The sequence below is a fragment of the Streptomyces hokutonensis genome, assembly GCF_000376565.1.
Taxonomy (GTDB): domain Bacteria; phylum Actinomycetota; class Actinomycetes; order Streptomycetales; family Streptomycetaceae; genus Streptomyces; species Streptomyces hokutonensis.
Map to the genome: position 1 here is coordinate 1 of NZ_BARG01000034.1, position 56,176 is coordinate 56,176.

The 56,176-nt window shown below is 70.9% G+C and carries 54 protein-coding genes and 1 pseudogene (1 of these 55 cut by a window edge); 21 read left to right on the forward strand and 34 right to left on the reverse strand.

The window, feature by feature from the left end; translation table 11 throughout:
• Positions 1–784: 784 nt before the first annotated feature.
• The 3 genes from SSP08S_RS20965 (at position 785) to SSP08S_RS20975 (ending at position 1,866) form a co-directional block, all read left to right on the forward strand.
• Complete coding sequence (locus SSP08S_RS20965; protein ID WP_051105950.1) at positions 785–1,189, forward strand: hypothetical protein; 405 nt, start codon at positions 785–787, stop codon at positions 1,187–1,189.
• Positions 1,190–1,270: 81 nt separating this feature from the next.
• On the forward strand, positions 1,271–1,657 hold the full coding sequence (locus tag SSP08S_RS20970) for a hypothetical protein (protein WP_019069590.1): 387 nt from the start codon (positions 1,271–1,273) through the stop codon (positions 1,655–1,657).
• A gap of 29 nt (positions 1,658–1,686) precedes the next feature.
• Positions 1,687–1,866 carry a hypothetical protein gene (locus tag SSP08S_RS20975; protein WP_019069591.1) on the forward strand — a complete coding sequence of 60 codons (180 nt, stop codon included), beginning with the start codon at positions 1,687–1,689 and terminating at the stop codon, positions 1,864–1,866.
• 15 nt (positions 1,867–1,881) lie between these two features.
• On the opposite strand, the gene SSP08S_RS20980 is transcribed toward SSP08S_RS20975, so the two are convergent.
• Positions 1,882–3,051 carry a hypothetical protein gene (locus tag SSP08S_RS20980; RefSeq protein WP_019069592.1) on the reverse strand — a complete coding sequence of 390 codons (1,170 nt, stop codon included), beginning with the start codon at positions 3,049–3,051 and terminating at the stop codon, positions 1,882–1,884.
• Positions 3,052–3,134: 83 nt separating this feature from the next.
• Positions 3,135–3,584, reverse strand: a complete 450-nt coding sequence (locus SSP08S_RS20985) for a hypothetical protein (protein WP_019069593.1) — start codon at positions 3,582–3,584, stop codon at positions 3,135–3,137.
• 247 nt (positions 3,585–3,831) lie between these two features.
• On the opposite strand from SSP08S_RS20985, the gene SSP08S_RS20990 reads away from it, so the two are divergent.
• The 3 genes from SSP08S_RS20990 (at position 3,832) to SSP08S_RS21000 (ending at position 7,310) form a co-directional block, all read left to right on the forward strand.
• Positions 3,832–4,317 carry a hypothetical protein gene (locus SSP08S_RS20990; RefSeq protein ID WP_158697186.1) on the forward strand — a complete coding sequence of 162 codons (486 nt, stop codon included), beginning with the start codon at positions 3,832–3,834 and terminating at the stop codon, positions 4,315–4,317.
• 609 nt (positions 4,318–4,926) lie between these two features.
• A complete protein-coding gene (locus SSP08S_RS20995; RefSeq protein ID WP_026178692.1) occupies positions 4,927–6,558 on the forward strand; it encodes a serine/threonine-protein kinase in 1,632 nt (543 codons plus the stop codon).
• Positions 6,555–7,310, forward strand: a complete 756-nt coding sequence (locus SSP08S_RS21000; protein ID WP_019069596.1) for a hypothetical protein — start codon at positions 6,555–6,557, stop codon at positions 7,308–7,310. Before SSP08S_RS20995 ends, SSP08S_RS21000 begins: the two co-directional genes overlap by 4 nt.
• A gap of 78 nt (positions 7,311–7,388) precedes the next feature.
• Here the strand turns inward: SSP08S_RS21000 and SSP08S_RS21005 are convergent, their stop codons facing one another.
• Entirely contained in the window at positions 7,389–8,186 is a 798-nt protein-coding gene (locus SSP08S_RS21005; RefSeq protein WP_019069597.1) for an alpha/beta fold hydrolase, read from the reverse strand.
• A gap of 45 nt (positions 8,187–8,231) precedes the next feature.
• Between SSP08S_RS21005 and SSP08S_RS21010 the strand changes: the two genes are divergently transcribed.
• The 5 genes from SSP08S_RS21010 to SSP08S_RS21030 all read left to right on the forward strand — a co-directional run bounded on the left by SSP08S_RS21010 (position 8,232) and on the right by SSP08S_RS21030 (position 12,166).
• On the forward strand, positions 8,232–8,867 hold the full coding sequence (locus SSP08S_RS21010) for a TetR/AcrR family transcriptional regulator (RefSeq protein WP_019069598.1): 636 nt from the start codon (positions 8,232–8,234) through the stop codon (positions 8,865–8,867).
• Between the two features lie 123 nt (positions 8,868–8,990).
• Complete coding sequence (locus tag SSP08S_RS21015; RefSeq protein WP_019069599.1) at positions 8,991–10,022, forward strand: cation diffusion facilitator family transporter; 1,032 nt, start codon at positions 8,991–8,993, stop codon at positions 10,020–10,022.
• Positions 10,023–10,087: 65 nt separating this feature from the next.
• Positions 10,088–10,423 (forward strand): ArsR/SmtB family transcription factor, encoded by a 336-nt coding sequence (locus tag SSP08S_RS21020; RefSeq protein ID WP_019069600.1) that lies wholly within the window; start codon positions 10,088–10,090, stop codon positions 10,421–10,423.
• Positions 10,423–11,145: a cation efflux transmembrane domain-containing protein gene (locus tag SSP08S_RS21025; RefSeq protein ID WP_019069601.1), complete on the forward strand. Its 723-nt coding sequence runs from the start codon at positions 10,423–10,425 to the stop codon at positions 11,143–11,145. The genes SSP08S_RS21020 and SSP08S_RS21025 overlap by 1 nt, the downstream gene beginning before the upstream one ends.
• A gap of 73 nt (positions 11,146–11,218) precedes the next feature.
• Positions 11,219–12,166, forward strand: a complete 948-nt coding sequence (locus tag SSP08S_RS21030) for an alpha/beta hydrolase (RefSeq protein WP_019069602.1) — start codon at positions 11,219–11,221, stop codon at positions 12,164–12,166.
• A 22-nt stretch (positions 12,167–12,188) separates the two neighbouring features.
• On the opposite strand, the gene SSP08S_RS21035 is transcribed toward SSP08S_RS21030, so the two are convergent.
• On the reverse strand, positions 12,189–12,944 hold the full coding sequence (locus SSP08S_RS21035) for a GbsR/MarR family transcriptional regulator (protein ID WP_019069603.1): 756 nt from the start codon (positions 12,942–12,944) through the stop codon (positions 12,189–12,191).
• Between the two features lie 240 nt (positions 12,945–13,184).
• Between SSP08S_RS21035 and SSP08S_RS21040 the strand changes: the two genes are divergently transcribed.
• Both SSP08S_RS21040 and SSP08S_RS21045 read left to right on the forward strand, forming a co-directional pair.
• The gene (locus SSP08S_RS21040) at positions 13,185–13,850 is read left to right on the forward strand and encodes a DUF4097 family beta strand repeat-containing protein (RefSeq protein ID WP_019069604.1); all 666 of its coding nucleotides are present in this window, start codon (positions 13,185–13,187) and stop codon (positions 13,848–13,850) included.
• 60 nt (positions 13,851–13,910) lie between these two features.
• Positions 13,911–14,729, forward strand: a complete 819-nt coding sequence (locus tag SSP08S_RS21045) for an alpha/beta fold hydrolase (protein WP_019069605.1) — start codon at positions 13,911–13,913, stop codon at positions 14,727–14,729.
• Positions 14,730–14,763: 34 nt separating this feature from the next.
• On the opposite strand, the gene SSP08S_RS21050 is transcribed toward SSP08S_RS21045, so the two are convergent.
• Positions 14,764–16,734 (reverse strand): potassium transporter Kup, encoded by a 1,971-nt coding sequence (locus SSP08S_RS21050; RefSeq protein ID WP_019069606.1) that lies wholly within the window; start codon positions 16,732–16,734, stop codon positions 14,764–14,766.
• A gap of 300 nt (positions 16,735–17,034) precedes the next feature.
• Here SSP08S_RS21050 and SSP08S_RS59440 point away from each other — a divergent pair, with 300 nt between their 5' ends.
• Both SSP08S_RS59440 and SSP08S_RS21060 read left to right on the forward strand, forming a co-directional pair.
• Positions 17,035–17,700: a hypothetical protein gene (locus SSP08S_RS59440; RefSeq protein WP_174479401.1), complete on the forward strand. Its 666-nt coding sequence runs from the start codon at positions 17,035–17,037 to the stop codon at positions 17,698–17,700.
• 323 nt (positions 17,701–18,023) lie between these two features.
• Complete coding sequence (locus SSP08S_RS21060) at positions 18,024–18,872, forward strand: hypothetical protein (protein WP_026178693.1); 849 nt, start codon at positions 18,024–18,026, stop codon at positions 18,870–18,872.
• A gap of 346 nt (positions 18,873–19,218) precedes the next feature.
• Here the strand turns inward: SSP08S_RS21060 and SSP08S_RS21070 are convergent, their stop codons facing one another.
• The 9 genes and pseudogenes from SSP08S_RS21070 to SSP08S_RS55620 all read right to left on the reverse strand — a co-directional run bounded on the left by SSP08S_RS21070 (position 19,219) and on the right by SSP08S_RS55620 (position 27,879).
• Entirely contained in the window at positions 19,219–20,376 is a 1,158-nt protein-coding gene (locus SSP08S_RS21070; protein ID WP_019069610.1) for an anhydro-N-acetylmuramic acid kinase, read from the reverse strand.
• Entirely contained in the window at positions 20,297–21,661 is a 1,365-nt protein-coding gene (locus SSP08S_RS21075) for an MFS transporter (protein WP_019069611.1), read from the reverse strand. Before SSP08S_RS21075 ends, SSP08S_RS21070 begins: the two co-directional genes overlap by 80 nt.
• Positions 21,662–21,905: 244 nt before the next feature.
• Positions 21,906–22,463 (reverse strand): molybdopterin-binding protein, encoded by a 558-nt coding sequence (locus SSP08S_RS59445; RefSeq protein ID WP_158697187.1) that lies wholly within the window; start codon positions 22,461–22,463, stop codon positions 21,906–21,908.
• Positions 22,439–22,537, reverse strand: a pseudogene (locus SSP08S_RS64530) (hypothetical protein); the annotation flags it as partial. The gene SSP08S_RS59445 and the pseudogene SSP08S_RS64530, both read right to left, overlap by 25 nt.
• Before the next feature lie 37 nt (positions 22,538–22,574).
• Positions 22,575–22,745, reverse strand: coding sequence for a hypothetical protein (locus SSP08S_RS61775; protein WP_158697188.1), 171 nt, complete (start codon positions 22,743–22,745; stop codon positions 22,575–22,577).
• 500 nt (positions 22,746–23,245) lie between these two features.
• On the reverse strand, positions 23,246–24,895 hold the full coding sequence (locus SSP08S_RS21085; protein ID WP_026178694.1) for an alkaline phosphatase family protein: 1,650 nt from the start codon (positions 24,893–24,895) through the stop codon (positions 23,246–23,248).
• Between the two features lie 228 nt (positions 24,896–25,123).
• A complete protein-coding gene (locus SSP08S_RS21090; RefSeq protein WP_019069614.1) occupies positions 25,124–26,008 on the reverse strand; it encodes a COG4705 family protein in 885 nt (294 codons plus the stop codon).
• A 161-nt stretch (positions 26,009–26,169) separates the two neighbouring features.
• Complete coding sequence (locus tag SSP08S_RS21095) at positions 26,170–27,009, reverse strand: COG4705 family protein (RefSeq protein WP_019069615.1); 840 nt, start codon at positions 27,007–27,009, stop codon at positions 26,170–26,172.
• A gap of 54 nt (positions 27,010–27,063) precedes the next feature.
• A complete protein-coding gene (locus SSP08S_RS55620) occupies positions 27,064–27,879 on the reverse strand; it encodes a COG4705 family protein (protein ID WP_078532479.1) in 816 nt (271 codons plus the stop codon).
• Positions 27,880–27,996: 117 nt separating this feature from the next.
• Between SSP08S_RS55620 and SSP08S_RS55625 the strand changes: the two genes are divergently transcribed.
• Complete coding sequence (locus SSP08S_RS55625) at positions 27,997–29,160, forward strand: sensor histidine kinase (protein WP_019069617.1); 1,164 nt, start codon at positions 27,997–27,999, stop codon at positions 29,158–29,160.
• A complete protein-coding gene (locus tag SSP08S_RS21110; RefSeq protein WP_019069618.1) occupies positions 29,157–29,819 on the forward strand; it encodes a response regulator in 663 nt (220 codons plus the stop codon). The genes SSP08S_RS55625 and SSP08S_RS21110 overlap by 4 nt, the downstream gene beginning before the upstream one ends.
• A 122-nt stretch (positions 29,820–29,941) precedes the next feature.
• Here the strand turns inward: SSP08S_RS21110 and SSP08S_RS21115 are convergent, their stop codons facing one another.
• A complete protein-coding gene (locus SSP08S_RS21115; RefSeq protein WP_019069619.1) occupies positions 29,942–30,979 on the reverse strand; it encodes an RNA polymerase subunit sigma-70 in 1,038 nt (345 codons plus the stop codon).
• A 185-nt stretch (positions 30,980–31,164) separates the two neighbouring features.
• Between SSP08S_RS21115 and SSP08S_RS21120 the strand changes: the two genes are divergently transcribed.
• The 3 genes from SSP08S_RS21120 (at position 31,165) to SSP08S_RS21130 (ending at position 33,916) form a co-directional block, all read left to right on the forward strand.
• On the forward strand, positions 31,165–31,464 hold the full coding sequence (locus tag SSP08S_RS21120) for a hypothetical protein (protein ID WP_019069620.1): 300 nt from the start codon (positions 31,165–31,167) through the stop codon (positions 31,462–31,464).
• Positions 31,461–32,954, forward strand: coding sequence for an MFS transporter (locus SSP08S_RS21125; protein ID WP_019069621.1), 1,494 nt, complete (start codon positions 31,461–31,463; stop codon positions 32,952–32,954). Before SSP08S_RS21120 ends, SSP08S_RS21125 begins: the two co-directional genes overlap by 4 nt.
• A gap of 215 nt (positions 32,955–33,169) precedes the next feature.
• Positions 33,170–33,916: an IclR family transcriptional regulator gene (locus SSP08S_RS21130; protein WP_019069622.1), complete on the forward strand. Its 747-nt coding sequence runs from the start codon at positions 33,170–33,172 to the stop codon at positions 33,914–33,916.
• A gap of 7 nt (positions 33,917–33,923) precedes the next feature.
• Here the strand turns inward: SSP08S_RS21130 and SSP08S_RS21135 are convergent, their stop codons facing one another.
• The 6 genes from SSP08S_RS21135 to SSP08S_RS21160 all read right to left on the reverse strand — a co-directional run bounded on the left by SSP08S_RS21135 (position 33,924) and on the right by SSP08S_RS21160 (position 41,104).
• Positions 33,924–35,054: an aromatic ring-hydroxylating oxygenase subunit alpha gene (locus SSP08S_RS21135; protein WP_019069623.1), complete on the reverse strand. Its 1,131-nt coding sequence runs from the start codon at positions 35,052–35,054 to the stop codon at positions 33,924–33,926.
• Between the two features lie 77 nt (positions 35,055–35,131).
• Positions 35,132–36,301, reverse strand: a complete 1,170-nt coding sequence (locus SSP08S_RS21140) for an NAD(P)/FAD-dependent oxidoreductase (protein ID WP_019069624.1) — start codon at positions 36,299–36,301, stop codon at positions 35,132–35,134.
• Positions 36,298–36,660, reverse strand: coding sequence for a bifunctional 3-phenylpropionate/cinnamic acid dioxygenase ferredoxin subunit (locus SSP08S_RS21145; RefSeq protein ID WP_019069625.1), 363 nt, complete (start codon positions 36,658–36,660; stop codon positions 36,298–36,300). Before SSP08S_RS21145 ends, SSP08S_RS21140 begins: the two co-directional genes overlap by 4 nt.
• Before the next feature lie 173 nt (positions 36,661–36,833).
• Positions 36,834–37,502 (reverse strand): hemerythrin domain-containing protein, encoded by a 669-nt coding sequence (locus SSP08S_RS21150; protein WP_019069626.1) that lies wholly within the window; start codon positions 37,500–37,502, stop codon positions 36,834–36,836.
• A gap of 8 nt (positions 37,503–37,510) precedes the next feature.
• Positions 37,511–38,437 (reverse strand): TIGR03619 family F420-dependent LLM class oxidoreductase, encoded by a 927-nt coding sequence (locus SSP08S_RS21155; RefSeq protein WP_026178696.1) that lies wholly within the window; start codon positions 38,435–38,437, stop codon positions 37,511–37,513.
• Positions 38,438–38,545: 108 nt separating this feature from the next.
• Entirely contained in the window at positions 38,546–41,104 is a 2,559-nt protein-coding gene (locus SSP08S_RS21160) for an AfsR/SARP family transcriptional regulator (protein WP_245607928.1), read from the reverse strand.
• A gap of 102 nt (positions 41,105–41,206) precedes the next feature.
• Between SSP08S_RS21160 and SSP08S_RS21165 the strand changes: the two genes are divergently transcribed.
• Complete coding sequence (locus SSP08S_RS21165) at positions 41,207–41,941, forward strand: phosphatase PAP2 family protein (protein ID WP_245607929.1); 735 nt, start codon at positions 41,207–41,209, stop codon at positions 41,939–41,941.
• Between the two features lie 12 nt (positions 41,942–41,953).
• Here SSP08S_RS21165 and SSP08S_RS21170 read toward each other — a convergent pair whose 3' ends face one another.
• The 13 genes in view from SSP08S_RS21170 to SSP08S_RS21230 are tightly spaced (at most 7 nt apart) and all read right to left on the reverse strand, a layout consistent with a single transcriptional unit that may run on beyond the window.
• On the reverse strand, positions 41,954–43,282 hold the full coding sequence (locus SSP08S_RS21170; protein ID WP_019069630.1) for a glutamate-1-semialdehyde 2,1-aminomutase: 1,329 nt from the start codon (positions 43,280–43,282) through the stop codon (positions 41,954–41,956).
• 7 nt (positions 43,283–43,289) lie between these two features.
• Positions 43,290–43,841, reverse strand: coding sequence for a dTDP-4-dehydrorhamnose 3,5-epimerase (rfbC, locus tag SSP08S_RS21175; protein ID WP_019069631.1), 552 nt, complete (start codon positions 43,839–43,841; stop codon positions 43,290–43,292).
• The gene (locus tag SSP08S_RS21180; protein ID WP_019069632.1) at positions 43,838–45,076 is read right to left on the reverse strand and encodes a polysaccharide pyruvyl transferase family protein; all 1,239 of its coding nucleotides are present in this window, start codon (positions 45,074–45,076) and stop codon (positions 43,838–43,840) included. Before SSP08S_RS21180 ends, rfbC begins: the two co-directional genes overlap by 4 nt.
• Positions 45,073–46,020, reverse strand: a complete 948-nt coding sequence (locus SSP08S_RS21185; RefSeq protein WP_019069633.1) for a glycosyltransferase family 2 protein — start codon at positions 46,018–46,020, stop codon at positions 45,073–45,075. The genes SSP08S_RS21180 and SSP08S_RS21185 overlap by 4 nt, the downstream gene beginning before the upstream one ends.
• Positions 46,017–47,312 (reverse strand): MATE family efflux transporter, encoded by a 1,296-nt coding sequence (locus SSP08S_RS21190; RefSeq protein ID WP_019069634.1) that lies wholly within the window; start codon positions 47,310–47,312, stop codon positions 46,017–46,019. Before SSP08S_RS21190 ends, SSP08S_RS21185 begins: the two co-directional genes overlap by 4 nt.
• The gene (locus SSP08S_RS21195) at positions 47,309–48,583 is read right to left on the reverse strand and encodes a DUF4910 domain-containing protein (protein WP_439654578.1); all 1,275 of its coding nucleotides are present in this window, start codon (positions 48,581–48,583) and stop codon (positions 47,309–47,311) included. Before SSP08S_RS21195 ends, SSP08S_RS21190 begins: the two co-directional genes overlap by 4 nt.
• Entirely contained in the window at positions 48,580–49,605 is a 1,026-nt protein-coding gene (locus SSP08S_RS21200) for an NAD-dependent epimerase/dehydratase family protein (protein WP_026178697.1), read from the reverse strand. The genes SSP08S_RS21195 and SSP08S_RS21200 overlap by 4 nt, the downstream gene beginning before the upstream one ends.
• 5 nt (positions 49,606–49,610) lie before the next feature.
• Positions 49,611–50,258 carry a PIG-L deacetylase family protein gene (locus tag SSP08S_RS21205; protein WP_019069637.1) on the reverse strand — a complete coding sequence of 216 codons (648 nt, stop codon included), beginning with the start codon at positions 50,256–50,258 and terminating at the stop codon, positions 49,611–49,613.
• Entirely contained in the window at positions 50,255–51,049 is a 795-nt protein-coding gene (locus tag SSP08S_RS21210) for a sugar phosphate nucleotidyltransferase (RefSeq protein WP_019069638.1), read from the reverse strand. The genes SSP08S_RS21205 and SSP08S_RS21210 overlap by 4 nt, the downstream gene beginning before the upstream one ends.
• Entirely contained in the window at positions 51,046–52,281 is a 1,236-nt protein-coding gene (locus SSP08S_RS21215; RefSeq protein WP_026178698.1) for a class I SAM-dependent methyltransferase, read from the reverse strand. Before SSP08S_RS21215 ends, SSP08S_RS21210 begins: the two co-directional genes overlap by 4 nt.
• Positions 52,278–53,519, reverse strand: coding sequence for a glycosyltransferase family 4 protein (locus SSP08S_RS21220; protein WP_026178699.1), 1,242 nt, complete (start codon positions 53,517–53,519; stop codon positions 52,278–52,280). The genes SSP08S_RS21215 and SSP08S_RS21220 overlap by 4 nt, the downstream gene beginning before the upstream one ends.
• 2 nt (positions 53,520–53,521) lie before the next feature.
• Entirely contained in the window at positions 53,522–54,811 is a 1,290-nt protein-coding gene (locus tag SSP08S_RS21225; RefSeq protein WP_043259592.1) for a membrane protein, read from the reverse strand.
• A 1-nt stretch (position 54,812) separates the two neighbouring features.
• Positions 54,813–56,176, reverse strand: the 3' portion of a protein-coding gene (locus tag SSP08S_RS21230) for a right-handed parallel beta-helix repeat-containing protein (RefSeq protein WP_019069642.1). 172 nt of this gene lie beyond the right edge of the window; 1,364 of the gene's 1,536 nt are visible here — the last part of the coding sequence; its start codon lies off the right edge, out of view — the gene reads right to left on this strand; the stop codon is at positions 54,813–54,815.

Genomic DNA, 56,176 nt, shown 5'->3' on the forward strand with positions numbered 1-56,176 from the left:
CGGAATCGGGGCACCGGCGAAGGCCGCACTCGCCGAGGACACGGGCGCCGTCCCGGTCCCTGGTGCCGCCCGGACCTCGGCGGGAAACGCCGCCTGACAGGCACGGGCGCGGCCTGGCCGGGGGCAGGCTTCCGACATGTTCAGCATCTCGGCGTGCTCCACGGCCCAGATCCGCTCGCGTCCCTGTGCCGTGCCGAGAACCTGCTCGTGCGCGTCCGGGCCATACCAGCCCACAGGCGAGGCGCAGAGGACACCGCGCTCGGCAAGGAATCGATGACCGCGTCAGGATCCGGCTGGTCGGGAGCGGCCGGATGTATCGGGGATGCCGGGCACTTCGGGCATGGCTCTCTCCTCGCGGGGGTCGGCTGGAGGCACAGGTGACTGGGGAGCACGGGGAGTTGTGCATCCCGCGCGAGCGGAGGTGTTCCGTCGCGCAAGATCCGGACCATTCCCGGACCAAGTTGGCGGCAATCACCGACAGCACTCTCGTTTTGGCAGATCAACGCAGCCGCCACGCGTGTACCAGCAGCAGACGAAGAACCTCCTCGTGTCGTACTCGCCGAAGAAGCTGGGCTTCTTCTAGAGACACGCAAAAGGGCGTCCGGCTGGGAATTCCCAGCCGGACGCCCTTCTCTGTCATTGCTCAAGCAGCAGAGCGAAAGGACGGGGCGGGGCGAAGGTGCTGGGCGAGCCTTTCGACCGTGGTCGAAAGGTGTGACCGGAGTGCGGCGACCGCTCCAGACTCGGACGAACGGACTCAGCCGGTGAAACCGAGGGGGAGCACATGCGCAAGGAGAATCGGCCGGGCAGGGGCACGAAGGCCAGGAGGGTGGGCGCTCTGCTGGCGGCCACGGCGCTCACCGTGGGAGTCGCGGTGGCGACCGCGCCCTCCGCGGCTGCCGCCGGCCCGTGTTGGAACGACGGCTCCACCAAGTGGTGGTGCAACAACGTCTCCGGCGCACGGGTGTACGGCTGGGTCGGGAACAACCACATCTACCCGGACCCGAACACCGTCGTCGGTTACATGTACTCCAACCCGAGCTGGTTCTACTGCAAGGAGGACAACCAGGCATGGGTGGGCGGGCCGCACTCCACCCGCTGGGAGATGACGGTCGCGGACAATGGCCGGCTCGGCTTCATGAAGGACACGGCGATCTCCAGCGAGACGGACCCGCTCCCCGACTGCTGAAGGTGATCGGTGACGGCCGTGCGGCGCCACCAGCTGCTTTTCCATGGTCCACTTCTGCAACGCACACTGGAGCCACGTCACATGCGTACACGGAAGACCCTTGCTGTCCTGTTCAGTGCCACGGCACTGGCGCTGGGGCTCGGTACCACCACCGCGCCCAGCGCCTCGGCGGCATCCGGCTGCTGGTACAGCGGCAGCCACTGGTGGTGCAACAACCGCGCGGGTGCGCCGGTCTACGGCTACAAGGACCTCGCCCGCGACTACCCCGACTCCAGCCACGTCGTCGGGTACATGTACTCCAACCCCAGCTGGTTCAACTGCCGCTACGACGGCGGTCTGCCCAACGAGTACGTGGGTGGTCCACACCCCTACCGCTGGGAGTGGACCGAGGCCGACAACGGCCAGTGGGGCTGGATGAAGGACACGGCCATCAGCAGCGAGACCAACACGCTGCCGGCCTGCTGGTAGCCGGCCACCGACAACACACGGGGAGAGAGATGAAGTTCAGCAAGCGTGCCCTGACGGCCCTGACGGCGGCCGCGTTCTCCGCCGCCCTCACGGTGGCGGCGGCGCCGTCCTCGTCCGCGGCCTCCGGCTGCCGGTACTCCGGCGGCGAGTGGGGCTACATGAAGGACACGTCCATCTCCAGCGAGACGAACCCGCTGCCCGCGTGCTGACGACGGCCCAGGACCTCAGCAGACGGGGACGTCGGGCAGTCTGTCGTCCGGGTAGTCGATGTAGATGTTGGTGATGTAGCCGCCGTACAGGGGGAGATAGGCCCACCAGTCGTTCGTGTACTGCCCGACGGTGACCTCCTCGCCCTGCTTCTGGCAGCCGATCAGCGCGTCGACCCCGGCGGGCAGCCGGGTGAGAGCCTGCGAGCCGGTGGTCGTGTCGGCGCGCACCTGGACGTGGGAGCCCCAGGTGCCGTACCACGAGCCGGAGCGGGGGACGGCGCCGGGGATGTTCAGTGAACGCACCAGCGTGTCGAGGGCGCTGTACGCGGCGCCGAACGGGGTGCCCTGCGGGTGCAGGGTGAAGACGGCGACAATCGAACGGTCACCCGCGCCCGCGGTTCCCGTGGTGTGCAGTGCGGGCCGGGCCAGGTCGACCACCGCGCCGGGTGCGGTCGTGACCCGTCGGCCGGCGGCCGAGGTCGTCGTGTCGGCGCAGTCGCTGCTCTCCCCGAAGCCGGACCAGCCCTGCTTGACCGCCCACGGCTGCTGGAACGACGCCGGGATGCCGAACCGCTGGTCGAAACCGTCGACGCCGCACCGGGTGGAGGCGCGGAGGTCACCCATGACGATGTCCCGCAGCGCGGCGGGCGCGCTGTCCAGGATCCAGCGGTAGATCCGCACGGTGTCGGCCGCCGACAGGGCCGTGTAGCCCCAGTAGCCGGGGTAGTCCGCCGGCGGGCCTGCGGTGTCCGTCAGCCCCAGGCGGGGGATCATCCGGTCGATGACCGCCGAGCCGCCGTCCTGGGTCCAGTAGAAGTCCGCCGCGGAATCGTCGCTGGAGCGCAGCATGCTGTCGAGGCGGGCCCGGTCGTCCGACGGCAGGCCGTAGCCGGGGCCGCGGTCCCACAGGTGGTCCATGGCGATCAGAAGCTTCACCACCGAGGCGGAACGGAACTGCGTGTGGACGTTGGACTGCTCGGTGAACGTCCCTGTCCGGCGGTCGTACACGGCGATTCCGGCGGTGACGCCCGGCGGTACGTTCACCGAGGCCGTGCGCGGGGTGGTGGGTGAGGGTGTCTGGGCGCGGGTGGGTGCCGCCGTGGCGAACAGGGCGGCCATCAGGACCGACCAGGCCGCCACGAGGGCGAATCCGCCTCGCGGTCCGTGTGACGAGAAGGGTGACATGAACGACTCCCTGGCTCGGACGGGGCCGAAGCGGAACGCGTCGGGGCCGGCCACCGTCGGAGGGGCCGGCCACGACACGTGTGTCAGCAGTTGCGGACGGACCAGACGGGGTTCCAGTCCTGGTCGCCCACCTGCGGCGGGGAGAAGGCGCGCAGCACGTTCCCGTTGGCGTCGTAGAGGTAGGAAGTGACCGACCCGGTCTGCTTGTTGAGGTAGTAGCCGTTTCCGTACCAGTTGGACAGGTAGTAACGGTTGCAGTTGTAGAGGTAGAAGATCTTCCACTTGGACACGGTCGGATCCCACACCTCGAGGCAGAGGTTCCCCGGTCCACAGGTGAACGTCTGGTCGTCCGTGCGGTAGCTGACGGTGGTGGACGGAGAGATCGTCGGGGAGACGGCGGCCGCGGCCTGTACGTGGTCACTGGTACGAGGGCCGGAGGCGGTTGCCGCCTGCGCCGGACCGGTGGCGAGGACGGCCATCAGCATGCCGACCACCACGCCGATGATGCCGAGCAGCGAGCGCTTCGCGCGCATGGATGAGACCTCCGTCGAGACGGCAGCGGGACATCTGGGACAGCGGCACGGAACGTGCCCTGACGGCGACGATCGCCGATCGCGCGGGCCCGGCAGAAGCCTTTCGAACCTCCTCGAAAGGCAGCTGTCACCGTGGTGCGGCCCCGCACGATGGCCGTGCGCGACCCCGGCCCGGTCATCGGACCGGGGACAACCACGACGCGAGCATGCGCGAACACCGCCATGCCGGACGGGAGACGGCCGAACCGTGCCTACCAAGCGCTCACTTGTCGGACTGTGCGCCGCCCTCGCGATGGGGGCGGCCCTCCTCGCCACCGGAACCGCGCAGGCCACCCCGGCCTCGCACGACACCCTCCACGGTCACGTCATGACCATGCCCGCAGCGCCGAAGACGGCCCGCCCCGCGTCGCTCCTGGCCGCGGCCCCCTCCACTTCTCCGGCCGTCCGCACGGCCTACGCCGGTGCCGGCGGGGGCGTGTACTGCCAGAGCGGCTACTTCTGCGCCTCGGTCTGGGACCCGACGGCCGGCAAGTTCAAGATCTTCTTCTTCTACTCCTGCAACCGCTACACCCTCTCGAACTGGATCGACTGGGCCGAGGCCCAGAACAGCCAGACCGGAGGTGCCGTCGCCAGTCTCTACGGCTCCGGAGGCGGTCTGCTGCAGACCGTCCCGGCCGACAACGCGGTCTACGCCGTCAACTGGTCACCGGTGTACTCGATCCGCAACTGCTGATACGAACCGGCCCTCCCGGTGGGTCGCCACCAGTTCTCCGTCCGGCAGGACGGTGAGCTGGTAGCCGGCACTGGGCAGGGCGATGCCCACGGCCCGCGCCCCTTCGGACGTGGTGCGGGCACGGCCACGTGCCGCCTGGACCAGCACGGTGGCCTGCGCCGGCAGAAGTAGGAGGACAGAAGCAGCAGAGCGCGGACCCCGCCGTCCAGGAGGGAGCGGGTCCGCAGGTCGACCTCGTCCTGCACGGCCCTGTGCGAGGGCAGCGGGCAGGCCCCGTCCGAGACGGACGGGGTGAGGAAGTCGGGGATGTAGCCGACGGCGGGACGAGCATCCCCAGCACGCGCAGCGCACGGCGCGCCTCCAGGTCACCCACCGTCCGCTCGAGGACGCCGCGGCGCCACGCCCCGAACTCGAGCGGCGTGAAGTGGCGAGCGCACTTTGGTCGGCTGCGCCGTCGCTACCGGCGGACCCGACCGCTCACGCCGACGACTGAGAACGGGCATTGTCCTGTTCCGCAACCGCCGTGGCTGAAAATGTGTCTCTCAACGCAATGGTCCAGCCGCTTCGGGAGTTGGCCAGGTACGGCGGCACGCTGTCTGGGGGGATGACGTGAGCACATGGGTGGTGCCCGGATACACCGAGTCTCTCGAGCTCGGATCGGGTGCGAGCGGTCGCGTCGTGCTGGCCGTGCACGCGGACACCGGCGTACGGGTCGCGGTGAAGTACCTCAGCGAGTCCCTGCGCACGCGGCCCGGTTTCGTGCACGATTTCCGGGCGGAGGCGCGCCTGCTCGGCGGACTGCAGAGCCTGTACGTGACCGGCCTGTACGAGTACGTGGAGAGCCCGCAGGGCGCCGCCATCGTCATGGAATTGGTGGACGGTGTCTCGTTGCGGACGCTGCTGACCCGTCAGGGGCGACTCGATCCCGAGGCCGCGCTCGTCCTTCTCAAGGGATCGCTGCTCGGTCTCGCCGACGCGCACCGCGTCGGCGTCGTCCACCGCGACTACAAGCCGGAGAACGTCCTGGTCGAGACGGACGGATCGTCCAAGCTCGTCGACTTCGGTATCGCGGTGGACGCCGGCACCAGCGCGGGTGTGGCCGGAACCCCGTCCTACATGGCTCCCGAGCAGTGGACCGGCGCCCCCGCCTCGTGCGCCGCGGACGTGTACGCGGCCACGGCCACCTTCTTCGAGTGCCTGACGGGGCACAAGCCGTACTCGGGCGACAACATCGCCGAACTGGCCCTGCAGCACGTCGATGCCCCCGTCCCTGTGGAGGAGGTCCCCGCGGCGGTGCGCGAACTGGTCCGTCGCGGTCTGGCCAAGGAACCGGACCAACGCCCTGCACAGGCCGAGGCGTTCGTGACGGAACTGGAAGCGATCGCCGGCGCCGCATACGGGGCCGACTGGGAGGAACGCGGCCGCGCCCGGCTCGCCGCCCTGGTGGCCCTCCTGGCGCTGTTGCTGCCCTCGGCTCGCTCCCCCCGATCCACCACGGACACCGCACGTACGGTCCTGAGCCAGGGACCACGCCACGACTGGGCCCGGTCATGGCGACCCGGCCGACCCGGCATGCTCGTCTCGGCTGCCGTCGTACTCCTGGGCCTCCTGCTCACCTACGGAATGCAGCACGCTTCGGCAGGCGCCGCCGAGCGGACCGCCGATGCCCTGGCCACCACCACGGCCCGGGCCGGCACCGAAGCGGCGCCGCCCACCATCTCGCCCACGCCGCCCACCCCGTCAGGTGACCTGTCGCCGACACCCGGTGTCTCCCCCTCGGGCCCGTCGACCACCCCGACCGGTCAACCTTCCGCCTCCGCCACCGGCTCACCCACGCAGCCGACGACGCCCGGCGAGGCGACCACGTCCACGCCGGCGACACCCACGACGGCCTCTTCCACCCCGCCTGTCGCTCCCGCCGTCAAGAACGTCGCGGTATCGGCCTTCAGCCAGACGGGCCCCACGACCTCCACCGCGACCGTCACCGTCACCACGGACGGCAGCGGGCCGATCTCCGTCACCGTCTCGTGGTTCACGAACACGGCGAGCGGAGGGGCCGGCTCGCCCGACGGTGCGTCCCAGACCTTCGAGCGCAGCGGATCCACCCAGTACACGATCACCGTCGACCACACCTTCCAGAACGACGGCTGCTACTGGACGGTCCAGGCCACGACCACTCCGGCACCGGCCTCCGGCGGCGCCTCGCAGCAGATCCTGACCAGGCAGTGTGAGATCCGATGACTGCTCAGAGCGACGACACGCCCACGCCGGCGGTGAAGGCCGAAGAGCCCACGCGGGCGCTCGCACCCGCCGACGCGCACAGCACCACACTCCATCTCGGGCCCACCGAAGGCCACGTCCCCGACGCCCGGACCTCCAACCCCGACAGCGAGTACAGCGCCACCGTGCTGGCCAGCCACTGGATCCAGCGCCCCGAAACGGACGACACCCTCGTCGAACCGGTCCCGGCGAGCGTTTCCCCGACCCGGCCCGACCGCGTCGAGGGCAGCGTGCTGCGTTTCGGGCCCGGAGTGACGGCCGCCGTCGCGCACCGCACCGTCCAGACGCTTCCCGCCACGTCGTCGGCTCCCGCGCCCTCCGGTCGGAGGCTGCGCAAGAACGCTCTGCCGACGCTGCTGGTGGTAGCCCTCCTCGTCCTCCTGGCCTGGCAGCGCTTCGGGCAGTCCATGGCGGTCACCCAGGTTGCCGTCACGGCGAGACCGACGGTTCTGGGATGCGACGGCACCGCGGACATCATCGGTCTGGTCACCACCAACGGCCGTCCCGGCACCCTCTCCTACCGATGGGTCCGAAGCGACGGCACCGCGTCCGACGTCCTGCACGAGGTGATGGTCCGGGGCGAGCGACACGCACGCCTGCACCTTCGATGGACCTACCAGGGACCGGGCCACCGTGCAGCGCGTGCGGAACTGCACATCCTGTCTCCCGGCCACCGGACGACCGCCACCCACTTCTCGTACGACTGCCCCTGACGGCCGACCGGGATCGTCGACGGACTCCGCCCTGACGGAGCAGACAACTCACGATTCAAACCTTGACGTGCGCCGCCATCACAGGGCAGCGAGTCTGTTGAGCAGCCGGCCGAGCTCCGCGGGCCCCTGGATGTGGGCCAAGTGGCCCTGCCCCGGAAGTTCGTGGACTCGGGCGGGCGCGACGTGCTGTCGTACGGCGTCGAAGGACGTTCCGTACGGAGCCGTTCCGCGATTGAACTGGCCGATGATCAGGTCGACTTGGGCTGCCTGTCGCGCGAGCGCAGCGGGCGGCGGGGCCGTGTTGAGCGCGTCGAGTTCGGCGTAGAGCGGTCCGCTCAGGCGGCGCAGGGTCGCCCAACCGTCACGATCGGTCCGGAGCTCCTCGACGTGTGCGGCGGAGAAGCCGGAGATCTGCCGGTTGACGATCTCGACGCAGCGGTCCCAGTCCGCCTGCTTCTCCGCGCTCTTCAGGTCAGGCAGCGCCTCGCGTCCGAACGGCCGCATCACCGGCTCGTAGGCGATCACCTGGGGAATCGGACGATCGTTGGCAGCGAGCAAGGCGATCAGGCCGCCGTAGCTCCAGCCGAAGAGCGCCCTCGTGCCGGTGAACTCGTCGAGGACCACGCCGAGGTCCTCGACCTCTGTCTGCAGTGAGTACGACGTGGTCAACGGCCCCGAGGCGGCGCGGCCCCGGCGGTTCACGACCACCACCGAGGGCCAGGCGTCGACGGTGCCCGCGACGCGGCGCCACGCGTGCGCGTCGCTCATCACGCCCGGGACGACGACAAGGCCCGGGGCGTCCGGCTCGCCGTACCCATCGACCGTGATCCAACTGCTCCCGCCGACCGACAGCTTCTTCTGAATCGTTCGCTCCATAAATCAATTAAATCAATTATGGAGCGAACGATCTACAATGCGAGCGTGACCGAACGCAGCCGTGGACGACCACGGGCCTTCGACCGCGACCGCGCGGTTCTGGACGCCGCCCGCCTCTTCTGGCGGCGCGGCTACTCCGGTACCTCGACCCGCGCCCTGACCGCGGCCCTCGGGCTCTCCACCTCCAGCCTCTACGCCGCGTTCGGCAGCAAGGCCGGACTGTTCGAGGAAGCGGTGCGGACCTATGCCGAGCGCTATCGCGAGATCTACCAGCAGGCCGTCGCCGAGAAGGACGTCCGGACCGTCTTCGAACGCGTCCTCGTCGACTCGGTCCACGAGTTCACCCAGCCCGGTGACACACATCCCGGGTGTCTGATCAGCAGCTCCGTCATGACCGACAGCACGAGCACCCTCGACACCAGCGCCTACGTCGCCGAACTGCACAGCTCGAACGAGCGGGCCCTCCTTGTACGCATCGAACAAGCGGTCCGGGACGAGCAGCTGGCCGTCGGCACCGACGCGGCGGCCTTGACCGGGCTCGTCCAATCCCTCTGGCACGGATTGTCCGTCCGGTCCAACGGCGACACGTCTCGCGAGGATCTGCTCGCGACGGCGCGACTCGCCCATCAGTTGATCTGCCGGCAACTGGCGCCGGCGGCGGGGTTCTCCGGCCGCCTCTGAGCCTGTTCCGGCATCGCCGCAGGTGACAGTGGTAACGGTGCTCATTGCAGTCTTTGGAGAAACCCTCCGCGGCGCGGTTGACTTGCCCTCCGCCGACGCAATACCGCGACCCTGGGAGCTCCCGTGTCCGACCATCACGACCACGAGCACGGCGGCCACGACCACGACAGCGGCGGCGGTCACTCCGGCCACTCCCACGGGGTGTCCGCGGACGCCGACCGGCGCTGGCTGACGATCGCCCTGGTGCTGATCAGCGTGTTCATGCTGGCCGAGGTCGTGGTCGGGGTCGCGGCCAACTCGCTGGCGCTGATCTCGGACGCCGCGCACATGCTCACCGACGTCGCCTCCATCGTGCTGGCGCTGATCGCGATGCGACTGGCGGCCCGCCCCGCGAAGGGGCACTTCACCTACGGCCTCAAGCGCGTGGAGATCCTGTCCGCGCAGGCCAACGGCCTGACCCTGCTGCTGCTTTCGATCTGGCTGGCCTACGAGGCGGTACGTCGGCTCGTCTCACCGCCGGAGGTCACCGGCGGCCTGGTCCTCGTCACCGCCCTGATCGGAGTGGTGGTCAACCTGGTGGCCACCTGGTGCATCTCCAGGGCCAACCGCACCTCGCTGAACGTCGAGGGCACCTACCAGCACATCCTCACCGACCTGTTCGGCTTCATCGCCACCGCCGTCGCCGGAGCCGTCGTCCTCACCACAGGCTTCGCCCGCGCGGACGCGATCGCCTCCCTGCTCGTGGTCGTCCTGATGCTCAAGGCCGGCTACGGCCTGGTCCGCGACTCCGGACGAATCTTCCTCGAGGCCGCGCCCGCCGGGATCGACCCGGACGTCCTCGGGGACCGCCTGGCCGCACAGGACACCGTGGTCGAGGTGCACGACCTGCACGTCTGGACGATCACCTCCGGCCAGAGCGCCCTGTCCGCCCACGTCCTGGTCGAGCCGGGCGGCGACTGCCACGCCGTGCGCCGCGGCCTGCAGAAGATGCTCCTGGACGAGTACCGCATCGGCCACGCCACGCTGCAGGTCGACCACCTGGGCGAGGACACGCCCGACCTTCTCCAGATCACCAGCGCCACCGCCGACGACCGGGACGCGCACTGCGACGACGCCCACGGCCCCGTCCACCGCCCCGGCCCCCACGACCACTGAGCCACCGACGGCCCACCCGCCAGTACAGGATTTCCTGAATTCAGGATTTCCTGTACCGTCATCGTGTGCTGACTCTCGCCTCCGAGGTCGAGGTCCTGGCCCGTTTCGGCCGTGCCCTCGCCGACCCGATCCGCTGCCGTCTGCTGCTCGCCCTGCGCGAGGCCCCGGCCCACCCCTCCGATCTGGCCGAGGAGTTGGGCATCTCGCGGACCCGGCTCTCCAACCACCTGGCGTGTCTGCGCGACTGCGGTCTCGTCGTCGCCGTGCCGGTCGGCCGCCGTACCCGCTACGAGCTCGCCGATCCCCGCCTCGGCCACGCACTGCAGGACCTGCGCACGGCGGTGCTGGCGGTGGAGAGCGACCGCACCTGCCCGGACGCCGACGCGAAGGGCTGCTGCTGATGAGCGCCGGGACACCCCTGGCCCCGCCGGGCCCGTCCCCGGTCCGCCGCGACGAACTCGCCCGCCGCATACGGCTGTTGGTGGGCGCGACCATCGCCTACAACGTCGTCGAGGCCGTCGTGGCCCTGACCGCCGGGACCGCCGCCTCGTCCAGCGCGCTCATCGGCTTCGGCCTCGACTCGGTGGTGGAGGTGTCCTCGGCGGCGGCGGTCGCCTGGCAGTTCTCCGCGGCCGACCACGCGGTGCGCGAGGCCAGGGAGGCGCGGGCACTGCGGATCATCGCCCTCTCGTTCTTCGCCCTGGCGGTCTACGTCGCTGTGGAGTCGGTGCGTGCCTTTGCCGGGGTCGGCGAGGCGGACCGTTCGTACGTCGGTATCGTCCTGGCCGCGGTGTCGCTCGCAGTGATGCCGTTCCTGTCCGCCGCCCAGCGCCGGGCCGGGCGCGAACTGGGTTCGGCCTCGGCGGTCGCCGACTCCAAGCAGACCCTGTTGTGCACCTACCTGTCGGCGGTGCTGCTGGCCGGCCTGATCGCCAACGCCGTCCTCGGCTGGTCCTGGGCCGACCCGGCCGCCGCCCTGGTGATCGCGGCCGTAGCGGTCAAAGAAGGCCGCGACGCCTGGCAGGGCAAGGGGTGCTGCGCTCCAACCACCGCCGCCGTACTGCCCGTTGAGGCCTCGGCGGACCCGTGCGGCTGCCGGCCGGGCTGCGCGTGCTGTGCGTGACCGGGACCCGGCGGCGGACCACGGCCCGACGCGGTCGAGGGCTCGTACGGATCAAAATGGCATCCTGGCCCGCATGGCCGAACCGATCGACGCTCCGCTCGCCGATGCCCAACTGACCGCCTTCGTCCAGGCTGTTCGGGAGGACCCCGGGCCCCCCGCCCGGGCCGTGGGCGCGGTGGAGCTGCGTCGCGCGCAGCGACTCCGTGCCGAAGTCCGGCCTCCGGGGCCCGAGATGGCGCACGTCGAGGATCTGACGGTCGGGTCGGCCGGCGTGGGGGCCCGCCTCTACCGGCCTTCGACGGGAGACGGGCCGCTCGTGGTGTTCCTTCACGGCGGAATGTGGACGATCGGCGATCTGGAGTCGCACGACCGGGCATGCCGACGACTGGCGCACGGGTCCCGGACGGCTGTGCTGAGCGTCGACTTCCGGCGGGCTCCGGAGCACCCGTGGCCGGCCGCCGTGGACGACAGCGTGGATGCGATCCGTTGGGCGGCGGCCGGCAGGGTTGCCGGGACTGCGGGCCCGATCGTCGTCATGGGCGACAGTTCCGGCGGGAACCTCGCCGCGCTCGCCTGTCTGCGTCTGCGCGACGAGGGCGGACCGCCGCCTGCCGCCCAGGTCCTGCTGTACCCCAACACCGATCTGACGCTCTCGTGTCCCAGCACGCGGTCGAAGGCCACGGACTGGGGCCTGACGACCGACGACGTCGCGTGGGGTGCCGAGCAGTGGGTCCCCGACCCGTCGCGGCGCGCCGATCCCGAGGTCAGCCCGCTGCACGCCGTCGACCTCGGCGGGCTGCCGCCCGCCGTTGTCGTCACCGCCGAGCACGATCCACTGCGGGACGAGGGCGACGCCTATGCCGCTCGGCTGGCCGCCGCGGACGTTCCCGTCAGACACCGGTGCGAGGCCGGGATGGTCCACGGATTCCTCACCCTCGACACCCTTTCACCGGCCGCCGCGGCAGCGGGAGAGCGGGTCTTCGCCGACGTCACCGACATGCTCGGCCGTCACGTCCGCTGACGCCTCGTCGAGCAGTGGCCGCCTATCCGCGATCCGCACCGACTTCGGTGGTGTCACTCGTGTCGTCCCGGGTTTCGGGTTTTGTGTAGAGGACCTCGCGGACCTGTTCCGCCGCGCGGAGGATGCTCTCGCTGATGAAGTCGCTGAAGCGGGCGATGTTCTCCAGGCGGGCGGCGGCCGGGCTCTCGCGGCCCAGGACACCGACACCCTGCCGTGCGATGTCGGCGACCTGGGCGATGCCACGTGCGCTGGCGATCGTCGACCGGTACCAGACGCCGTCGTCGACGTAGTAGCGCTCGCGCCGGCGTTCGTCCCGTGACCGGCTGACGAGGCCCTGCTCCTCGAGGAACGCGATCGCCTTGGAGACGGAGGCCGCGCTGACCCCCAGACGCCGGACGAGTTCGGACGCCGTGAGGCTTCCGGCGTCGGCGATGAAGAGGCAGGTCAGCACCCGGGCCGTCATCCTGGGCAGGCCCTGTTGCATCAGGAGGGTGGTGAACGCCTCCTCGTACTCGCGCACCGCCTCGTCGTCGCGCCCCCGCACCGGCACCCCTTGCCCCGGGGGCGGGGTGTGCTTGCGCCGGTGGGCGCGGCGCTCGGTGGCGCGGTGGGCCAGGTCGGCGCGGTAGGTGGTGGGGCCGCCGTTGCGCATCACCTCACGGGTGATCGTCGAGGTCGGGCGGTCGAGGCGGCGGGCGATCTCGGCGTACGGGAGGCTGTCGGCCAGTCCCAGCGCGATCTGCTGACGTTCCTGCTGGGTGAGCCTGCCTCCCGGCATCGCGGTCTCCTCGGTGGTTCTTCGTGGCGGTCCCTGGTCGCCTCACCATAGCGTTCAGCCTTCATCCATTGCAATGAATGAGCCGCCCCCCGTTGCATTATCCCCAAGCCCGTTGCAACGATATATAGGCTTTGAACTGCGACGATAAAGATCTTGCGCAACAAGTTCGTTGTCGAATCACGAAAGGCAACGTAGCGTTTCCGGTGTCAGAAAACGACGAACCGACACCCGGAGAACACCATGCAGAAGTTCGACACCTCCACCCCGATCTCCGTCGTCCTGGACATCCCGGCCGGACGCGTCCAGTTCATCGCCGCCGACCGGGCCGACGCCACCGTCGAGGTCCTGCCCGCCGACCCGGCCAAGAGCCGCGACGCCAAGACCGCCGAGCGGACGGAGGTCGCCTACGCCGACGGGGTCCTGCGCATCACGACCCAGGCCCCGGACAGCCGGCTCTTCGGCCCCTCCGGATCCCTGGAGGTCACGGTCCAGCTGCCCGCCGGCTCCCGTGTCGAGGCCACGGCCGCCGGTGCCGAGCTCCGTGGCGTCGGACGTCTCGGTGACGTCGTCTTCGAGGGCGCGTACCGCCGGATCAGGATCGACGAGGCCGCGAGCGTCCGGCTCACCGCGGTCGACGGCGATGTCGAGGTCGGCCGGCTGGGCGGTCCCGCCGAGATCAGCACCGCGCGGGGTGACATCCGGATCGCCGAGGCCGTGCGCGGCACGGTCGTGCTCCGCACCCAGTCCGGTGACATCTCGGTCGGCGCCGCCACCGGCGTCTCGGCCGCCCTGGAGGCCGACACCGGCTACGGCCGTGTCAGCAACTCCCTCAAGAACGACGGCACCACCGCACTCGACATCCGCGCCACCACCTCTCGCGGCGACATCACCGCCCGCAGCCTCTGAACGAACAGCAGCAGGAAACCGCCGTACCAGAAGCTCCCACGCGACCAGGAGGAACAGAACATGACGAAGAACAGCACTTCCTCGGCCGGTTCGAAGTGGACCGGCATGGTGCCGGTCGACGACACGGCCCTGGCCGTCACCGACACCGACGGTCCCGGAATCCCGGTGGTCTATCTCAACGGCCAGTTCGCCACCCAGGGGTACTGGGGGCGGGTCATCGCCGAACTGGGCGCGGAATGGCGGCACATCACCTACGACGAGCGGGCCCGCGGCAGGAAGTCGAAGCGGTCCGCGGACTACTCCTTCGAGGCCGCCGTCCGTGATGTCGACGCCGTCCTCGCGGCCCGCGGGGTGGAACGGGCGCTGGTGGTGGGCTGGTCCTACGGGGCGTTCGTCGGGGCGCACTGGGTCGCGCGCAATCCGGAGCGTGCGCTGGGCGCGGTCCTGGTCGAGGGCGCGCAGCCGCACGACTGGCTAGACGAGGCCATGGAGCAGCGGATCCGGAAGACCTTCCGGCGGCTGAACCTCTTCATGCCGCTGCTGCGCCCCACGGGCCTGACCCCGCGGATGAACGCCGAGCAGATGGCGGACAGCAACATCGAGCTCGGCAGGATCGCCCGCGCGCGGGAGTTGGGCCCCGTCCTGGACAGCATCACCGTCCCCGCGCGGTACGTCGTCGCTTCGGGGGCGTCCCTCGGAAGCAAGGGCGACGAGCAGGAGTTGATCCGCGCCAGCCTGGACGGAGTGGTCGCCCGCAACGCGAACATCGGGATCAGCGCGAAGGTCGCCAGCAATCACGACGCCATCCTCAAGAAGGACGCCCCGGCCGTCGCCGACGCCGTGCGCGAGGTGGCCGGCCTCGACCGCGACCGGCGCTGAAACGCACGGTCTCCACACCGGTCCCGACCCGCCGCTACACCTCGATGTGCCAGCCCATGATGACCGTACGGTCGCGGGGCAGTCCGAAGTGTTCGGCGGCGTCGGCCGTGATGTGGGAGGTGGCGATGAACAGCCGTTTGCGCCAGGGCGCCATCGTCGGTGCCGGGCCGCGCCGGAGCTCGATCGTCGACAGGAAGTACGACGCCTCGTCGAGCAGCAGCGGGCCCTCCGTGTCGGCCGGGTCGAGCAGCGCCAGTGTGCCGGGGACGTCCGGGGTCTCCATGTAGCCGAAGCGGGCGGTGACGTGGACGATGCCGTCGTCGGCGTAGCCGAGGCCGTCGACGACGATCCGGCGGTCGGCCGGGACGCGGGGCACGGGCTCGGTCTCGATGGAGAGGATCACGACCTGTTCGTGCCGCACATGGTTGCGTTCCACGTTGGCCCGCATGGCGAGCGGTGCCGTCTGCTTGCCCCGGTTGAGGAACACCGCCGTGCCGGGGACCTGGAGCACCGGCCGTTCCCCGCTGCGGAGTTGGTCGACGAACTCGCGCAAGGAGCCCTCGTGTTCGGCGCGTTCCGCGGTGACGACCTCACGGCCGCGCTGCCAGGTCGTCATGACGGTGAACGCGGTGACGCCGATCAGCAGCGGCAGCCACGCGCCGTGCACGAGCTTGGTCAGGTTGGCCGCCACGAACAGCAGGTCGACGGAGAGCAGCAGGGTCGCGCCGGTGGCGATCAGCCACACCGGAGTGCCCCATTTCGCGCGGGCGACGTAGAAGAACAGCAGGGTGGTGATGGTGATGGTGCCGGTGACCGCCATGCCGAACGCGAAGGCCAGCGCCGCGGAGCTGCGGAACGCGAAGACCAGGGTGAGGACCGAGACCATCAGCAGCCAGTTGATCCAGGGGACGTAGATCTGCCCGATGGTGGACTCGGAGGTGTGCGCGATCCGCAGCCTCGGCAGATAGCCGAGCTGGGCCGCCTGCGAGGCGACCGAGTAGGCGCCGGTGATCACCGCCTGGGAGGCGATCACAGTGGCCGCCGTGGCGAGCAGGACCATCGGCCACCGTCCCCAGTGGGGCACGAGGAGGAAGAACGGGCTGCTGATGTTGGCGGAGTCGTCGAGGATCAGGGCGCCCTGGCCGAAGTAGCTGAGGATGCAGGCGGGGAAGACGAGGAACAGCCAGCCGCGCGTGATGGCCCGGCGGCCGAAGTGCCCCATGTCCGCGTAGAGCGCCTCCGCGCCGGTGACCGCGAGCACGACCGCGGCGAGCGCGAAGAAGGCGGTGCCGAAGTGGCCGAAGAGGAAGCCCAGCGCGTAACTCGGCCACAGCGCGCGGAGGATGGCCGGGTGATCGACGATGCCGACGACGCCGCACGCGCCGATGGCCGTGAACCAGAGGATCATGATCGGCCCGAACACCCGCCCCACCGCGGCGGTTCCGCGCCGCTGCACCAGGAACAGCACCACGATGATCACCGCGGTGATCGGCACGACCGCGTCGTCCAGCGACGGTTCGACGACCTTGAGCCCCTCGACCGCCGACAGCACCGAGATCGCCGGCGTGATCATGCTGTCGCCGAAGAACAGCGAAGCGCCGAAGATGCCGAGTCCGGCCAGGATTACGGTAGTTCGCCCGCCGTGCTGCGAACCCCACCGTCGCAGCAGGGTGATCAGCGCCATGATGCCGCCCTCGCCCTCGTTGTCGGCGCGCATCGCCAGCAGCACATAGGTCACCGTGACGATGACGGTCACCGACCAGAACACCAGCGACACCACCCCGTACACGTTCTGGGTGCTGACCGGGACCGGGTGCGGGTCGCTCGGGCTGAACACGGTCTGGAGGGTGTAGATCGGGCTGGTCCCGATGTCCCCGAAGACGACGCCGAGCGCGCCGATCACGACCGCGAGCCGCACCGTGTCCCGCGCGCTCCCGTGCCGGGTCTCCGACGGCCCCGCCGCGGACGCCTCGCCCGCCTCGACCCCCTGCCGGCCATCGGCCATGGTGATCCTCCTCCTCGCGGACCGCGGTGCGGCCGGGGCCAGTGCGTCGGAGCGGACACTACCGAGGCACCGGCGCAATCACCCGTAGGTGTGGCCTGCTCCGCCTTGCATCGTGTCGGCGCCCGAGGTCGCATCAACGCTGACCGGCAGAGCGGGTGGGGTCTGCCCGGCCTTGGCCGTCGGGGTCGGGGCGGGGGTGTCTTTCGATCCCCTTCTGGGGACGCGCGGGTGGCTCTACGCTCAAGGGCACGGAGCAGAGGGCGAAGCCCCTCGTACGGACTGCCGGGGGACTACGTGACGGTGCCGACGCTGATCTTGCTGGGGGCGGCGGGTGGCGTGCTGCGCGGACTGCTCGATGTCTACACCCGGTTTCTCGACTGGCAGTCGGACCGCCGTGCCCACCGGCGATTATCGCCGGGGCAGGAGAGTGAGCCACCACGGTTCCAGCAGTACTTCGACCCGGTCGGCGATCCGGTCGCCGCGGTGGTCCACAGCGGCATGGGGGCCGGCGCCGCAGTGTTGTTCGGTACGACGGGACAGATCAGCGGAGCGTACGCGGCCATCGTCGTCGGGATCTCCGCACCGGTCATCCTGACGCAGCTCAGCCGCGTCCAGTCGGTGAGCGACGCGCTCACCGCGGGCCCTCCCCCAGGCATTGCCTCCGACGGCGCGACGACGGAACTCGTACCACGCCGCGATCCGGTCGCTCCCGAGCTCTCGACGACGTCCACAACGCCCGGTTCCCCTGTGGTCGCGCAGCCCCAACTCCAGGTGCCGACACGGGCGTCCGCGCACACCGGCGAGTTCCCGTCGCCGATCCGTGCCGAGACACGAGGAGACGGCCTCCAGGCGCAGTCGAACGGCCGGCCGGCGGATACCGTGAACGAACCGGCGGCCGGGCTTACCGGCCCCGATGTGCCGCCGCTGCCTCACACCCGGTCTCTCGGAGAGGAGGGGACGACGTGACGGTTCGCCCCTCCTGGCCGACGCGGGTGGTCGCCAGTGTGCTGGGTGTCAGCCGCCCGGGACGCATCCCGCCGACGGTGGAACAGCAGCGCAGCCTCCCGCTCCGCCGCCGCCTGCTCGCCTCGGTTCTCGGCATCCGCGTACGCCCTGGCCGTCCGCAGGCCCCCACCGCACCGACCGCGGCCCCGACGCCCAGCGGCGCCGTCACCCAGGTCCGGGAAACTCCCGTACCCGACAACCCTCTTGACGACACCCCCGCGCCCGTCCACAACGCGCCCAGGACCGACCGGCCCGCACCGCGGCCGACTCCTGCCACAGGCGCCATGAACAGCGTTCCGAACTACCTCCTCAACGAGGACCGCCAGGAGTACGAGCGGATCCTCGACGAGGCGCTGCGCTCACAACGTCCGGAACTGGCCGCTGTCGGTAAGCGGCTCAACCCCGAACAGCTGCGGACCATGGCGCTGAACGCCACCGCACTCATCACGGCGGCCGCGGCGACCGAGTACCAGCACTACGTGCAGGTCCGCGAGGAACTGCGTCGGCCGGCGTCGTCCACCCTCTCCCCCGTCGGCGCCACCGGCTCCATGGCACCCGATACGGAGGCGACGAGGCTCGCCACCCCCCAGGGCGAGGCGGCCGAGGGTGCGGGCGGCATCGTCGTCGCCGCCGTCCTCGCCCCCGTCCTCGCCGGCGCGGCCGCGGCGATATTCCTGCTCGTGGGCTACATCCTCAAAATGCTCACCCCCGAGCCCGCCTTCGCGCAGACCATGCTCACCGTCGGATGGGCGCTGGGCGCCACAACCGCCGCGGCACTCCTCGTCGCCGCCGTCGCCCTGCTGCACACCGCCCTGCACAACAAGCCCTCGCCGGGCGGCGACCCCCACAGCCGGTCGAGCGGCGAGGTGGCCCGGGCCAGAGAGGCCTGGCACGACGCACTCCTGGAACGCGGCATCCTGCCGTTCCTCCGGGATGCGGTCACGGTTTCGGGCACGGCGTCCTTGCGTAGTACGACACCATCGGCGCCGACCAGTGGCAGGCCGCACCTCGGCTATGCCCGCCCGGGCTTCTCCAGCCCCGACGACGGCCCCGAACCGGGCCACCGCCCGAGCTTCACCAGCCCGGACTACACCAACCCGGACTTCGGGGGGCCCGAACACCAGCCGGAGTAGCCAGGCCGCACACACGTCCCGGCAAGGGTTCACCCCTCGTCGGCGGTGGTCCCCGTCGGCAAGCGATCCGCCGGCCGTGTTCTGCGTGAACCCCGGCAGCTACGTCCAGTACCTGCCCAGCAGGAGAGACCTGACCATGTTCTGGTCGCCCGGACCCAACGGCAGCTCGCCATCGACTGCACGGCCCGGCCGGGTTTCGCCCACCGCCCGGTGCAGGTGGCCGAGGCGACCGGCACCGCCGAGGCCCAGAAACGCCTGCTCGGCACTGACCGGCTGCGCCGGCTCCAGCTCAGGGTCCAACTCGGCGACGGCGAGCAGGAAGCAGCCCCCCCCTCGGAACTTCTCGTCACTTCCCCAACACAAGCCTCTCCGGCCCCCGTCCCGCCGCCGGAGGCAACCGCCGTCCCCTCAGCCCCGGCGTCACCGACCCCAGGACGCTCGGATGCCGGGCGCCGGTGGTCTTCGGGGCCGTGCCCGGCAGACCGTGGGCTGTCAGGAAGCCGAGGACGGCGAAGGCGTAGGCCTCTTTCGCGGCGGAGGGGAGTCCGAGTTCGTCCGAGGTGCGCAGTGGCACGCCCGGCAGCTCGGCGGCGAGGAGGGTCATGAGGGTCGGGTTGCGGGTGCCGCCGCCCGAGGCGATGACCTCCGTCGCGGCCACCGACCGGACGGCGTCCGCGACCGTGCGGGCCGTGAGCAGGGTGAGGGTCGCGATGACGTCCTCGGCGGGGAGGGTGCCGAGACCGGCGAGCGCGTCCTGGAGATAGCCGAGGTGGAAGCGTTCCTTGCCGGTCGTCTTCGGGGCGGGCAGCGCGTAGTACGGCTCGTTCAACAGCCTTTCCAGCAGCGGCTGTTGGACGGTTCCGCGCGCGGCGAGGGCGCCCTCCGCGTCGTAGGCGAGACGCCCGCCGCTGAACCCGCGTGCCGCCGCGTCGATCAGCGCGCATGCCGGGCCCGTGTCGAACGCCGTCCCGTCGGGTGCGGTGAGGTTGCCGATCCCGCCGAGGTTGAGTGCGACCGGTGTGCCCGGGCGGCCTCGCAGCCACAGCAGGTCGACCAGGCTGACCAGCGGTGCGCCCTGGCCCCCGGCGGCGATGTCGCGCGGCCGGAAGTCGGCGACGACCGGCAGCCCGGTCGCCTCCGCGATCCAGGCGGGCTGCCCCAGTTGCAGGGTGCCGTGCGCCGTGCCGCCCTCCACCCAGTGGTAGACGGTCTGTCCGTGCGATGCCACCAACTCGGCCCGCCCGTCGCACAGTTCGGCGTTCGCCCGGACGGCCGCCGCGGCGAAGGCCTGCCCGATCCGGGTGTCCAGCCGGCACACCTCGGCCAGCGTGGTGGCCGCCGGCGGCAGCGCCGCCGCGAGCGCCGCCCGCAGCTCCTCGTCGTACGGCGTGCTCACCATCCCGAGCGGTTCCAGTACGAGACTGTCACCGACGAGGCTCAGCCCGGCCGCCGCCGCGTCGATCGCGTCGTACGACGTCCCGGACATCAGCCCGATCACCCGCATCCGACCAACTCCCCTTTCCTGCATGTCTCTTGACGAGCGCCAGAGCACTCACGGCGCAGGCCGCCGCCGCGTAGTACGCGGGGATGTCCGTGTTCCCGGTCCGCGCGACGCTCTCCGTGATGATGAGTCCGGCGCAGCCCGAGAAGACGGCATTGGACAGGGCGTAGGCGAGTCCCAGACCCCTGTAGCGCACGCTCGTCGGGAACATCTCGGAGAGCATCGCCGGGCCCGGCCCCGCCATCAGCCCCACCACGGCACCCGCCCCGAACACCGACGCGCCCTTCACGGCGTTCGAAGTCCCGCCGTCCTGAAGGAGGTTGAGCAGGGGCACCGACAGGATCACCACCAGCGCGGCTCCCGTCAGCATGACCGGCCGCCGCCCGACCCGGTCGCTCAGCCACCCCGCCGGGAGGATGGTGACCGCGAACCCCACATTGGCCAGGACGGTCGCCAGGAGCGCCTGGCGAAAACTCGCGTCGAGCGTGCTCTGCAGATACGACGGCAGCACGACGAGGAAGGTGTACCCGGCCGCCGCCCATCCCATCAGCCGCCCTGCCCCCAGCACGACCGCCGCACGCACCTCACGCGCCGGCGGCACCTCCCGTGCCGGCTCGCTCCGGAACGACGGTGTCTCGTCCAGCCGCAGCCGGAGCCACAGCGCGCCGAGCCCCATCGGAAGCGTCAGCAGGAACGGCAACCGCCAGCCCCAGTCGCCCAGTTGGGCGGAATCCAGGACGGTGGCGAGCAGCGCCGCGACTCCCGCCCCGCCCAACAGCCCGAGCGCCACGGTGAAGGACTGCCACGCCCCGTACAGCCCCCGCCGTCCCGGCGGCGCGAACTCCGTCAGCACCGACACCGCGCCCCCGAACTCCCCACCCGCGGACAGCCCCTGAACAACCCTCAGAAACGTGAGCAGCCACGGCGCGAGGGCGCCGGCCGTGGCGTACGTCGGCAGCGCGCCGATCAGCGTCGTCGCGCCGGTCATCAGCGCGATCACCAGAATCAGCACCGGCCGCCGCCCCACCCGGTCGCCGAGCCGGCCGAACAGGGCGGCACCGACCGGCCGGAAGAAGAACGCCAGCGCGAACGAGGCGTACGTCCGCGCCAGTCCCTCGGCGGTGCCGACGCCCTCCGGGGTGAAGAACCGCGCCGCGATGACCGTCGCGAAGTAGCCGTAGACACCGAACTCGTACCACTCGATGAAATTGCCCACCGACCCCGCGACCAGAGCCCGTGCCGCGGACCTGTCCGAGACGGGCCGGAGCCGAACGCCAACCACCTTCATTTCAGCACCTCTTGAGCGTTCGAGATGTCGGCACACCTTGCCGGCGAGCCCCGCGCGTCGCTCTGCCGGACCTGCCGTCACCTGTATCGGCAACCGTGCGCGGCTCCCTGAAGCGACGACTTGGCCGGAAGATCGGTGTACAGCCTCCTCGTCGCCCGTCCAACCGATCAGGTGCACGAGCGGCACCGGGTCTCCCGACTGCCAGTACGGCGGTACGGCGGCCGGCGCGTCCAGGTGACGGGGATCAGACAGGTGCGTCCGGGAGTGGTGCGGATGTCCCCGGTGAGCGGGAAGACCGCTCCACGATCCACCGGGCGTCGCCGTCGCCGGTCAGGAAGGCGCGCAGTCGGTCGGTGACGCCGACCGACGTGGAGCCGGTCACCACGATCACGTCCGCGTCGTACGGTGTGCTGCGCACGGCTTCGGCCAGCGCCCCGGCGGGGCGGTCGGTCAGGTGGTACTGGTCGGTGACCTCGCCGCCGAGCGTGTGCACCAGGGACGGCAGCAGTGGGCCGAGGGCGTCGCGGACCCGGCCGGGGGCCGGGCGGCCGGTGTGGGTGAGTTCGTCGCCGGTGACCAGGACGCGGACGCGAGGGCGTGGTCGTACGGCAAGGGTGTCGTGGCCGCAGGCGGCGGCCAGGCCGAGCAGCACGGGGCGGATCCGGGTGCCGGCCGGGGCCAGTACCGCGCCCGCCGGGGCGTCCTCGCCGGCGCGGGGATGTGCCGTCCCTCGGCCGGAGCCGGGCCGGAGAGTGTCGAGGCGGCGGTGCGTTCGGAGTTCTCCAGCGGCAGCACGGCCCACGCACCTGACGGCACGACCGCACCGGTGGAGATCTCGACCACCTCCCCCGGTCCCAGCGCCCCGCCCGTCCACATGGCGGCCGCGCGCACCGCGCACCGCGCCCCGCGGCCGTCAGGCACCGGGCCCGCCACCGACCGCGTAGCCGTCCATGGCCGCCGTGTCGAAACCGGGCAACGGCAGGCGCGTGCGCAACGCGTCGGCCGGCGTCGCCCGGCCGACCCGGCCGACCCAGCCGACCCGGCGAGCGGAACTTGGCCCGCGGGCAAGGGTGTTGCTGCTCACGTGTCATGCCGTCCAGTCTGCCGGGCCTGTGACCTGCGCGGCAGCCGCGTGGGGTGCCCTGTCACAGCAGGGAACGCCAGTGCCCGGCACGACGCGGCCTGCCATCCGGAGCAGCGGGCGGGAAGGCTGCATCACGGCGGTCCGGCGAACGTGCGCGCCTGGGGCGAGGGCTCACCCACCTCGCCTTCTACGCCGGACGGCCCAGCGCGAGGAGCGCGATCACCCGGCTCGAGGACATCGTCGAGAGCCGGGACGACGACTCCAGGACCCCGGAGTACCCGCTCGACAACGCAGGCGCCTCAGACGTGGCACCGGGTCCGTCAACTCCCCCTCGATTCAAGCAAGATCGGAAAGATTCCTGTGCGAGCGACAGTGATGTACGGTCCAGTATGCAACCGGAGCCCTTACCCGATCTGCCGTCCGATCCACGGCTGAACCCGTTTCATGCAGGGGGCCGCCCGGCACTCGGGCGGCCCCCTGCATCGCTGTGAGCGCCCGGTTCAGCGGACCGGCAGCACCGTGGTGTGTTCCTCGCGTACGGCCTGCAGGGAGCGGGGGTCGAGGCCCAGCAGGCTCAGGATCGTCGGGGCGATCTGCTTGGTCTGCACATGCGCCGAGTCGCGCACGCCGGCCGGGACCGAGGCTCCGGACACGACCAGCGGAACCGCGAGGTCGTCGGAGTGGCCGCCGCCGTGCTCGGCGATCTTCTTGGTGCCGCCGGTGTACACGACGCCGTACTGCGCGACGCCGAAGAGGTCGGGGACCCGGGCGTCGCCGGGCTTGACGTGGAAGTAGTCGGCGGCGGCCCGGCCTGCGTAGACCTTGCTGAGCCCGCTGCTGGTGTAGGCCTTGGGCTTGGCGTCGATGTCGGTGCCGGTGCCGTTCTGCGCGAGCAGGTACTTCTTGGCGAAGGCGGTGGCGGCCGGGGAACGGTCGGAGAGCCACAGCAGCATGGCGTCGTCGTCCACCGCGTGCGTCACCAGGTCGGCGGCGCCGGGGTGCAGCTTCTTCCAGGCGGCGTCGAGGCCGTCCAGCAGCGGGCCGTCGTCGACGCGGGTGAGCGCGGCGGGGTCGGTGGGCGACTGGCCGTGCTTGGCGGAGAGGATGACCGTGGTGCTCGCCGCAAGGTGCCGCTTGGCGATCTCGGCGGTCAGGGCGCCGATCTCCGCGTTGACGAAGTCGAGGTTCTTCACCAGCAGCGGGCCCGGGACGTTCTTCGCGGTGTAGCCGCCGGTGAGGCCGTCGGAGGCGGGCAGCTTCTGCGCGGTGGAGACGGACTGGAAGTTGAGGCCGAAGACCGCCGGGGTGCCGACCTTGTGGGTGCGGCTGTGGTCGTAGCCGTCGATCTCGTTGAGGACGGCCTTCACCTTGTAGCCGTCGTACTGCTCGGTGGCCTTGTTGTCCTTGGTCCAGTCGTCGCCGGTGGCATAGCCGAGGGCGTCGCTGTTGATCTCCGGGGTGAACAGGTCCTGGACGCCGGTGCCCGAGGGGCCGTCGAGGATCTCGTAGGCGGCGTGCTTGTCCGACCAGGCGGTGCGCAGACCGGCCTGGCGGGCCACCTCGAAGACGGTGTTCACCTTGAGGTAGGAGTGCGGGTAGACCGGCTTGCAGGTCTTCGGGTCGACGGGCAGCTTCGACGGGTTGATCAGGCTCTGCGGGCGCCCGGTCATCGACAGGATGCTGTCCGGCAGGCCCGCGAGGCCCTGGCCGGCGTCGATGGAGGCCTGGTTCTTGTCCAGGTCCTCGGTGAGGTCCACCTCGACTCCGGGCTTGACGCCCTTGCAGCTGGTGGTGCCCGCCGGGAGGAGCGCGGCGTTGTAGGTGTCGTCGTAGTAGACGCCCGTGGTGCCGGGGCTACCGCCGGTCGCCTGGGCGACCATGCCGGGGAAGGAGTCGGACGGCGTGGTCGTGGCGGCGTGGGTGAACTCCACACCGCCGCCGACCAGTTGGGCCAGCGCGGAGTTCGGGTGCCTGGCGGTGTACCAGGCCAGGTCCGACTGGTGCAGGCCGTCGACGGAGACCAGCAGGACGTGTCGGGTGGCGGCCGGGTGGTGGGAGGCGGCGAACGCGGCGGGCTGGGCGGCGGTCACCCCGGCGAGAACTCCGGTCGCGGCGAGAAGGGCTGCGGGCCTGACGTGGCGTCTGGACATCTGGTTTCTCCCGGGTGTTCGTTGCGGGCTGCGGGTGCCGGGCTCATCAGAGTCGCGCCTTGTGTACCGGATGCGGCGCATGTGTGAACACGCCCGGAATGAGCGGTCGGGTCTTCTCCAAGGGGAAATCAAGAGGAGGTACGGCTGCCGTCGGCGGCGACCGCGCGCGCAACCCGCCCGCGAGAAGCGGGCGAGCCCACGGTCACCGCCACTGCGCGGCCGTGGACGCTACGCCACGGACGGAGCGCGCCGTCGGCGGCGCTCCTGGACATGGGCGTACCCCGTCAGGCCGACCAGGACCGCGAGGAGTACGGCCGACGAGCCCGCCGTACCGAGGTCGAGGCCGCCCTTTGCGGTCGGCTTGGTGAGGAAGTCGCCGGCGGTGGCACCGAGGGGACGGGTCAGCACGAAGGCGATCCAGAAGAGCAGCACGTTCGGCACCGGGGGCACCTTCATCAGGGCGACGAGCACCAGCAGCACGCCGGTCACGAGCGCGGCCCCGCCGGCGTAGCCGAGGCCCGAACTGTCGGACAGGAAGTCGCCCATGGAGGTGCCGAGGGTGTTGGAGACGAGGATCGCCGACCAGAACAGCGCCTCCCCGCGGAAACTGACGATGTCCCGGATGACGAACGTCATCCCGGTCAGTTTCCACACGGCGAAGATGACGACCAGGATCGAGATCAGGATCGCCGCGCCGGTCGGGTAGCCGAGGCCGAGGCCCTGTGGTCCCCAGCCCAGTGAAGTGGCGCCGTTGGCAAGGTACTTGGTGCTGGCGTCTCGGTTCATGAAGTCGGACATCGTGGTGCCGGCCGTGCTGGTCGACAGGATGACCGTCCAGTAGAAGAACGGGTTGTAGCGCCTTGAGCGAAGCTGTACGACGAGGGTCACCACGAAGATCAGGAACAGCACGATCGTGGTGAGGAAGTAGCCGAGCTTCAGGGTCTGGGCGAAGAGGTCACCGGCCGTCTCGCCCAGGGTCGTCGCCGCGATCTTCATGATCCAGAAGGCGAGGGTGACCTCGGGCAGCTTCTTCGTCACCGACTTGACGGCGGCGACGGTCCGTTGGTGCGCACGGGGGACGTCGGTGTCGGTGAGGGCTTCCGGAATCTCCAAGGTGCCGGACGCTCCTGTTCTGTGTGGGGGGTGTGGAAGGGCGCCCGTTCCCGCGAGGGGAACAGGCGCCCTGTGACGCGTGGCCGGGCCGTGGGGGACGGCCGCCGGGTCCGACTCTGTCGATCAATTCCTGAACGCTTCCTGAACGCCTCCCCCGCTGTTCAGGCCGCCTGTCCCGCGGCGGGCTCGCGGTCGATGACGTCCTTGCGGGTCACCGTCAGGAACACCACCAGGCCGAGGATGACCGCCAGGAAGAGGACGCTGGTGACGACGGTGCCGAGGCCGAGCCCGCCGTCGCCGGTGGGCTGGGAGAGGTAGTCGCCGATCGAGGCGCCCAGCGGACGGGTGAGGATGTAGGCGATCCAGAAGCTCCATACGGCGTCCAGGCCGAGGGCGAAGTGGGCGATGCCGACGGCGGCGATGGCCAGGGCGAACAGGACGGCCGAGAGCCAGTAGCCGAGGTTCATCCGCTCGGAGACCAGATCGCCGGCCGCGGTGCCGAGGGCGAAAGTGAACAGCACGGCCAGCCAGTAGAAGGACTCGCGGCTGGTGGTGTCGATGCTGTGGATGGACAGGGTCCGCTCCCGCCGGTACCAGACGACGAACACGACGGCGAGGACGATCCCGAACACCGTGGTGGTCGTCTCCAGCGGCACGCCCATGTTGTCGGTCAGGTTGTCGCTGATCAGGGTGCCGACCACGCTGATCAGGGCCACGGCGAGCCAGTACACGCCCGCGCGGTAGGCGGCGGTGCGGAACTGGACGACCAGGACGACCGCGAGCAGCGCGCTCATCAGCACCGAGACGCCGGTCAGGCCGAGCCCGGCCTTCTCGTTGAGCAGGTCGGCCGCGGTCTCGCCGACCGTGGTGCACAGCACCTTGATCACCCAGAAGTACAGGGTGATCTCCGGAACCTTGTTGAGGCGCAGGCGGTGCGGGTGCCGGCCGGGACCGCCGGCGTCCGGTGCGGCTTCGGGTGTTTCGGACAGTTCGTAGGTCATGGGGCGTGACCCTGCCAGCCGTCACCTGAACGCATCCTGACTGCGCGGGCACGGCTACCGCCTGGAGCTCTGACGGGTCCCGGCGGGGTGGGAGCGTCCGGGTCCGCCTTCCGGAGCGGTTCGGCGATGTCGTGACCCGATCAGCGAGACGACTCCCGCGAGCAGAATTCCGAGGACGAGGCTGATGGGCCCGGTCCCCAATTGCATTCCGTCCCCATAAGGGGCGGGTACGGAGAGCCAGTCCGCGACAGAGGCGCCCAAGGGGCGGGTGATGGTGTAGGCGAACCAGAAAGCCAGGACTTCGTCGAGACGGAACCAGCGACAACCGGCCGCCGGAATCAGAATGATTCCCAGGAAGACGAACGACGAGGCCAGGGTGCCGAGTCCCAGGGTGACGGCCGCGAAATCGCCCGCGGCTGTTCCCAGGGCGAAGGTGCACAGGACGGTCAGCCAGTAGAACAGCTCGCGCAGACGGTTGTCGATGCTGTGCACGTCCAGGGTGCGCTGTGTCGCGTACCAGGCGGCGAAGACGGCGATCTGGACAGCCACCAGCATCAGCGTGGAGGCGTAGAGCGGCATCCCCAGATCCTTGTTCAGGAAGTCCGCCGACATCGTGCCGAAAATACTCACCGCCGTCACCGCGAGCCAGTAGACCCACGGAATGTATTTCCTCGTGGTGATCTGCACGGCCAGACACGCGACGAGCAGACCGAGGCCCATGAGCATCGCCAGATGCTGTCCGATGTAGTCGTTGAAGAAGACGTAGTCCGAGAAGGACTCACCGAAACCGGTGGTGCAGAGTTTCGCGATCCAGAAGATGAGGGTGATCTCCGGCACTTTCATGGCTGTGGTGGCTGCTCGTGTTCGCATTTCGCGAGGCTAAAAGTGCCGCAGGGACGGGCACATCCGACAATGGTGGCCACTTTCCGGCGGATGTAAGACCTTCGATTGACGCCCCCGGGACCGCCCTTCCGTAATGTCGGCGGGGTGAAGCACCTCCAGCCGACGCGCCGACTGCCGCGGGACCGCCCCTCGCTGTCGCTCGTCCTGCTCCTCGGGCCGCCCGTCCTGTGCGCCGTCGCCGCGGCGCACGAGCTGCTCTACAACCGGTCCGGGGTGCTGGACTGGGTGCTGGCGGTCACCGTGATCTGCCCCCTCCTGCTGCGCCGCCGCGCCCCCGTCCCGGTGTTCTGGTTCTGCTGGGCCGTGGCGATGGGGACCTGGGCGCTCGGTACGGTCTCGTTCTCCGAGTTCGCGGTGCTGGTCGCGCTCTACACGGTCGCCGCCCACCGCGGGCTGCGGCACTCGCTCGCCGCCGCAGCCGCCGTCGAACTCGGTGTCGTGCTGGTGGCGGTGCGCTTCGCCCCGGCCGCGAGCGTCAACGACGCCTTCGTCATCCTCAGCGGGCTGGGCGCCGCGGCGTTCTTCCTCGGCACGACCGTGCGGGCGCAGCGCCGCTACCTCGCCTCCATCGAGGACCGCGCGGAGCGTCTGGAACAGGAGCGCGCCCAGCAGGCGCAGCTCGCCGCGGCGGCCGAACGCACCCGGATCGCGCGGGAGATGCACGACATCGTCGCCCACGGCCTGGTCGTCGTCGTGGCGCTCTCCGAAGCGGCCGCCGCGACCACCGCGACCGATCCGGAGGGCGCCCGGGGGAAGATGCTCCAGGCCGCGTCGACCGGTCGGCAGTCCCTCGCCGGGATGCGCCGGCTCCTCGGTGTCCTGCGGGCCGACGACGGCGGCGAACGGGCCCCGCAGCCGGACCTCGGCTCGCTCGAGGCCCTGGTGGACGAGGCCCGCGGCACCGGCCTGGACGTCCGGCTGACCGAGACCGGCAGCCCGGGGACCCTGAGCGCGGAGGCACAGACGACGCTCTACCGGATCCTCCAGGAATCACTCACGAACGTCGTCAAGCACGCCCGGAACGCCTCGACCGTCGACGTCGTCCTGCACTGCGGCGACGACCTGGTCGGCTTCAGCGTCACCGACGACGGCAGACCGTCCCCCGCGAGCGGAGCCCGAGCAGGTGCCGGCAACGGACTGACCGGGATGCGGGAACGGGTCGCGATGTTCGACGGCGGCCTCCGGGCGGGACCCACCGGCTCCGGATGGACCGTCTCCGGAGAACTGAGGCTGGGGGAACCGCGATGACCATCTCGGTCCTGCTCGCCGACGACCAGGCGCTCGTCCGCATGGCCTTCCGCAGCCTCCTCGACACGATGCCGGGGATCACCGTCGTCGGCGAAGCCGCCAACGGGGACGAAGCCATCGAACTGGCCCGGCGCACCCTGCCGGACGTGGTGCTCATGGACGTACGGATGCCGGTCATGGACGGCATCGAGGCGACCCGGCGCATCACCTCCGGCACGGCCTCGCGCGTTCTCATCCTCACCACCTTCGACCTCGACGAGTACGCCTTCGAAGGCCTCCGCGCCGGAGCCTGCGGGTTCCTCCTCAAGGACGTCGTCCCGGCCGTACTGCAGGCGGCGATCCGGGCCGTGGCCTCCGGCGACGCCGTCCTCACCCCGCGCATCACCCGCGGTCTCGTCGACCGCTTCGCCCAGATCGCGCCCTGGCCCCGCGCCGACGACGCGGGCGCGCGCTTCGCCCACCTCACGGCCCGCGAACGGGAGGTGTTCCACCTCATCGCCGCCGGTCTCTCGAACGCCGAGATCGCCGAACACCTCTTCCTCACCGAGGCCACCGTCAAGACCCACATCACCCGCATCCTCACCAAGCTGGAACTCCGCGACCGGGTGCAGGTCGTGATCTTCGCCTACGAGCATCAGCTGCGCACGCAGGGCGGATAGCGGGTGCGCGGTACGGCGGAAGGTTCGCGGAGCCAGAACTCCGAGGGACGACCGCCTGTCCGGCCGGCGGCTCGCGGGTCTCTTGGTCTAGTGCGGAGCCACTGCCGGACCCCGGACGTCACTCAGTCTGTTCCGGGGAGGGTCCGGGGCAGTCCGAAGCGTGTCATGACGTCGGTGGTGAAGCCGGTGATGGTGGTGATCCGGTCGCCGGCAGTGGTGACGACCAGGAGGGCGTAGGCGCGGTGGACACTGGCGTGGGGGTCTGCCAGATACAGCGCGACGGCCGGCTGGCCGTTGGCGCGGGTGGGGACCACGCGGTAGGTGCGGCCGGGGCGGAAGGTGGAGGCGGCGAAGAAGCGCCGGGCTGTTTCGATGCCGCGGTATTCCAGCATGGCCGGGGGCATGGAGAGTTTCACGTCGCTGACGAGCAGTCCGATCAGGGCGTCCAGGTCGGCGCGTTCCAGGGCGTCGGTGAGCCGGGCGACGAGCCGGTGCTCGGCGGCGGTGTCGGGTCGGTGTGCCGGCCTGTGGTGGCCGGTGTCGCTGGAGTCGGCGAGGTGGTTGTCGACGGTGGCGCGGGCGCGCTTCAGGGCGCTTTGAACCGATTCCTGGGTGGCGTCGAGCATGTGGGCGACCTCGGCGGCGTGGTAGCCCAGGACGTCACGGAGGACGAGCACGGCGCGTTGGCGCGGGGGCAGCAGTTGCAGTGCGGTGATGAAGGCCAGGGAGATGGCCTCGGTGGTCTCGTAGCGGGCCTCCGGTCCGGGGCGCCGGTCGACGAGGTGGTCGAGCAGGACGTCGGGGTAGGGCTCCAGCCAGGGCGGGGCGTCGCCGGCGCCGGTGGGTTCGGGCAGAGTGGCCTCGGGCAGCGGCGGGGCGGTCCGGGGGCGCCGGCTGTCGGCGCGCAGCATGCTCAGGCACCGATTGGTCGCGATCTTGTAGAGCCAGGTCCGGAGTGAGGACTGCCGGCCGAAGTCGCCGAGGCCGCGCCAGGCGGACACGAGAGTCTCCTGAAGTGCGTCCTCGGCGTCCTGCAGAGATCCAAGGATGCGGTAGCAGTGCACCTGCAGCTCGTGGGAGTGGCCCTGGACCAGGTCGCGGAACGCGTTGTGGTCGCCGGCCCGGGCCCGGGCGATCAGATCCGTCGTGTCCCTCTCCATCGGCATGCGTCCTCGCTCTTCCGCCGTCCGCCGGGCGCTTTCGGCTCGCTCAACGGTAAAGACGCCGCGGGGCCCGCGAATTGGGCGGTGTCAGCGCGCCCAATTCCCGGCGGGGCCGACGTCTGCCCGATTGGAGGCGGTCCCGGTCCGGGACGCGCCCCGGATACAGAAGAGGACCACAGATCATGCCCAAGTACGTCTTCTCCTTCCGTGTGCCCTCCGGCTACGCGCCCGACGCCGGGACACCTGCCGAGTGGCAGGCCTGGTTCGCCGGGCTGGGCCCGGCCCTGGCGGACGTCGGCAACGCGGTGACCGGTTACGCCTCGCTCGGCGAGGTCGGCGGCAGCGGCTCCCGGATGGTCGCCTACTCGGTGGTGTCCGCCGACGACATGGACTCCGCGCTGGCGCTGGCCAAGGACTGCCCGGTGTTGCGGGTCGGCGGCGGGGTCGAGGTCGGCCCCGTGATGGAAGCCGCCGCGTCGTGAGCGACGCCATGACCGCGTCGACGGCGCCGCAGGCGGGGTCGTTCCTGGCGACCGGGCGCGGCAGGGTCACGCTGGCGCTGCTGTGCGCGGTGACGTTCCTGGACGTCGTGGACGGCTCGATCGTGAACGTCGCGCTGCCGACCATCCGGACGCATCTGGGGTTCTCGGTGCAGAACCTCCAGTGGGTGGTCAGCGGCTATCTGATCACCTACGGCGGGTTCCTGCTGCTGGGCGGTCGGGCCGGGGACCTGCTGGGGCGACGGCGACTGCTGATCGCCGGGACCTCGCTGTTCGCGGCCTCCTCGCTGGCCTGCGGGCTGGCCGACAGCCAGGGGCTGCTGGTCGGCGCCCGGCTCGCCCAAGGGTTCGGGGCGGCGATGATGTCACCGGCCGCGCTGTCCATCCTGACCACCACCTTCCGGGACTCCGACCGGCACAAGGCGCTGGGTGTGTGGGCCGGGATCAGCGGACTGGCCGCCGCGGTCGGAGTGTTCTTCGGCGGGCTGCTCACCCAGGACCTCGGCTGGCGATGGGTGTTCTTCGTGAACCTCCCACTGTGCGCGCTGGTGCTGCTCGGGGCCTTCCGGATCCTGAAGGCCGATCACGGCCGCTCCGTGCCGGGCGGTTTCGACGCGGTCGGCGCGGTGCTGGTCACCGCGAGCATGCTGCTGCTGATCTTCACCCTGGTGAAGGCGCCGGACGAGGGCTGGGGCGCGGGACGCACCATCGGCGGGCTGGCCGCCTCGGCGGTGCTGATGGCCGCGTTCGGGGTCAACGAGCGGCGGCGGGCCCATCCGCTGGTCCCGATGTCGATCTTCCGGATCAAGGGGCTGGCCGCGGCCGATGCCACCCAGGTGATCGCCTGGGCCGGGTTCTACTCGATGTTCTTCTTCGTCACTCTGTACATGCAGAACGTCCTGGGCTATTCCCAGTTGCGGACCGGGCTCGCGTATCTGCCAGTGACCGTCGGCATCGGGTTCGGCTCGGCCGTGGCGACGAAGATGTTCGTGCGGACCGGTACCCGTCCGGTCATCGTCTCCGGTGCGCTGCTCGCCGCCGGCGGCATCCTCTGGCTCTCCCGCATCCCGGTGGACGGCACCTACCTCGGCAACCTGCTCGCCCCGCTGGTGTTCATGGCGGCCGGGCTGGGGCTGCTGTACGCCGGTGTGCAGACGGCGGCGAACGCGGGCGTGCCGGAGGATCGGTCCGGGTTGGCCGCGGCTCTGATCACCACCTCTTTCCAACTCGGGTCAGCGCTCGGCCTGGCGGTGTTCACCGGGATCGCGACGAGCCGCACCAACCACCTGCTGGCCGCCCGCACCCCGCCCCCGGAGGCACTCACCGCCGGATTCCAGCGGGCCCTGCTCGTCAGCGCCCTCTGCCTCGTGGCAGCCGGAGCCATCGCGCTGCGCGCCTCCAACACCCGCGGCGAACCCACCACCACCCCAGAAACCCGGCAGGACCTGGAACCCTCCTACGACCCCGCGTAACCCGACACAGCGAGTTCCCGGGACGGCGTTCGACGCCGTCCCGGGAACTCGCAGGTGGAGGCGGGGAGTTCCGCAGCACCTGAATCAGCCGCTACCAGCCCAAAAGACCTGGTCAGAGTCCCCACAGTAAACACCTTGTAGCGTACTACGCGTATAGTTTCGCTGTGAGCAACTACAGTCCAGATACTGAAACGACAGGTTCGCAGTCCGGCGGGGTGCAGTCCGTGGACCGCGCCATCAGCGTGCTGGAGATTCTCGCGCAGCGCGGCGAGGCCGGGGTCAGCGAGGTGGCCGGCGAGATCGACGTGCACAAGTCGACCGCGTTCCGGCTGCTCGGGGCGCTGGAGGCGCGCGGGCTGGTGGAGCAGGCGGGTGAGCGCGGCAAGTACCGGCTCGGCTTCGGGATCGTACGGCTGGCCGGTGCGGTCACCGGGCGGATCGACATCACCCAGCAGGGCCGCCCGGTCTGCGAGCGCCTCGCCGAGGAGATCGGCGAGACGGTCAACATCGCGGTGATGCAGGAGCAGTACGCGATCAATCTGTACGAGGTCCGCGGCCCCGGCGCCGTCACCGCGCACAACTGGGTCGGTGAACTCACCCCGTTGCACGCCACCTCGAGCGGCAAGGTCCTGCTGGCGCACATGCCCGCCAAGGAGCGCGCCGCGCTGCTGGCGGAGGCCGGCCTGAAGAAGGTGACCCCGGGGACCATCACCTCGAAGACCAAGCTGGAGAAGAACCTCGCCGAGGCCCGGGAGCGCGGATACGCCTGGACGCTCGAGGAGTTGGAGGTCGGGCTGCACGCCGTGGCCGCTCCGGTGCGCAACCGGGACGGCGAGGTCATCGCCGCGGTCAGCGCCTCGGGACCGGCCTACCGGTTCACCGAGGAGCGGCTGCACGAACTCGCCCCGATCCTGGTCAAGGGCGCCGAGGAGATCAGCCACCGCATGGGCTACCTGGGCTGAGCCCACGTCACCCCTGCGGACCCCCCAGGCGCTCGTTCACCCAGTCGTGGAACGCGCCGATGTGATGCTCGCTGGGCACCAGCACCCCGCCCTTGGCGTACATCCGTGAGCTCATTCCGGGCTGTGTGCGCTCGCAGGCCTCGAAGTCCTGGCGGTTGACCCGGTCGAAGAGTTCCACGGACCGGCTGACGTCCTTGCCGCTCTCGACGACGTGCGGGAGGTAGAGCCAGTCGCACTCGACGATCGTGCGGTCGACGGCCACCGGGTACATCCGGTGGAAGATCACATGGTCGGGGACGAGGTTGATGAACACCTGCGGCTTGATGGTGATCGCGTAGTAGCGCCGGTCCTGGTCCTCGCTCACTCCGGGAATGCGGTCGAGCCCCTCCGAGCCGTCGACCGTGAATCCCTGGACCTCCTCGCCGAACTCGGCGCCGTGGCCGACGTAGTACTGGGCGGCGTAGCCGTCGGCGAACTCCGGGAGTACTTCGGTGAGTTCGGGGTGGATCGTGGCGCAGTGGTAGCACTCCATGAAGTTCTCGATGATGAGCTTCCAGTTGGCCTTGACGTCGTAGACGATGCGCCGGCCCACCGAGAGGTGGTCGATGTCGTAGTGCTCGAGGGACTCCACGTCGCCGAGCCGGGTGACGACCTCGCTGATGACGTCCTCGTCGAACGACGGCGGGTTCTCCGCCAGGTTGACCCACACATAGCCGAGCCATTCACGGACGGCGACGCTCACCAGTCCGAATTCGGTACGGCCGACATCCGGCATCTTCGTCAGGTTCGGCGCCGCGACGAGCTTGCCGTTCAGGTCGTACGTCCAGGCGTGGTACGGGCATTGGAAGGCGCGCTTGACCTCGCCGGCCTCCTCGGTGCAGAGCTTGGCGCCGCGGTGCCGGCAGACGTTGAAGTAGGCGCGTATGGAGTTGTCGCGGGCGCGGGTGATCAGGATGCTCTCGCGGCCCACGTCGACGGTCCGGAAGGCGCCCGGTTTGGCGAGTTCGGAGGAGCGCACGGCGCAGAACCACATCGTCTCGAAGATGCGTTCCTGTTCCTGGGTGAAGATTGCCGGGTCCGTGTAGGAGGAGCCGGGCAGGGTGGCGATCAGGCTGTCCGGCAGGCTGGTCGAGGTCACAGTGCACTCCTCGGAGAACGTCGTGGATCGGTCGGTCACGCGCCGGGAAGAGCGACTCCGGACGGCGTAGGTACGGGTCAACTCGGCGTGGCGGCAAGCTGCTTGCGCCACCGCATGAACAGCCGCGGCTGGTCCATCGCGAGCACGGCGACCGGCTGACCGCCGCACCGGTAGACGGCGAGGAAACTGCGGTCGCCCGGGGCGCCCTCCTCGACGGTCACACTGTCGGCACCGGCCGCGTGACCGGCGAACTGGATCTTCACGCCGTACTGGTCCGACCAGAAGTACGGCGGCCGGGGCACCCCCGGCTCCGCCGCCCCCCAGGACAGCAGCGCGGCCACCGCCGCGTCGGGCCGCTCCCGCGCCCCGGTCCAGTGCTCGACCCGCCGGTGCGAACCCGCCCGCGGGTCGTACCAGTTGGCACAGTCCCCTACGGCGACCACGCCGGCGACGCTGGTGCGGCCGTCCGCACCGCACTTGACGCCGTTGTCGAGCTCGACGCCGGAGCCTTCGAGCCAGTCGACGCACGGTCGCGCGCCCACTCCTACGACGACGATGTCGGCAGGGACCGTCCGCCCGTCCTCGAGGAGCACGGCGTCGACCCGGTCCTCCCCGCTCAGCCCTTTCACCCCGGCACCGCACAACAGCCGTACGCCGTGGGCCTCGTGGAGGGCGGAGACGATGCCGCCCATGGTCTCGCCGAGGGGGCCGGCGAGGGGGGTCGGTGCCGCTTCGATCACCGTCACGTCGAGTCCGAGGGCGTACGCGGTGGAGGCGACCTCGGCGCCGATGAAGCCGCCGCCGATCACCACCAGCCGTCCGCCCAGGGCGAGTTCGTCGCGCAGGGCGCGGGCGTCGTCCAGGGTGCGCAGGGTGTGCACGCCGGCCAGGCCGTCCGTGCCCGGCAGGTTCCGCGCCACCGCGCCGGTCGCGAGGACGACCCCGTCGGCCCGGACCTCACGGCCGTCGTCGAGGAGCAACACCCGTTCCGCGCCGTCGACTTGGAGGGCGACGGCACGGGCACCGAGCAGCCACTCGGCGCGCAGGTCCTCGTCGTCCGACTCCAGCGCGAGATCGGCCTCGCCGAGGGTGCCCGCCAGGAACTCCTTGGACAACGGCGGTCTGTCGTACGGGCGATGGGGTTCGTCGCCGATGACGACGAGCCGTCCGTCGTAGCCCTGTTTCCGCAGCGAGCGCGCCGCCGACAGCCCGGCCAGCGAGGCGCCGACCACGGCCACGGTCCTCACGCGGGTCCGCCGGCGAGCCGGGACGCGACGCAGGGCGGCAGGTTCGGGGCGTCCGTGGACGGCACGACGTAGATCATGCCGTCCTGGACGAGCACTTCATGGGTACGCACCGGGCGCTTGGCCGGCGGGGCATCGACCGCTCCCGTCCGCAGGTCGAACTTCGAAGCGTGCAGCGGGCATTCCACCTCGCAGCCCTCCAGCCAGCCGTCGGCGAGCGAGGCGTCCTGGTGGGTGCACGTGTCGTCGATGGCGAAGACCTCGCCGTCGTCGGTGTGGAACACCGAAACCGGCGGATCGATGTCGAGCCGGTAGGCCTCGCCTCGCGGCAGATCCACGAGAAGGCACGCGGGAATCATCATGACACCTCGGTGCGTATAGCGAAACGGATTGCGGTAAGCGCAACGTCAGTTTGAGGGCGCCCCCAAACCCTTGTCAAGGCATCCAGAGGACAGGTGAACCCCGGACTCAACGTTGCCTCTCACGCAACTTGCTGCACTATAAGCAACTCGGCATCGACGTCGGCCCCTGTCGCTCAGCCCCCGTGGCCTCCGCGCAGGCGGGCCTCCCTGCGGGCGTGGGCGCGGCGGCCGGAGAGGCGCCAGAGGAGGCGGGCGGGGGCCGGGGCCTTGGTGAGGAGGGTGCGCTGTTCTTCGGGGGTCGCCACGGCCATCAGGGCGCTGAAGGCGCGCAGCAGGTGCTTCTTGTCCAGCTTCGCCAGGCTGATCTCGCCGAGTTCCTCCCATTCGGCGACGCTCAGATGCTCGGCGGCCAGCGGGAGGACGGTGTTCTCCTCCTCGTCCATGTGCGCGGTCAGCACCGAGCCCAGTTCGGTGAGTCGATCGGCGACCTGGTCGGCGAGGGGCGGTCGGGGGTCGGCGGCCAGGCCGTCCAGCGCGCTCCGCACCTCCGTGACCAGTTCTTCGAGGCGGTGGTGCTGTTCCTCCATGCGCGCGACCGCCTCGGCCCGTACTCCCGTCCGTGCCGTGAGCAGGGGCCAGAGGTACTCGTCCTCGCTGGTGTGGTGGGCCTCCAGGCCCATGAGCATGAACCGCACCGCGTCGACGACCAGCGCGGCCCGCGCGGTGTCGCCGGGGCGCAGCCCGCGCACCAGGTCCGGCAGTTCCGCGCAGGACTGCCGGAAGGTGCGGTGCACCACGACCATGTCGTGGACATCCGGTTTCGAGGTGACTACGTCGGACATGGCGCTCCCTAGCCCTTGCTCAGCTGTACGTGGAATCGGTGTGCCAGGTCCGTCAGCTCGTCCGCGTTCCGCGCGGTCTGCTGCAGGTCGACTAGGACCTCGTCGGCGCCGGCCGCGTGGGCGGCGAGCAGGTAGTCCGAGACCTGGACGACGGTTCCCCGGTACGGAACGGCGTCGGTCGGCGCGGCCTCGGCCGTCACCGCGGGGTTGACCCGGACGACGGTGCGCAGGGCCCCGGGGTCACGTCCGGCCACCTCCGCGAACTGCCGGATCTGGCTGATGACGTAGGCGAGTTGGGGCACCGGGAGGGCGACTCCGGCCCAGCCGTCCGCGCGGCGGCCGATGCGTTCCAGCGTGGCCGGGGTGAAACCGCCCAGGAGGACCGGCGGGCGGGGGCGCTGCACGGGGAGGGTCTCGATGTGCGCGCTCGGGATGGTCCACAGCTCCCCCTTGTACTCGGCCGGGGAGCCGGACCAGACGTGTTCCAGGACGTCCAGGATCTCCTCCAGCCGGGCTCCGCGCCCGCGCCACGGGACCCCGATGGCCTCGTACTCGTCGGACGACCAGCCGAGCCCGAACCCGACGTCGAGCCGTCCCCCGCTGAGGATGTCGACGGACACCAGCGAGCGGGCCAGCAGGAGCGGGGAGTAGAAGGGCGCGTTGAGCGTGCTGGTGCCGAGGCGGAGCCGTCGGGTGGCGTGGGCCAGGAAGGACAGGGTGACGACGGGGTCCAGGAAGGTGCGGTACTCCTCCGGTACGGGACCTCCGCCGGGATAGGCGTCCTTGGGGTGCGTGGGCACGAGGGCCCGGTCGCCCACCCACAGGCTGTCGAAGCCGATCGCCTCGACGTCGGCGGCGAACCCGGAGAGGGTGGCGGGGTCGGCGAACAATCCGTACTGGGGAGCTCCCAGTCCGATCTTGAGCAAGTCAGTCACCTGATTCGAGAAACTGGTGCGGTCCGTTCTCGGATCACCGTGCCCGACGCGGATCGACGTCCGGTCGACGCCGGGTGAAAGCGGCGTCGACCCGGCGGGCGAGCGGGCTCAGCGCCCCGCCGCTTCCTTCCGCAGCCGGTCGCTGACCTCGTACACGTGCTCCGCCGCGGAGATGTCGACCTCGGCCCGGTCCGAGCTCAGCGCGGTGAACAGGCGGGCCACCTCCTGAAGGAAGTAGGCCGGGCTGTTCGGGTCGTCCTCCGCGCCGGCGACCGACTCCGACTCGGAGAAGAACTCGGCGGCCTCCGCGGTCTGCCCCCGGTCCACCAGGACGACCGACAGCAGCCGGGTGGACAGGAAGTGCGTCACCCGGTCCTCGCCGTGACGCGCTCGCCGGATTCCCTCCCGCAGATCGGTCTCCGCCGCCGTCAGGTCACCGCGGATGTAGCCGAGCCAGGCCCGGATGTGCCGGGTCTGCGCCTGCCACACCCGGTCGCCGGCCAGTTCGGCCGCCGTGACCGCCCGGTCCGTGAGGCGTTCCAGTTCCCGCTGGTGCGCGGGCCCGGCGAAGAGCCCGCTCGACACGATCACCGACAGCGCGGCGACGACGATCCGCGACGCGCCGGGAATGTCGCGCAGCACCCTGGAGAACACCGAGACCAGCAGCGTGTGTTCGGCCAGCAGCCAGGCACGCGCCTCCTCCGCGCCGGCGAACCGCAGTCCGGTCAGCGGCACGGGGAAGATGTGGACGCTGAGCGAACCGGCCTGCTCGGTCGCGCTCATGGCCTGGAGCAGGGTGGCGTGCAGGAACATCGTCAGCCGTACGAGGGCCGCCTCTCGGTCCGCCGCCGGGTCCTCGCGGTCGGCACGGCGGGCGGCGAACGCCCGTACCAGATCGTGGAACCGGTAGCGGTCGGCGGAATGCGGTTCGAGCAGACCGGCCTCCACCAGATGCTCCAGCTGGTCCTCGGTCTCCGCCTCCGGCTGGTCGAGCAGTACGGCCGCGACCGCGACCGGGAAGTCGGCGGCGTCTAGCAGCGCGCACAGACGCATCGCCCGGGCCCGCGCGGGGGCGAGGGCGCGATAGCCGACCTGGAAGGTGGCCTCCACCGAGATGCCGCCGGCCCGCAACTCGTCGAGCTGGTGCTCCTCGGCGCGCAGCCGCAGCAGCTGCGCGCCGAGCCCGCGTCCGGGACGGGCCGCCGCGCGGGCACCGATGATGCGCAGCGCCAGCGGCAACTGCCCGCAGGCGTGCACCAGTTCCAGCGCGAGGTCCGGGTCGGCGGCGATCTCGGCGTCGCCGGTGAACCGACCCAGCATGGCCACCGCCTCCTGCTGGTCGGGCACCGGCACCTCGAAGCGCGTCGCGCCCGCCGGTACGAGCGACCGGTGCCGGGTGGTGATCAGCGCGGCGTTGCCCGGTGTGCCCGGGAGCAGCGGTGTCACCTGGGCGGTGTCGTGCGCGTTGTCCAGGAGCACCAGGATCCGCCGGTCGGCGGTCAGGGTGCGGTAGGCCCCGGCGCGGGCGGTGGGCGTCGAGGGGATCGCGGCGGCGGGCATGCCGAGCGCGAGGAGGAAGTCGACCAGTACGTCGGCGGGATCGGCGGGTTGGCCGCCGTCGCCCCGCAGGTCGACGTAGAGCTGTCCGTCCGGGTAGTCGCCGCGGATGCCGTGGGCGAGGCGCAGCGCGAGCGCGGTCTTCCCCACACCGCCGATACCGCTGAGCACCGCGAGCGCGACGGCTTCCCCGCTGGGCCGCAGCGCCAGCCGGAGCCGCTCCCCCAGCCGCTCTCGCCCGACGAAGTCGCCCGGCGCCGGGGGCAGTTGCTGCGGACGGACACCGGCCGGGACCTTCTCGGCCGGGGCGGTCGTCACCTGGTCGGTGTCGGGGGCGGCGCCCGGCTCGACGGGGTCGGGCTCGGTGCCGGCGAGGACGCGGGTCTGCAACTCGCGCAGTTCCGGTCCCGGGTCCATGCCCAGTTCGGCGACCATGGTGTCGCGGGCGGCGGCGTAGACGGCCAGGGCCTCCGCCGTCCGCCCGGCGCGGTGGAGGGCGCGCATGCGGAGCGCGTACAGGTCCTCCCGCAGGGGATGGTCGGCGATCAGTGAGATCAGTTCCGTCGCCACGCGGGCGTGCTCGCCCAGTTCGTCGGCGCATCCCAGCCGCGCCACCTGGGCGTTCAGCCGCAGCTCGGCGAAGCGTCGGCGGTGCCGCTGGGCGTAGGGACCGGGCACCCCGGACAACGGCTCCCCCGACCACAGCGCCAGCGCGGCGTCGAACGCGCGCAGGGCGGGGCCGGTCTGCCGGTCGGCCCGCAGTTCCTCGCCGTCACGGATGAGCCGCTCGAAGCACAGGGCGTCGACGGCCCGCTCCGGGATGTCGAGCCGGTATCCGCCCTGCGTGGTCTCCAGCCGGGACCGCTCCTCGCCCAGCGAGAGACGGATGCGGTACACGTACGTCTGCACCGAGCGCGCCGCGTTGCCGGGCGGTTCCTCCCACAGCGCGTCGACCAGGTCGTCGAGACCGCACTGCCGCCCTTCCGCGAGCAGCAGCCGCACCAGGACCGCGCACTGCAGCGGACTGCCCAGATCCAGCGGACGCCCGTCGTGCCGACCGCTCAACGACCCCAGCAGCCCGAACGCGTACCCCTCCACCGCCGTTGCCACCTGCCGGATTCTAGCGGCCTGAAACCTCCTCATCTGCGCGTCCTCGATGCCCAGGAGTTAGGGTGCAGATGGCTCGCGAAGGGGACACGAGGGGGGCTCGCGTTGGATCGTGCGGCAGGAGAGGACCTGGAAGCCGGGCCGGGCGAGAGCGTGGCGCGTGCGGTGCTGCCTCCGTCGCTGGGTCCACGGCTCGGGCTGATCGGGGTGCTCGCCGCGCTGGTGGTCGTGGTGATCGGGGTGCTGTACTCCGGGCACAGCGCGCCGGGTGCGGTGGACCGGTGGATCTTCCCGCCGACGGCGGACAGTGTGCGGGCGCCGTGGCGCCAAGTCGCCCTGGTGCTGGACTTCTTGGGGGAACCCGTGGGGTCGGCGTTGGTGATCGCGGGCTGTGTGGTGGGCTGTCTGATGTTTCGGCGGCCCCGGGCGGCCCTGCTCGTCGTCGCCGGGGCCGGGGTGACCGTGGGGACGACCACGGTGCTCAAGCATGTGGTGGGGCGGACCATCCACGGGCCCGGCAACCTGTCGTACCCGAGCGGGCACACCGCCTTCGCCACCGCGCTCGCCCTCATGGCGGCGCTGCTCGCGACGGACCGGCTCGGCCTCGGGAGGGCGGCCGGTACGTCACTCGTGCTCGGGGCGGGGCTGGTGGCCGGCGCGGTCATGGGCTGGGCGGAGGTCGGGCTGGGCGCGCACTACCCGACCGACGCGCTCGGCGGCTGGTGCACCGCGCTGGCGGTGATTCCGGCGACCGCCTGGCTGGTCGACCGGGCGGCCGACCGGCTGGGTGACCGGCCCTCCCGCAGGACGGCCGACGCCGGTCGGCGCGAGCGCCCCTGACGCCACGTCACCTCACGCCAGGCGGCGGAACACCGGCTTCACCGCCCGCCCGGCCAGCCAGGGGGTGGGGTCGGCGGCGTCCAGTGCCTTGCGGTACACCGCGCAGGCCTGGGCCACCACGTCGACGGTGCGGTCGATGTCCTCGTCGTCGAGTGCGCTGCTCACCACGAAGGACGGGGCGAGCACTCCGCCCGCGAGGAGCCGGCGCAGGAACAGGGTGCGGTACTGCTGCGACGGTTGCAGGTTCTCGTCGAGGGTGGCGAAGACCAGGTTGCTGGCCCGGCCCCGGACGACGACGTGGTCGCCCACGCCCATGGCCTCCGCGGCGTCGCGGACTCCGGCGGCCAGCCGCTCGCCGAGGGTGTGCAGCCTCGCGGTGATGCCCTCCTCGACATAGGTGCTCTGCACGGCCATCGCGGCCGCCAGGGAGTGCGTCTCGGCGCCGTGCGTGGTGGACAGGAGGAACACCCGGTCGCCGGTGGTGTCGCGCAGCCCGCCGCGCTCCATCAGGTCGCGGCGACCGGCCAGCGCGGAGACGGCGAATCCGTTGCCCAGCGCCTTGCCGAACGTGGAGAGGTCGGGAACGACGCCGTAGAGGCCCTGGGCGCCCGCCTCGGACCAGCGGAAGCCGGTGATCATCTCGTCGAAGATCAGTACGCAGCCGTGGCGGTCGGCCAGTTGGCGCAGGCCCGCGAGGTAGCCGGGCGGGGGCTCGGTGTGGGTGGCGGGTTCGAGGATCAGGCAGGCGATCTCGTCCGGGTAGCGGGCGAGCATCTCCTCCGTGGCGGCGAGGTCGCCGTAGGGGAAGGACGCGATGAGCTCGGTGGTCGTCGACGGGATGCCGGCGGACATCGGGGTGGTGCCGATGAACCAGTCGTCGACGGAGAAGAACGGGTGGTCGGAGCAGAGGGCCACCCGTGAGCGGCCGGTGGCGGCGCGGGCGAGGCGGACCGCGGCGGAGGTGGCGTCGGAGCCGTTCTTCGCGAACTTCACCATCTCGGCGGTCGGCACGGTGGCGAGGAAGCGTTCGGCGGCCTCGACCTCCACGATGGACGGCCGGACGAAGTTGCTGCCGCGGCCGAGTTCGCGCCGCACCGCCTCGATCACGCGCGGGTGGGCGTGGCCGAGGCTGACCGACCGAAGGCCGGAGCCGTACTCGATGTAGCGGTTGCCGTCGACGTCCCACACGTGGGCACCGCTGCCGTGGCTGATGACCGGGGCCAGGTTCTCGGGGTACTGGTCGTCGCCCTTGGCGTAGGTGTGAGCGCCCCCGGGGATCAACGCGTGCAGCCGCTCGTTGGCCGTCCGCGACAGGGGCAGGTCAAGCACTTCGGTGTCCACGAGGACCTCAACTTTCTCTGTGCTTCAGGACCTCGGCGAGGCTCGGCGCCTCACGGTCCCGCTGGGACATCAGTGCAACCGGCAGCGGCCAGGGAATGGCCAGCTCCGGGTCGTCGAAGGCGATGGTCACGTCCTCGGTCGGATCGTGTGGTCGGTCGATCCGGTACGAGGTGTCGGCGGTATCGGTCAGTGCTTGAAAACCGTGCCCGCAGCCCGCGGGAATGTAAAGAGTTGGTTGTGATTCTCCTGTGAGTTCAAAGGAGGTCCAATTGCGGTAGGTCGGCGAATCCGGCCGCAGATCCACGAGGACGTCGAAGATCCGCCCGTACGAGCAGCGCACCAACTTGGCCTCACCGGCGCCGGATCGCAGATGCAGGCCGCGCACCACACCCCGGACCGAGCGGGACAGGCTGTCCTGGACGAAGGCGTCGGGGTCGATCCCCACCGAGCGGACCACGTCGGCGTCGAACGTGCGGCAGAAGAAGCCGCGTTCGTCGGTGTACGGCGTCGGCTCGAAGAGGAACGCGCCCGCGATCTCCGGGACTTCGGTGGCTTTCATGGAGACTCCTGCCGGGCTGGTACGTGGGTGTGGCGGGTCGCGGGGAACACGGCCGCGGTCAACGAGCTGAACTGGTCCTGGAGTTGGCGGGCGGCGGCCTGGTTCCGCTCGGCGAGGGTCTGCCGGAGTTCGGGCGATCGCTTCTCCAGCGCCCGGAATTGCTCCAGCAACCGGTCGGCGTCGACCTCGCGCGCCGGGTGGCAGTACGCGCCGAGGCCCATGCGCTCCATGAGCGCGTCGCTCTTCGCCGCGTAGCTGAGCGCGAGCACCGGTGTGCCGGTCTTCAGCGCGCAGATCAGGTTGTGGTACCTGACCGCCACTACGGTGTCGGCGGCGGTCATCTCCCTCATCAGGTCGTCCAGGGAGGTCGGTTCGGCCGCGGTGACCAGGGGTGAGTCGACCGCTTCGAGGATCGCGGCGACCACCGTGGCGTCGCACTGGTCGCCGGTGAGCAGCCGGACCGGCCGGCCCTCCTCGACCAGCGTGCGGACGAACCGGATCGTCCCGTCGAGATAGCGGCCGTAGATCTCGTCGGCGCGGGCGCGGTCGTCGTTGCCGCCGTGGAAGTCCATGACGCCGACGCAGACCGTGCCCGGCACGTCCGAGGGCGCGCTCGCGGATGGTGACGGGAGGGAGAACGCGAGGTCCGGGTAGACCTCGTCGCGCGCTGTGTCCACGCCCATCGCCCGCATCGCGTCCCGGGACTGGGCGTCCCGGTAGGACCGGTAGGCGGCCAGCCGCCCCGACCAGCGGACCAGGGCGCGGGTGGGCCGGTTGCGGATCTCGGCGGCGCCGACGCTGACCAGCGCGACCCGGGTGCGCGTCAGCTTCCCGCTCGCGCAGAGCAGGAACAGGGAGTACGGGAAGCCCCAGGGCCGTAGCGGCAGGGTGGCTTCGAGGACGCCCATGCCCGGCACGATCACCACGTCGTGGCGGCGTACCCAGGCGGCGGTGCGGAAGATGTCGACGAACTTGCCCAGACCCTTGGCCGCGATCGAGCCGAGGCGGGACGCGGTGCGGTACTCGGCGCGGTTCCAGTGCATCCGGGTGGCGGGGATCCCGAACCGGGCCGTCACGGCCTCGGGCCCGCCGCACAGGGCGTCCACGACCGCGTCCGGGTGGTCGGCGCGGAGGTAGCCGAGGACGGCTTCGAGGGACCCGTCGTTGCCGAGGTTGCCGGAGCCGAGCAGGCCGAACACCCCGACGCGCACCGGCAGTTCGGGCGCGGACGTCATGCGTGCCTCCCCTCGCGGCCGGCGACCAGGGCGTCGACGGAGACCGTGAGCTGGGCGGGGTCGACCGGGGCGCGGTCCTCGACGCGCTCGCCTGCGCCCGGGCGGACCCGGCTGGTCATCCAGGAAGCGAGGTGGCGGTAGCACGCGCGCCGGTCGGCCGGGGACAGCGGTGCCCGCCGGATCGCGGAGGCGAAGCCCCAGATGTACTCGGCGAGCAGGCGGGGCGTCGGGTGCAGCGCGCCCGCCCGGCGCGGGTCCAGGTTGACGCAGCGGGCGCGCTTGGAGGGGTTGGCGCGTTCGGCGCGGGTGGGGTGGTCGCGGCGGAAGTAGAGGAGTTCCGGGACCTGGTGGAAGCGTCCGTGCAGGGTGATCTCGGCGACGAAGGTGCGGTCCGCATGGTGGTAGCTGTCCATCGGCTTCACCCGGCGCAGCATGTCGGCCCGCATCACGCCGTAGAAGTCGTCGCCGCCCGGCTCGAACAGCAGACTGCGGAAGCGCTCCGGCGCGCTCGGGGAGCCGGTGGCGAGCGTGTACTCGTACGGGACCGTCACCTGGCCGTCGCCGTCGATGACCGCCTGGTCGGTGTGGGCGAGGATGACGTCCGGCCGCTCGTCCAGGGCCTCTATGCAGCGCGTCAGCAGGTCGCGGCCGTAGAGGTCGTCGTGCGAGGCCCACTTGAAGAGCTCGCCGCGGGACTCGGCGAAGACGTGGTTGTGGTTCGGGGTGGCGCCGATGTTGCGGGGCAGCCGGAGGTAGCGGATGCGGGAGTCCTGCGCGGCGTACTTGCGGCAGATGGCCTCGGTGCCGTCGGTCGAGGCGTTGTCGGAGACAACCAGTTCGAAGTCCTCGTAGGTCTGGCCGAGGAGGGCGTCGAACGACTCGGCCAGGTACTCCTCGCCGTTGTACACGGGCAGGCCGATGCTCAGCCTCGGTCGGTCGGTCATGAGGTCCTCACTTCGGGGATGGGTTCGCGGTGGTGCTCGCGCAGGGCGGAGCGCAGTTGCAGCCACCACACGGCCGAGCCGCTGATGGTCGCGGCGGCGACGCCCCAGGCCGAACCGGCCGTACCGCCGAGGGCCGCGCCACCGAGTCCGCCGCCGACGTAGCAGGCGGAGGCGAACAGCTGGCAGCGCAGGCTGCGGCGGGCCGCGCCGAGCGCGCGCAGTCCGGCCGCGGCACCGGTGCCGAGGCCCGCTCCGGCGACGCTGAGGGTGATCTGCACGATGAGGTGCGAGGAGGAGTGCCAGACGTCGCCGAGCGCCAACTCGCCGAGCCTGCCCGGCATCAGCAGCAGCGCCGAGCCCCAGAGCAGGGCTCCGGTGGCCTGTCCCCCGCCGAGGTAGAGGCAGAACCTGCCCAGTCGGTGCGGGGCCTGCCGCAGCACCCGGGCCGCCTCCGGGACGGTGACCAGCGAGAGCCCCATGAGTACGGCGAGGAAGGGGCCGAGGAGAAGTTCGGCGCCGCGCACCGCGCCCACCGCGCCCACTCCGACGATCACGCCGAGGCCGTACGCCCGGAGTTGGCTCGCGCCGCTGAGGCTGACGTTCTCGACCAGGTACCGGTAGCCGAGGTCGCGCTGTTCGCGCAGCCAGCCGCGGGCCTCGGTCATCCGGGGCCGGATGCCGGACTGGACGCAGCCGTATCCGGCCGCGACCGTGGCGGACGCGCCCCAGGCGAGCACGAAGGCGGCCACGGTGTCGACATGGGCCGCCACCACCATGGCGGGGATCAGCGCGATGCCCCACACGATGTCGTTGACGAACGCCTTCCGGCCGTCGCCCGCGGCGAAGAACGAGAACCGCCAGGCGTCCTGGAGCAGCAGCCCCGGCATCATCAGACCGAGGGCGGCGAACGCGGGCCCGACCCGGCCGCCGAGCCCGAGCCCGGCCGCCAGGCACAGCACGCCGAGGGCCGAACCGACGCAGAGCGCGGTACCCGTCGAACGGGCCACCGCCCCGCGCCAGGACGCCTGCGGCACTCCGCTGAAGCGGACCACGAGCGGGTCGGTGGCCAGGCCGCGCGAGACGTTGAGCACCACGCCGTAGGTCACCCAGGCGAGGCTGAACACGCCGAACGCGGTGACCCCCAGCGAGCGGGCCACGTAGATGCCCACCGCGAAGTTGCTGATGCTGGAGGCCGCCTGGTCGGCCAGTCCCCAGGAGAGCCGGCCGACGAGGGCCCGTTTGGCGGACCGCACCGGCGCCGCCTTCTCCCCGTCGGTGGTCGTCGATGTCATGTCTTGATCAGTCCGGCCTCGTGCAGGGCGTCGGCCGCTGTGGCGACGCTGTCGAACGGGAGCCCGGACCGCTCGGCGACGTCCAGCAGACTGTGCTCGCCGTCGGAGAGGTTGAGCACCCAGAGCATGGCCATCTGCGCCTGCTTGGTGTCGCTGCGGCCGCCGAGCGCGTCGTACAACCCCCGCCGGCCCAACTGCGGTTCGCCGTAGGGGCTGAGGTTGAGGTAGCGCCGGTTGCGGTCGAGAACGGTGAAGGCCTCGCGGCAGACGGCGAGGGTGTCGGCCATCGCCTCCGGGGAGACGAAGTCCGGGTTGTCCGCCGAGGTGTGGTACTCGGGGTACCCGGCGTACGGGGTCCGGCTGAGCGAGCCCACGCCGAGGTTGAACCCGGGTGAGCAGTACTGCCGCTCGTCGTAGCCGTACGGCGTGAACTCGTTGATGTGGTGCGGTCGTTCGGACGCGGCCAGTACATGCTTCAGCACCCGGTCGATCTCCGCGTCGCCGCGTCTGCTCTGTTTGTACGTCAGTCGGCCCGTGTCCCCGGCGCAGGCCAGCACGAGCCCGTGCTTGACCCGCTCGATCCGCTCCGCGTTGCGGGCCAGCCAGGTGATCGCCCCGATGGTGCCGGGCGCGTAGATGAACCGGTAGGTGTAGTAAGGCGTTTGCTCCGCCAGCGCGCGGGCCAGGAAGGTCGCGACCGCGATGCCGGCCAGGTTGTCGTTGGCCAGCGACGGATGGCAGGTGTGGCAGGAGACGATGACCTCGTCGGCCACCTGTCCGGGGACGACGTGCTCGGCGTAGGTGAGGTGGCCGTCGGCGAGGGTCGAGTCGACGCGGACCTCGTAGTCGCCGTCGGGCAGCGCGTCCAGGGTCTCCTGGGCCAGGCAGAATCCCCACTCCGGCTTGTAGTAACTCGTGCGGTACGGCACCCAGTTCGGGTGGTCCGGCAGCGTGTGCAGGTGTTCGCGCAGCTCGGTGAGCGGCATGGTCCTCGACACCGGGACGCTGTAGCCGAGCACGTGCAGGCTGTTCGCGGCGAAGTCGACGACCCGTCGGCCCGTGCTGTCGGCGATGTACGCGTCCCGGATGTTCCACTCCTGTGGAACGGTCCAGTCGAGCACCTGCGTCCCGGTCGGCACCTCGTGCACCTGCAACGGGACGTACTCGCCGACGATGTCCAGGGTGGCGCGCACGCCGTCGCCGGTGATGCTCCGGCAGAGCGGGTACAGCCGCTCCACCAGTGCGTGCATCTCCTCGCCCACAGCGGTCATCGGCGCCACCGCAGGGTGTCGTCGACGGTGCCGGCCTCGGAGGCCGCCTTGAGCACGGCGAGGCGGGTGAAGCGCTGCTCGAAGTCCTCCCGGGTGAGGTCGAACTTCCGGTAGGCGTCGGCGAGTTCGAGGGCGCCCTGCTTGACCGTCCACTCGCAGTCGAAGTCGGGGACCGCGTTGCGGAAGCGGGAGAAGTCCACGCGGTACGAGCGCGGGTCGGCGCCGTTCTCGCCGGTGATCACGACCTTCGCGCCGGACACCGCCTCGGCGACCTGTTCGGCGATCTCGGCGACGGTGACGTTGTTGATCTCGCTGCCGATGTTGAACGCCCGGTCGTGGACCGCCTCGCGCGGCGCGGTGAGCGCGGCCGTGAAGGCGCGGGCGATGTCGGCGGCGTGCACGAGCGGGCGCCAGGGCGTGCCGTCGGAGAGGACCAGCACCTCGCCGGACAGGAGCGCGTGGCCGACCAGGTTGTTCAGCACGATGTCGGCACGCAGCCGGGGCGAGTAGCCGAAGGCGGTGGCGTTGCGCATGAACACCGGGGTGAAGTCGTCGTCGGCCAGCGCGTGCACGTCGTCCTCGACCCGCACCTTCGACTCCGCGTACGGCGTCACGGGGCGCAGCGGGGCGTCCTCGGTGACCAGGTCGTCGCCGCCCGAGGCGCCGTAGACGGAGCAGGTCGACGCGTACAGGAAGCGCCCGACTCCCGCGTCGCGGGCCAGCTTTGCCAGTCGTACGGACGCGTGGTGGTTGATGTCGTAGGTGAGTTCCGGGGCCAGCGAACCCAGCGGGTCGTTCGACAGCGCGGCCAGGTGGATCACCGCGTCGAACCCGGCCACGTGCTCGGCGGTGAGGTCGCGCAGGTCCACCCGTACCCCGGGCGGGTCGGCGGGCTGCGGGCCGAGGACGGAGTCGGCGAACAGGCCGGAGTCGAGGCCGGAGACCTCGTGTCCTGCGGCGGTGAGGACGGGTGCCATCACGGTGCCCAGATATCCCTGGTGTCCGGTCAGTAGTACGCGCAAGGTGTTCAACCCCCCAGGTTGAGCGTGAGTTTGGTGACGGCGAAGGCCTCGGCGTAGCGCGCGTGGCATTCGATACCGCGGATCCGGGCGAGGCCGAGGAAGGCCTCCCGGTCGTACCAGGGCCGGTGCCGCTGCGAGGCGTAGTGCTCCTGCAGCAGCCGTACCTTCTCTTCGGCGGTCTCGGTCTCCAGCGGCTGGTAGGCCGCCGGCCGGCCGAGGTCGCCGTCCCACTTGACGATCTCGTAGCCGAGCACGAGGTGGTCACGGAACGCCGTGGTCATCAGCTTTGCCAGGCCGCGGTGGTCCTGGTGGGCGTCGTCGGTGCGCGGCGCGAGGACCAGTTCTGGTTCGGTCTGCGCGCGCAGTTCCTCGACGGCGGCCTTGGCCTCCTCCCAGTGCGCGGGCAGGCGGCCGTCCGGCAGTTTGTGCACGGTCAGGCGCAGGTCGGCGCCCGGGCAGAAGGCGGTGAGCGCGGCCTGTTCCTCCTGCTCGCGCTCGCTGCCGCCGCCGGAGAGCACCAGCGCGTCGACCCGGATGCCGGGCCGCGCCTGGCACAGCGTCAGCAGGGTGCCGCCGGCGCCGATGGCGATGTCGTCGCAGTGGGCGCCCACGACGACGATCCGGTCCAGAGGACCGGCTCCGAGCCTGATCACGCACGCACCCCCGCGCTGTCCCGCTCCCACACGGCCCACGGGCGGTCGCCCTTGGCGTAGGCCTCGTCGAGCGCGGCCCGCTCCTTCACGGTGTCCGTCGGCTTCCAGAAGCCGCGGTGCTGGTGGGCCACCAGCCGCCCCTGCTTGGCGAGTTGGGCGCAGCCGTCGGCGACGAGGTCACCGTTCTCCGGTATGTGGTCGAAGACCTCCTGGCGGAGGACGAAGTAGCCGCCGTTCTCCCACAGCGGCATGTCGCTCACCGCGGTGATGCCGCCGACCAGACCGTCCTCGCCCAACTCCACGCAGTGGAAGGAGGATTGGGGCGGAACGACCATCATCGATGCGCCCGCGTCGCGCTGGGCGAACTTGTCGATCATCTCCGGCAGCGGGGCGTCGGTGAGGACGTCGGCGTAGTTGGCGAGGAACATCTCGTCCCCGTCGAGGTGGTGACGCACCCGGCGCAGCCGCTCACCGATGGGCGACTCGATGCCGGTCTGGGCGAAGGTGATCGTCCAGTCGGCGATGTCGGTGGAGAGCAACTCGGTCTGCCCGCCGCGCAGTACGAAGTCGTTGGAGGCGGTCTCCTCGTAGTTGAGGAAGAAGTTCTTGATGTGGTGGGCGCCGTAGCCGAGGCAGAGGATGAACTCCTTGTGCCCGAAGTGCGCGTAGTAGCGCATGACATGCCAGATCAGGGGTCTGGGCCCGACCATCGCCATGGGCTTGGGGACGTCGTCGGAGGTTCCGTTGCGCATGCGCATCCCGTAACCGCCGCAGAACAGGACGACCTTCATGACTTCACCTCTACGATGCTCAGTTCCGGGATCGGGAAGACCAGTCGGCCGCCCCACTCGTGGACGAAGGACAACTGCTCGACCAACTCGGTCCGCAGGTTCCACGGAAGGACGAGGACGTAGTCCGGCTTGTCCGCGGCGATCTGCTCGGGCGGCAGGATCGGGATGCGGGTGCCGGGGGTGAACCGGCCGTGCTTGTACGGGTTGCGGTCGACCGTGTACGCGAGCAGGTCGGGGCGGATGCCGCAGTGGTTGAGCAGGGTGTTGCCCTTGCCGGGGGCGCCGTAGCCGACGACGGTCTCGCCGCGGTCGGCCGCGTCGATGAGGAACCGGAGCAGGTCCCGGCGCACCTTGGCGACCCGGGCGGAGAACTCGGTGTATCCGGCCAGCTCCTGGAGCCCGGCGGCCTTTTCGCGCGCCAGTACGTCGGCGACCCGCTGCGAGGGCTCCCCCGCGACCTCGGCCGGGCGGGACCACAGGCGGATGGAGCCGCCGTGGGTGGGCAGCAACTCGACGTCCACGAGGGTGAGTCCGCCGCTGGCGAGGGCCCGGATCGCGGAGGCGACCGTGTAGTACTGGAAGTGCTCGTGGTAGATCGTGTCGTACTGGTTGTCCTCGATCAGGGTCAGCAGGTGCTGCACCTCGATGGAGACCCAGCCTTCGTCGGCGACCAGGGCGCGCAGTCCCTGGGTGAAGCCGACGACGTCGGGGATGTGCGCGTACACGTTGTTGGCCACGACCAGGTTCGCCGGGCCGTGCTCGGCGCGGACGGCGGAGCCGGTCTCGGGGCTCAGGAAGTCCGTGAACGTGGGCACGCCCGCCTCGCGGGCCGCGGCACCGACGTTCACCGAGGGCTCGATGCCCAGGCAGCGGATCCCCCGGTCCACCACGTGCCGCAGCAGGTAGCCGTCGTTGCTCGCGACCTCGACCACGAAGGAGTCGGAGTCGAGGCCGAGGCGGTCCACCGCGCCGTCGACGAAGGTGCGCGCGTGCTCCACCCAGGAGGTCGAGAAGGAGGAGAAGTACGCGTACTCCTTGAACGTCTCCTCCGGCGTGATCAGCGGCGGTATCTGCGCCAGCCAGCAGTCGGTGCAGACCCGCAGGTGCAGCGGGTACGCCGGTTCCGGCAGGTCCAGTTGGTCCGCGGCGAGAAAGCTCTCACACGGCGGTGTCGCCCCAAGGTCGACGACGCTCGCCATCGCTTCCGAGCCGCAGAGTCGGCATCGTGTCATGTGCTGTCCCCATCCCCCCTGCCCGCGTGGGTGTCCCCACCGCGAGCCAGTGCTGACCGTCCCGCGATCGCGGTGCGGTACTCCTCCAGCAGGCGCTCCAGGCCGACAGCCGGGCTGAACCCCTGCTCGTAGCGGCGCCGGGCGGCCTCGCCCATCTCCCGGTTGCGGTCCGGGTCGGCAGCGATCCGGCGGATGCCGGCCGCGAGCGAGGCGGCCTCGCCCGGCTTGTGCAGCAGCCCGGTGACGCCGTCCTCGACGAGTTCGACGAAGGCGCCGTGGCCGGCGGCGACGGTCGGCACCCCGGCCGCCATCGCCTCCACGACCACCAGGCCGAACGCCTCCAGCCAGGTCGAGGGCGCGATCACGGCGACGGACCGCGCGATGGCCTTGCGGCACTCCGCCGGGTCCAGCAGGCCGACGTAGCGCACGTCGTCCCGGCCGGCCGCCCAGGCGGTGACCTCCTTCTCCAGCGGCCCGGTGCCGGCGATCGCGAGCGGGACGCCCACGCCGCCGCTCGCCGCGATCTCGTCCCACGCGGCCATGAGCAGCCGTACGCCCTTGGCCTCGGCGAGCCGGCCGAGGTAGAGCAGCTGCTCGCCCCCGCCCTCCCGGCGGATGTCGGGTTCGGGGACGAAGTTGTGCTTCACCGCGAGGCGTTCGGCCGGCATGCCGGAGGTCACCAGGACGTCGCGTTGCGCGGCGGAGATGCAGAGGAAGCGCTCCACGCCGGTCCACCAGCGCCGCCGGTTGACGGAGAGGCTGACCGCCAGCGGCACGGTCGCGAGGCTGGAGTTGCGGTAGCAGCCGTGCCGGACGGCGGGCAGCGGGGTCGAGCCGACGCACTCGGTGCACGGGCGGCCGTCCCGCTGGAGGGTGCCGGGCGGGCAGACCTGGGTGTAGTTGTGCAGCGTGGCCACGGCGGGCACTCCGGCGTCGGCGCAGGCGGCGAGGACCGCGGGCGACAGGAGCGGGAACACGTTGTGGACGTGCACCACGTCCGGCCGGTCCGCGCGCAGTCTGGCGGCCAACTCCTTGCGGACCGCCGGGTTCCACGGCACCAGGAGCGGCACCGAGACCTTGCCGAGGAGGGAGCGGCCGCCGATGTCGTCGCTGCGCCGCTCGAACAGCTCGACCCGGTGGCCGGCCGCGCGCAGCAGCTGCACCTCCTGGTCGACGACGTTGTTCTCCCCGCTCGGCTGCGCCGAGTTGTAGCGGTTGTGCACCACGAGGACGTGCATGCTCACTTCGCCTCCGATCCACGGGCCCAGCGCGGGACGCGCCGTCGGGGGGCTTCGGGCAGCGCGAGCGGAGCGGCCTTGGCGGGCGCCGCCAACAGCGAGGCGGCCAGGGCCAGATGGAGCAGATACGGCGAGGCGTCGCCGAGTCCGGCCTCGGTGTACGAGGCGATCGCGCAGTAGCTGATCAGGAAGATCGCGCAGGCCCGCTGCAAGGACGGCGGGCGCAACAGCGCGACACCGCCGAGCACGACGATGATCACCGCGACGAGGGTGACACCGACCAGGCCCTGCTCGTTGTAGACGGCCAGCCAGCTGTTGTCGATCGGCAGCCCGCCGAAGGACTTGTCGCCCAGGCCCACGCCGAACAGCTGCTGCGCGGTCGACCGGGGCTCGGCCAGCAGGGCGTTCCAGACCTTGGCCCGGCCGGTGAGACTGGAGAAGTTCTCCTGGCTCTGGCCGCGCAGGAACCAGGTCTGCAGCGCGGAGGCGAAGCCGACCGCGGCCACCACGGAGATCAGCACCGACCAGCTGAAGAAGCGGCGGGCCGCGGCGCTGGTCAGGATGAGCGAGCCGATCGCCAGCGCCAGCCCGAGCAGCAGGCCGAGCGTGGCCGTCCGGGTGTGGGTCAGCGCGAGCAGCACCAGCGACGGCACGATGACCAGCACGGCGCTGGTCCGGTCGGTCCGTCTGCCGATGACGAGCAGCGCGGTGAGCCCGATGATCACCGCCGCGTACTGCCCGATCTGCGGCGGGGTGAGCGGCCACAGCGCGCCGACGAGGCGTCCGCCGTAGAGATCGGGCAGGGCCTTGCCCGGGGAGACGACCAGGCCGAGGGCGACCGAGCCGAGGACCGCGAAGTACGCCCGGATGTGGTACCGGACGAATGTGAGACTGCCGTCCCACCAGCGGCTGAGCAGCCACAGGGTGCCGACGAAGAGGGTCAGCCGGAAGCAGCGGAACAGCGCGCCCATCCCGGACTCCAGGCTCGCGCTGGAGATCACGCTGGACACCAGCAGCAGGCTGAGCAGCAGCACGTAGGCGCTGGACCTGATGCGTACCCGCTGGTTGACCAGGAGTGCCAGGCCGAACGCGGCGACCAGCGAGCCCATGGTGACCATCTGGATGAGGGACCGGGGCAGCGGGACGATGGTCTTCGCCCCGGCGGAGCCGAGCGTGTTGAGGACCAGCAGCCCCCAGACGATCCCGACGATCTTCGGTGTGCCGGCGGAGCGCGGTTCGCCTTCCGGCCGCGTCTCCGTCGTGTCCGTTCCGCGCGTCAGGTTCTCACTCATCTCAACCACCGGCCTGTAGGTCGAGGGTGCTGCCCTTGTCCTGCTGGTACGGCGCCGACTGCCACTGCCCGAAGTCGAGCACCTTGCTCTGGTCCTCGGCGACGAACTTCCACGGCCCGACGTAGACGTTGTCGTGCCAACTGTTGTGCTGCGCCTCGGTGATGGCGTCGGCCACCCCTTCGCCGTGGTACGGCGACCAGTCCGGGTAGGTGCCGTAGTTGGACAGCACCGCCATGCGGTCGCACATCTCCGTGCACTTGACGACGGACTCGTCGAGCACGAAGCGGTTGTCGTGGATGTCCACCCACTGGGTCTTCCACCGGCAGTCCGAGTAGAGCGGCGCCTTGGCGATCGCCGGCCGCACACAGGTGCTGGTCTTCTTGACCAGCAGAGTGCAGTCACCGGAGGAGGTGTTGGCCGGGCTGTTGCAGAACCGGTCGGCGTTCTCCCACAGGGTGATCCCGGACCAGTTGTTCTCCAGCACGTTCCCGTAGATCTCGATCTTGTGGGTGCGGGCCTTGACCCGGGGTTCGCCGCCGGACTCGGAGAGATAGATCGTCGCGTACGGGAAGTTGTCGCCGCTGTCGGCCGCCTTGCGGCCCTCGACCCAGTTGTTGCGCCGGATCGTGTTGTTGCGGATGACCGCGTTGTAGCTCGTCTCGTAGATCAGTGCGGCACCGTCGTTGGCCTCGATCACGTTGTTCTCGATGAGGAAGTCGTTGTTGTTGGTGTCCGCCCACAGCCCGGTACCGCGATTGTCGTGCACCCAATTGCCGCTGACGTCGGCGCCGTCGACCTCCCAGAACTTGATGCCTCCGGTGCAGCCGCAGCCCTTCTGCTTCCGCTCCCAGTCACCGGTGTTGTTGCCGACGATCTCGTTGCCCTGGACCACCAGGCCGGTGAGCGGGCCGTTGCCCTTGTACGCGTTCATGCCGTACTGACCGTTGTCGCGCAGGCAGTCGGCGCGCACCTGCTGGCGGGCGCCGGCCATCAGTCCGGCGCCGGAGTTGTCCTTGATCGTCGAGTGTTCGACGACCCACCCGTCGGCCGAGTCGTGGTTGACGACGCCCTCGTCCCGCGGCGCGACGAATCCCCGCACGGTGAGATAGCGGATGGTGACGTCGGCCGCGTTGCCGGTGAAGGCGTACTGGTTGACCTTCCGGCCGTCGAGCACCGCGCCGGGCGCGCCGATGTAGTGGTCCCCCTTCTTGGGGATGACCTGGGCGTAGCGGTCCCGCTCGAGCGTGTGCGTGCCCGGCTTGAGCCAGAACGTGGTGTTCGGGGGGCTGTTCTTGGTCTTCGCCGCCAGGTCGCCGACCACCTTGGGGTCCACGGTGACCGCGCCCGCCGGCGCCTTCGCCGGTC

Bases quoted from the DNA above. Each gene is read 5' to 3' on its own strand.
- SSP08S_RS21040 (WP_019069604.1), top strand. From the start codon at position 13,185: ATGCAGAAGTTCGACACCTCCACCCCGATCTCCGTCGTCCTGGACATC.
- SSP08S_RS21030 (WP_019069602.1), top strand. From the start codon at position 11,219: ATGGCCGAACCGATCGACGCTCCGCTCGCCGATGCCCAACTGACCGCC.
- SSP08S_RS21060 (WP_026178693.1), top strand. From the start codon at position 18,024: ATGAACAGCGTTCCGAACTACCTCCTCAACGAGGACCGCCAGGAGTAC.
- SSP08S_RS21225 (WP_043259592.1), bottom strand. From the start codon at position 54,811: ATGAGTGAGAACCTGACGCGCGGAACGGACACGACGGAGACGCGGCCG.
- SSP08S_RS21025 (WP_019069601.1), top strand. From the start codon at position 10,423: ATGAGCGCCGGGACACCCCTGGCCCCGCCGGGCCCGTCCCCGGTCCGC.
- SSP08S_RS55620 (WP_078532479.1), bottom strand. From the start codon at position 27,879: ATGCGAACACGAGCAGCCACCACAGCCATGAAAGTGCCGGAGATCACC.
- SSP08S_RS21220 (WP_026178699.1), bottom strand. From the start codon at position 53,519: ATGCACGTCCTCGTGGTGCACAACCGCTACAACTCGGCGCAGCCGAGC.
- SSP08S_RS21195 (WP_439654578.1), bottom strand. From the start codon at position 48,583: ATGACCGCTGTGGGCGAGGAGATGCACGCACTGGTGGAGCGGCTGTAC.
- SSP08S_RS21000 (WP_019069596.1), top strand. From the start codon at position 6,555: ATGACTGCTCAGAGCGACGACACGCCCACGCCGGCGGTGAAGGCCGAA.
- SSP08S_RS21190 (WP_019069634.1), bottom strand. From the start codon at position 47,312: ATGACATCGACGACCACCGACGGGGAGAAGGCGGCGCCGGTGCGGTCC.
- SSP08S_RS20980 (WP_019069592.1), bottom strand. From the start codon at position 3,051: ATGTCACCCTTCTCGTCACACGGACCGCGAGGCGGATTCGCCCTCGTG.
- SSP08S_RS21035 (WP_019069603.1), bottom strand. From the start codon at position 12,944: ATGCCGGGAGGCAGGCTCACCCAGCAGGAACGTCAGCAGATCGCGCTG.
- SSP08S_RS21210 (WP_019069638.1), bottom strand. From the start codon at position 51,049: ATGAAGGTCGTCCTGTTCTGCGGCGGTTACGGGATGCGCATGCGCAAC.
- SSP08S_RS21180 (WP_019069632.1), bottom strand. From the start codon at position 45,076: ATGACGTCCGCGCCCGAACTGCCGGTGCGCGTCGGGGTGTTCGGCCTG.
- SSP08S_RS21050 (WP_019069606.1), bottom strand. From the start codon at position 16,734: ATGGCCGATGGCCGGCAGGGGGTCGAGGCGGGCGAGGCGTCCGCGGCG.
- SSP08S_RS21085 (WP_026178694.1), bottom strand. From the start codon at position 24,895: ATGTCCAGACGCCACGTCAGGCCCGCAGCCCTTCTCGCCGCGACCGGA.
- SSP08S_RS21075 (WP_019069611.1), bottom strand. From the start codon at position 21,661: ATGAAGGTGGTTGGCGTTCGGCTCCGGCCCGTCTCGGACAGGTCCGCG.
- SSP08S_RS21120 (WP_019069620.1), top strand. From the start codon at position 31,165: ATGCCCAAGTACGTCTTCTCCTTCCGTGTGCCCTCCGGCTACGCGCCC.
- SSP08S_RS21185 (WP_019069633.1), bottom strand. From the start codon at position 46,020: ATGACCGACCGACCGAGGCTGAGCATCGGCCTGCCCGTGTACAACGGC.
- rfbC (WP_019069631.1), bottom strand. From the start codon at position 43,841: ATGAAAGCCACCGAAGTCCCGGAGATCGCGGGCGCGTTCCTCTTCGAG.
- SSP08S_RS21115 (WP_019069619.1), bottom strand. From the start codon at position 30,979: ATGGAGAGGGACACGACGGATCTGATCGCCCGGGCCCGGGCCGGCGAC.
- SSP08S_RS21150 (WP_019069626.1), bottom strand. From the start codon at position 37,502: ATGTCCGACGTAGTCACCTCGAAACCGGATGTCCACGACATGGTCGTG.
- SSP08S_RS20975 (WP_019069591.1), top strand. From the start codon at position 1,687: ATGAAGTTCAGCAAGCGTGCCCTGACGGCCCTGACGGCGGCCGCGTTC.
- SSP08S_RS21005 (WP_019069597.1), bottom strand. From the start codon at position 8,186: ATGGAGCGAACGATTCAGAAGAAGCTGTCGGTCGGCGGGAGCAGTTGG.
- SSP08S_RS21110 (WP_019069618.1), top strand. From the start codon at position 29,157: ATGACCATCTCGGTCCTGCTCGCCGACGACCAGGCGCTCGTCCGCATG.
- SSP08S_RS21095 (WP_019069615.1), bottom strand. From the start codon at position 27,009: ATGACCTACGAACTGTCCGAAACACCCGAAGCCGCACCGGACGCCGGC.
- SSP08S_RS21145 (WP_019069625.1), bottom strand. From the start codon at position 36,660: ATGATGATTCCCGCGTGCCTTCTCGTGGATCTGCCGCGAGGCGAGGCC.
- SSP08S_RS20965 (WP_051105950.1), top strand. From the start codon at position 785: ATGCGCAAGGAGAATCGGCCGGGCAGGGGCACGAAGGCCAGGAGGGTG.
- SSP08S_RS21215 (WP_026178698.1), bottom strand. From the start codon at position 52,281: ATGACACGATGCCGACTCTGCGGCTCGGAAGCGATGGCGAGCGTCGTC.
- SSP08S_RS20970 (WP_019069590.1), top strand. From the start codon at position 1,271: ATGCGTACACGGAAGACCCTTGCTGTCCTGTTCAGTGCCACGGCACTG.
- SSP08S_RS21045 (WP_019069605.1), top strand. From the start codon at position 13,911: ATGACGAAGAACAGCACTTCCTCGGCCGGTTCGAAGTGGACCGGCATG.
- SSP08S_RS20985 (WP_019069593.1), bottom strand. From the start codon at position 3,584: ATGCGCGCGAAGCGCTCGCTGCTCGGCATCATCGGCGTGGTGGTCGGC.
- SSP08S_RS21070 (WP_019069610.1), bottom strand. From the start codon at position 20,376: ATGCGGGTGATCGGGCTGATGTCCGGGACGTCGTACGACGCGATCGAC.